The organism is Acidovorax sp. DMC1, assembly GCF_056314325.1.
This window is the reverse complement of the sequence record NZ_JBQUYO010000001.1, coordinates 339,030-392,967: the sequence shown is the minus strand read 5'-3', so window position 1 is coordinate 392,967 and position 53,938 is coordinate 339,030. Positions and strand designations below refer to the sequence as shown.

General features: G+C 66.7%; 56 protein-coding genes (1 of these 56 running past the window's edge). 26 read left to right on the top strand and 30 right to left on the bottom strand.

Annotated elements, in window-relative coordinates; genetic code table 11:
• Positions 1-64 precede the first annotated feature (64 nt).
• Positions 65-1,213: an ABC transporter substrate-binding protein gene (locus ACT531_RS01840; RefSeq protein WP_476016286.1), complete on the top strand. Its 1,149-nt coding sequence runs from the start codon at positions 65-67 to the stop codon at positions 1,211-1,213.
• 152 nt (positions 1,214-1,365) lie between these two features.
• Here ACT531_RS01840 and argE read toward each other — a convergent pair whose 3' ends face one another.
• A complete protein-coding gene (gene argE / locus ACT531_RS01835) occupies positions 1,366-2,523 on the bottom strand; it encodes an acetylornithine deacetylase (RefSeq protein WP_476016285.1) in 1,158 nt (385 codons plus the stop codon).
• A gap of 76 nt (positions 2,524-2,599) precedes the next feature.
• Between argE and ACT531_RS01830 the strand changes: the two genes are divergently transcribed.
• The 4 genes from ACT531_RS01830 (at position 2,600) to ACT531_RS01815 (ending at position 8,059) form a co-directional block, all read left to right on the top strand.
• Positions 2,600-3,811 (top strand): M20 aminoacylase family protein, encoded by a 1,212-nt coding sequence (locus ACT531_RS01830; protein ID WP_108626405.1) that lies wholly within the window; start codon positions 2,600-2,602, stop codon positions 3,809-3,811.
• Between the two features lie 101 nt (positions 3,812-3,912).
• Positions 3,913-5,010 (top strand): M14 family metallopeptidase, encoded by a 1,098-nt coding sequence (locus ACT531_RS01825; RefSeq protein ID WP_476016284.1) that lies wholly within the window; start codon positions 3,913-3,915, stop codon positions 5,008-5,010.
• A 201-nt stretch (positions 5,011-5,211) separates the two neighbouring features.
• Entirely contained in the window at positions 5,212-6,237 is a 1,026-nt protein-coding gene (locus tag ACT531_RS01820) for a helix-turn-helix transcriptional regulator (protein WP_476016283.1), read from the top strand.
• 187 nt (positions 6,238-6,424) lie between these two features.
• Positions 6,425-8,059: a tannase/feruloyl esterase family alpha/beta hydrolase gene (locus ACT531_RS01815; RefSeq protein WP_476016282.1), complete on the top strand. Its 1,635-nt coding sequence runs from the start codon at positions 6,425-6,427 to the stop codon at positions 8,057-8,059.
• A gap of 67 nt (positions 8,060-8,126) precedes the next feature.
• Here the strand turns inward: ACT531_RS01815 and ACT531_RS01810 are convergent, their stop codons facing one another.
• From ACT531_RS01810 to ACT531_RS01795, 4 genes are all read right to left on the bottom strand, one after another.
• A complete protein-coding gene (locus ACT531_RS01810) occupies positions 8,127-9,293 on the bottom strand; it encodes a mandelate racemase/muconate lactonizing enzyme family protein (RefSeq protein WP_476016281.1) in 1,167 nt (388 codons plus the stop codon).
• A 52-nt stretch (positions 9,294-9,345) separates the two neighbouring features.
• The gene (locus ACT531_RS01805) at positions 9,346-10,044 is read right to left on the bottom strand and encodes an SDR family NAD(P)-dependent oxidoreductase (protein WP_476016280.1); all 699 of its coding nucleotides are present in this window, start codon (positions 10,042-10,044) and stop codon (positions 9,346-9,348) included.
• Positions 10,034-10,996, bottom strand: a complete 963-nt coding sequence (locus ACT531_RS01800; protein ID WP_476016279.1) for a Bug family tripartite tricarboxylate transporter substrate binding protein — start codon at positions 10,994-10,996, stop codon at positions 10,034-10,036. Before ACT531_RS01800 ends, ACT531_RS01805 begins: the two co-directional genes overlap by 11 nt.
• Before the next feature lie 80 nt (positions 10,997-11,076).
• A complete protein-coding gene (locus ACT531_RS01795) occupies positions 11,077-12,015 on the bottom strand; it encodes a dihydrodipicolinate synthase family protein (RefSeq protein ID WP_110961642.1) in 939 nt (312 codons plus the stop codon).
• A gap of 119 nt (positions 12,016-12,134) precedes the next feature.
• On the opposite strand from ACT531_RS01795, the gene ACT531_RS01790 reads away from it, so the two are divergent.
• Positions 12,135-13,082, top strand: coding sequence for a LysR substrate-binding domain-containing protein (locus tag ACT531_RS01790; protein ID WP_476016278.1), 948 nt, complete (start codon positions 12,135-12,137; stop codon positions 13,080-13,082).
• Between the two features lie 33 nt (positions 13,083-13,115).
• On the opposite strand, the gene ACT531_RS01785 is transcribed toward ACT531_RS01790, so the two are convergent.
• Entirely contained in the window at positions 13,116-13,583 is a 468-nt protein-coding gene (locus ACT531_RS01785) for a nuclear transport factor 2 family protein (protein WP_110961640.1), read from the bottom strand.
• Positions 13,584-13,672: 89 nt separating this feature from the next.
• Here ACT531_RS01785 and ACT531_RS01780 point away from each other — a divergent pair, with 89 nt between their 5' ends.
• Complete coding sequence (locus ACT531_RS01780; RefSeq protein WP_476016277.1) at positions 13,673-14,281, top strand: TetR/AcrR family transcriptional regulator; 609 nt, start codon at positions 13,673-13,675, stop codon at positions 14,279-14,281.
• A gap of 27 nt (positions 14,282-14,308) precedes the next feature.
• On the opposite strand, the gene ACT531_RS01775 is transcribed toward ACT531_RS01780, so the two are convergent.
• Together ACT531_RS01775 and ACT531_RS01770 are read right to left on the bottom strand one after the other, a co-directional pair.
• On the bottom strand, positions 14,309-14,902 hold the full coding sequence (locus tag ACT531_RS01775) for a DUF922 domain-containing Zn-dependent protease (RefSeq protein WP_476016276.1): 594 nt from the start codon (positions 14,900-14,902) through the stop codon (positions 14,309-14,311).
• Positions 14,899-16,533, bottom strand: a complete 1,635-nt coding sequence (locus ACT531_RS01770) for a wax ester/triacylglycerol synthase family O-acyltransferase (RefSeq protein WP_476016275.1) — start codon at positions 16,531-16,533, stop codon at positions 14,899-14,901. Before ACT531_RS01770 ends, ACT531_RS01775 begins: the two co-directional genes overlap by 4 nt.
• A 147-nt stretch (positions 16,534-16,680) precedes the next feature.
• Here ACT531_RS01770 and ACT531_RS01765 point away from each other — a divergent pair, with 147 nt between their 5' ends.
• On the top strand, positions 16,681-16,935 hold the full coding sequence (locus ACT531_RS01765; protein ID WP_060985084.1) for an acyl-CoA-binding protein: 255 nt from the start codon (positions 16,681-16,683) through the stop codon (positions 16,933-16,935).
• Between the two features lie 63 nt (positions 16,936-16,998).
• Here ACT531_RS01765 and ACT531_RS01760 read toward each other — a convergent pair whose 3' ends face one another.
• Positions 16,999-17,919 (bottom strand): hydroxymethylglutaryl-CoA lyase, encoded by a 921-nt coding sequence (locus ACT531_RS01760; RefSeq protein ID WP_422848523.1) that lies wholly within the window; start codon positions 17,917-17,919, stop codon positions 16,999-17,001.
• Positions 17,920-18,119: 200 nt separating this feature from the next.
• Between ACT531_RS01760 and ACT531_RS01755 the strand changes: the two genes are divergently transcribed.
• A complete protein-coding gene (locus ACT531_RS01755) occupies positions 18,120-19,184 on the top strand; it encodes an ornithine cyclodeaminase (RefSeq protein ID WP_476016274.1) in 1,065 nt (354 codons plus the stop codon).
• Between the two features lie 28 nt (positions 19,185-19,212).
• Here ACT531_RS01755 and ACT531_RS01750 read toward each other — a convergent pair whose 3' ends face one another.
• From ACT531_RS01750 to ACT531_RS01740, 3 genes are read right to left on the bottom strand one after another with little or no spacing between them, the layout of a single operon-like run.
• Positions 19,213-19,920, bottom strand: a complete 708-nt coding sequence (locus ACT531_RS01750) for a nitroreductase (protein ID WP_476016273.1) — start codon at positions 19,918-19,920, stop codon at positions 19,213-19,215.
• 16 nt (positions 19,921-19,936) lie between these two features.
• Positions 19,937-20,344: a polyhydroxyalkanoic acid system family protein gene (locus tag ACT531_RS01745; RefSeq protein ID WP_476016272.1), complete on the bottom strand. Its 408-nt coding sequence runs from the start codon at positions 20,342-20,344 to the stop codon at positions 19,937-19,939.
• Entirely contained in the window at positions 20,337-21,509 is a 1,173-nt protein-coding gene (locus ACT531_RS01740; RefSeq protein WP_476016271.1) for an aminopeptidase, read from the bottom strand. The genes ACT531_RS01745 and ACT531_RS01740 overlap by 8 nt, the downstream gene beginning before the upstream one ends.
• An 82-nt stretch (positions 21,510-21,591) precedes the next feature.
• Here ACT531_RS01740 and ACT531_RS01735 point away from each other — a divergent pair, with 82 nt between their 5' ends.
• A complete protein-coding gene (locus ACT531_RS01735; protein WP_476016270.1) occupies positions 21,592-22,266 on the top strand; it encodes a DNA-3-methyladenine glycosylase I in 675 nt (224 codons plus the stop codon).
• A 20-nt stretch (positions 22,267-22,286) separates the two neighbouring features.
• On the opposite strand, the gene ACT531_RS01730 is transcribed toward ACT531_RS01735, so the two are convergent.
• The 5 genes from ACT531_RS01730 to phnF are packed head-to-tail and all read right to left on the bottom strand — an operon-like array spanning position 22,287 to position 26,053.
• Positions 22,287-23,486 carry an MFS transporter gene (locus ACT531_RS01730; RefSeq protein WP_422848529.1) on the bottom strand — a complete coding sequence of 400 codons (1,200 nt, stop codon included), beginning with the start codon at positions 23,484-23,486 and terminating at the stop codon, positions 22,287-22,289.
• A 39-nt stretch (positions 23,487-23,525) separates the two neighbouring features.
• Complete coding sequence (arsC, locus tag ACT531_RS01725) at positions 23,526-23,948, bottom strand: arsenate reductase (glutaredoxin) (protein WP_476016269.1); 423 nt, start codon at positions 23,946-23,948, stop codon at positions 23,526-23,528.
• On the bottom strand, positions 23,945-24,559 hold the full coding sequence (phnN, locus tag ACT531_RS01720) for a phosphonate metabolism protein/1,5-bisphosphokinase (PRPP-forming) PhnN (protein WP_476016268.1): 615 nt from the start codon (positions 24,557-24,559) through the stop codon (positions 23,945-23,947). The genes arsC and phnN overlap by 4 nt, the downstream gene beginning before the upstream one ends.
• Positions 24,556-25,269, bottom strand: a complete 714-nt coding sequence (locus ACT531_RS01715) for a DUF1045 domain-containing protein (RefSeq protein ID WP_476016267.1) — start codon at positions 25,267-25,269, stop codon at positions 24,556-24,558. The genes phnN and ACT531_RS01715 overlap by 4 nt, the downstream gene beginning before the upstream one ends.
• A 1-nt stretch (position 25,270) precedes the next feature.
• The gene (gene phnF, locus ACT531_RS01710) at positions 25,271-26,053 is read right to left on the bottom strand and encodes a phosphonate metabolism transcriptional regulator PhnF (RefSeq protein WP_476016266.1); all 783 of its coding nucleotides are present in this window, start codon (positions 26,051-26,053) and stop codon (positions 25,271-25,273) included.
• A 75-nt stretch (positions 26,054-26,128) separates the two neighbouring features.
• On the opposite strand from phnF, the gene phnG reads away from it, so the two are divergent.
• From phnG to ACT531_RS01650, 12 genes are all read left to right on the top strand, one after another.
• The gene (gene phnG / locus ACT531_RS01705) at positions 26,129-26,641 is read left to right on the top strand and encodes a phosphonate C-P lyase system protein PhnG (RefSeq protein ID WP_476016265.1); all 513 of its coding nucleotides are present in this window, start codon (positions 26,129-26,131) and stop codon (positions 26,639-26,641) included.
• The gene (gene phnH / locus ACT531_RS01700; RefSeq protein WP_476016264.1) at positions 26,638-27,297 is read left to right on the top strand and encodes a phosphonate C-P lyase system protein PhnH; all 660 of its coding nucleotides are present in this window, start codon (positions 26,638-26,640) and stop codon (positions 27,295-27,297) included. The genes phnG and phnH overlap by 4 nt, the downstream gene beginning before the upstream one ends.
• Positions 27,298-27,299: 2 nt before the next feature.
• Positions 27,300-28,403 carry a carbon-phosphorus lyase complex subunit gene (locus ACT531_RS01695; RefSeq protein ID WP_476016263.1) on the top strand — a complete coding sequence of 368 codons (1,104 nt, stop codon included), beginning with the start codon at positions 27,300-27,302 and terminating at the stop codon, positions 28,401-28,403.
• Entirely contained in the window at positions 28,400-29,320 is a 921-nt protein-coding gene (locus ACT531_RS01690; protein WP_476016262.1) for an alpha-D-ribose 1-methylphosphonate 5-phosphate C-P-lyase PhnJ, read from the top strand. Before ACT531_RS01695 ends, ACT531_RS01690 begins: the two co-directional genes overlap by 4 nt.
• Complete coding sequence (locus ACT531_RS01685; RefSeq protein ID WP_476016261.1) at positions 29,317-29,778, top strand: N-acetyltransferase family protein; 462 nt, start codon at positions 29,317-29,319, stop codon at positions 29,776-29,778. The genes ACT531_RS01690 and ACT531_RS01685 overlap by 4 nt, the downstream gene beginning before the upstream one ends.
• Positions 29,775-30,563: a phosphonate C-P lyase system protein PhnK gene (phnK, locus tag ACT531_RS01680; protein WP_422848539.1), complete on the top strand. Its 789-nt coding sequence runs from the start codon at positions 29,775-29,777 to the stop codon at positions 30,561-30,563. The genes ACT531_RS01685 and phnK overlap by 4 nt, the downstream gene beginning before the upstream one ends.
• Positions 30,560-31,294: a phosphonate C-P lyase system protein PhnL gene (gene phnL, locus ACT531_RS01675; RefSeq protein ID WP_476016260.1), complete on the top strand. Its 735-nt coding sequence runs from the start codon at positions 30,560-30,562 to the stop codon at positions 31,292-31,294. The genes phnK and phnL overlap by 4 nt, the downstream gene beginning before the upstream one ends.
• The gene (locus tag ACT531_RS01670) at positions 31,291-32,445 is read left to right on the top strand and encodes an alpha-D-ribose 1-methylphosphonate 5-triphosphate diphosphatase (RefSeq protein ID WP_476016259.1); all 1,155 of its coding nucleotides are present in this window, start codon (positions 31,291-31,293) and stop codon (positions 32,443-32,445) included. The genes phnL and ACT531_RS01670 overlap by 4 nt, the downstream gene beginning before the upstream one ends.
• A gap of 215 nt (positions 32,446-32,660) precedes the next feature.
• A complete protein-coding gene (phnC, locus tag ACT531_RS01665; protein WP_476016258.1) occupies positions 32,661-33,521 on the top strand; it encodes a phosphonate ABC transporter ATP-binding protein in 861 nt (286 codons plus the stop codon).
• 45 nt (positions 33,522-33,566) lie between these two features.
• Complete coding sequence (gene phnD, locus ACT531_RS01660; RefSeq protein ID WP_476016257.1) at positions 33,567-34,514, top strand: phosphonate ABC transporter substrate-binding protein; 948 nt, start codon at positions 33,567-33,569, stop codon at positions 34,512-34,514.
• 34 nt (positions 34,515-34,548) lie between these two features.
• Entirely contained in the window at positions 34,549-35,355 is an 807-nt protein-coding gene (phnE, locus tag ACT531_RS01655) for a phosphonate ABC transporter, permease protein PhnE (RefSeq protein ID WP_060985066.1), read from the top strand.
• 12 nt (positions 35,356-35,367) lie between these two features.
• Positions 35,368-35,928: a phosphonate degradation HD-domain oxygenase gene (locus tag ACT531_RS01650; protein ID WP_476016256.1), complete on the top strand. Its 561-nt coding sequence runs from the start codon at positions 35,368-35,370 to the stop codon at positions 35,926-35,928.
• A gap of 58 nt (positions 35,929-35,986) precedes the next feature.
• On the opposite strand, the gene ACT531_RS01645 is transcribed toward ACT531_RS01650, so the two are convergent.
• Positions 35,987-37,003, bottom strand: coding sequence for a GlxA family transcriptional regulator (locus ACT531_RS01645; RefSeq protein ID WP_476016255.1), 1,017 nt, complete (start codon positions 37,001-37,003; stop codon positions 35,987-35,989).
• 65 nt (positions 37,004-37,068) lie between these two features.
• Here ACT531_RS01645 and ACT531_RS01640 point away from each other — a divergent pair, with 65 nt between their 5' ends.
• Positions 37,069-38,229: a DJ-1/PfpI family protein gene (locus tag ACT531_RS01640; RefSeq protein ID WP_476016254.1), complete on the top strand. Its 1,161-nt coding sequence runs from the start codon at positions 37,069-37,071 to the stop codon at positions 38,227-38,229.
• Between the two features lie 51 nt (positions 38,230-38,280).
• Here ACT531_RS01640 and ACT531_RS01635 read toward each other — a convergent pair whose 3' ends face one another.
• Positions 38,281-38,742, bottom strand: coding sequence for an Lrp/AsnC family transcriptional regulator (locus ACT531_RS01635; RefSeq protein ID WP_015012335.1), 462 nt, complete (start codon positions 38,740-38,742; stop codon positions 38,281-38,283).
• 97 nt (positions 38,743-38,839) lie between these two features.
• Here ACT531_RS01635 and ACT531_RS01630 point away from each other — a divergent pair, with 97 nt between their 5' ends.
• Positions 38,840-39,808 carry an EamA family transporter gene (locus ACT531_RS01630; RefSeq protein WP_476016253.1) on the top strand — a complete coding sequence of 323 codons (969 nt, stop codon included), beginning with the start codon at positions 38,840-38,842 and terminating at the stop codon, positions 39,806-39,808.
• On the opposite strand, the gene ACT531_RS01625 is transcribed toward ACT531_RS01630, so the two are convergent.
• From ACT531_RS01625 to ACT531_RS01600, 6 genes are read right to left on the bottom strand one after another with little or no spacing between them, the layout of a single operon-like run.
• Complete coding sequence (locus ACT531_RS01625; RefSeq protein WP_055400021.1) at positions 39,753-40,151, bottom strand: RidA family protein; 399 nt, start codon at positions 40,149-40,151, stop codon at positions 39,753-39,755. The two genes, ACT531_RS01630 and ACT531_RS01625, sit on opposite strands and share 56 nt — an antisense overlap.
• A 2-nt stretch (positions 40,152-40,153) precedes the next feature.
• Positions 40,154-41,821: an AMP-binding protein gene (locus ACT531_RS01620; RefSeq protein ID WP_476016252.1), complete on the bottom strand. Its 1,668-nt coding sequence runs from the start codon at positions 41,819-41,821 to the stop codon at positions 40,154-40,156.
• Positions 41,822-41,825: 4 nt separating this feature from the next.
• Complete coding sequence (locus tag ACT531_RS01615; protein WP_476016251.1) at positions 41,826-43,022, bottom strand: acyl-CoA dehydrogenase family protein; 1,197 nt, start codon at positions 43,020-43,022, stop codon at positions 41,826-41,828.
• Positions 43,023-43,026: 4 nt separating this feature from the next.
• Positions 43,027-43,881: an enoyl-CoA hydratase family protein gene (locus ACT531_RS01610; RefSeq protein ID WP_121422113.1), complete on the bottom strand. Its 855-nt coding sequence runs from the start codon at positions 43,879-43,881 to the stop codon at positions 43,027-43,029.
• Positions 43,878-44,369 carry a MarR family winged helix-turn-helix transcriptional regulator gene (locus ACT531_RS01605; RefSeq protein WP_146870129.1) on the bottom strand — a complete coding sequence of 164 codons (492 nt, stop codon included), beginning with the start codon at positions 44,367-44,369 and terminating at the stop codon, positions 43,878-43,880. Before ACT531_RS01605 ends, ACT531_RS01610 begins: the two co-directional genes overlap by 4 nt.
• Before the next feature lie 6 nt (positions 44,370-44,375).
• Positions 44,376-46,727 carry a bifunctional salicylyl-CoA 5-hydroxylase/oxidoreductase gene (locus tag ACT531_RS01600; protein WP_476016250.1) on the bottom strand — a complete coding sequence of 784 codons (2,352 nt, stop codon included), beginning with the start codon at positions 46,725-46,727 and terminating at the stop codon, positions 44,376-44,378.
• Positions 46,728-46,840: 113 nt separating this feature from the next.
• Between ACT531_RS01600 and ACT531_RS01595 the strand changes: the two genes are divergently transcribed.
• Entirely contained in the window at positions 46,841-48,127 is a 1,287-nt protein-coding gene (locus tag ACT531_RS01595) for a class I SAM-dependent methyltransferase (RefSeq protein WP_309827031.1), read from the top strand.
• A gap of 9 nt (positions 48,128-48,136) precedes the next feature.
• Positions 48,137-48,451: a DUF1840 domain-containing protein gene (locus tag ACT531_RS01590; protein ID WP_056059719.1), complete on the top strand. Its 315-nt coding sequence runs from the start codon at positions 48,137-48,139 to the stop codon at positions 48,449-48,451.
• Positions 48,452-48,562: 111 nt separating this feature from the next.
• On the opposite strand, the gene ACT531_RS01585 is transcribed toward ACT531_RS01590, so the two are convergent.
• The 5 genes from ACT531_RS01585 to ACT531_RS01565 form a co-directional block, all read right to left on the bottom strand.
• Positions 48,563-49,558 (bottom strand): Bug family tripartite tricarboxylate transporter substrate binding protein, encoded by a 996-nt coding sequence (locus ACT531_RS01585; protein ID WP_476016616.1) that lies wholly within the window; start codon positions 49,556-49,558, stop codon positions 48,563-48,565.
• Positions 49,559-49,904: 346 nt separating this feature from the next.
• Positions 49,905-50,891: a tripartite tricarboxylate transporter substrate-binding protein gene (locus tag ACT531_RS01580; RefSeq protein ID WP_476016249.1), complete on the bottom strand. Its 987-nt coding sequence runs from the start codon at positions 50,889-50,891 to the stop codon at positions 49,905-49,907.
• Positions 50,892-51,282: 391 nt separating this feature from the next.
• On the bottom strand, positions 51,283-52,530 hold the full coding sequence (locus tag ACT531_RS01575; protein ID WP_476016248.1) for a phenylacetate--CoA ligase family protein: 1,248 nt from the start codon (positions 52,528-52,530) through the stop codon (positions 51,283-51,285).
• A gap of 228 nt (positions 52,531-52,758) precedes the next feature.
• Positions 52,759-53,571, bottom strand: a complete 813-nt coding sequence (locus ACT531_RS01570; RefSeq protein ID WP_015012347.1) for an ABC transporter ATP-binding protein — start codon at positions 53,569-53,571, stop codon at positions 52,759-52,761.
• A gap of 222 nt (positions 53,572-53,793) precedes the next feature.
• On the bottom strand, positions 53,794-53,938 hold the 3' end of the coding sequence (locus tag ACT531_RS01565; RefSeq protein WP_110961605.1) for an ABC transporter substrate-binding protein. 1,184 nt of this gene lie beyond the right edge of the window; only the last 145 of its 1,329 coding nucleotides appear in the window; its start codon lies beyond the right edge, outside the window; the stop codon is at positions 53,794-53,796.

The following is a 53,938-nucleotide window of genomic DNA, read 5'->3' as shown; positions in this document are numbered from 1 at the left end:
CTGCCTACCGGCAGTGCAGAGGGGCATGCCCCTTCTTTCTTCTTACAAGAGCAGAGATTTCACCATGAACCAGACAGTATTGGGGCGCAGGCAGTTTTCGGTGGGCATGGGCGCCGTGGCGCTGGGCGGGTTCGGCCTGGCGCGTGCGCAGGGCGAGGGGCGCATCGTGCTGGGGCAGTCGGCGGCCTTCACCGGGCCGGCGGCCCAGCTGGGCGTGCAGTTCAACCAGGGCGCCAAACTCTTTTTTGACCAGCTCAACGCCCAGGGCGGCGTGGGCAAGCGCATGGTGGAGATCCGCACCATGGACGACGGCTATGAGCCCGACCGATGTGCCGAGAACACCCGCAAGCTGATTGCCGACGAGGTGTTTGCCCTGTTTGGCTACATCGGCACCCCCACCAGCCTGGCCGCGCTGCCGCTGTTCACCAAGGAGAAGGTGCCGTTTTTTGGCCCCTTCACCGGCGCCGAGGCGCTGCGCCAGCCGTTCAACCGGCTGATCTTCCACGTGCGTGCGTCCTACTACGACGAAACCGCGCTCATCGTGCGCCAGCTCACCAACCTGGGGCTCAAGAAGATTGCGGTGTTCTACCAGAACGACGCCTACGGCAAGGCCGGCCTTGACGGCGTGACCCGTGCGCTGGCCGAGCTGAAGCTGGCCCCCGTGGCGACCGCCACCGTGGAGCGCAATTCCACCGACGTGAAAGCGGCCGTGGACAAGCTGGTGCCCGCCACGCCCGATGCGGTGGTGCAGATTGCCGCATACGCTGGCAGCGCTGCCTTTGTGCGTACGGCGCGCAAGGCGGGTTTTGGCGGCACGTTCTACAACGTGTCATTTGTGGGCACGCAGGCGCTGGCCGACGAGCTGGGCAAGGACGGTGCGGGCGTGGTGGTGTCGCAGGTGGTGCCATCGCCCTACCAGCCTTCGCGCCAGATCACGCGCGAGTTTCTGGAGGCCATCAAGAAGGGCGGCGACAAGGTGCAGCCCAACTACTCCAGCATGGAAGGCTACCTGGCCGCCCGCGTCTTCACCGAGGGCCTGCGCCAGGCCCAGGCCGGCGGAAAGATCACGCGCGAGAGCTTCATCACCGGCACCGAGTCCATCGGCAACCAGGTGATCTCGGGCTTTCCGGTGTCGTTCAGCGCCACCAGCCACGCGGCGTCGAAGTTTGTCGAGATGTCGATGCTGACCGGGGACGGCCGGGTGAGAACCTGATTTCCCCCTGAGCCGCTTCGCGTCTTCCCCCAGAGGGGGACGCCACTGGTGGCCTGGCAAAGCCAGTTCCACGGTGGCGCTGGTCTGGGCCGCGCCCAGAGCAATCCTCGCGCGCCTTGCGTTGCCCTGACCCGCTCGCCGCTTGCCGCGTGTCAGCCGAACGACTTGGTGCGCGCCAGCCCCTGCATGAACGCTTCGCAGCGGCCCAGCTGTTCCAGGCTCACGTACTCATCCGGCTGGTGCGCCTGCTGAATGCTGCCGGGGCCGCACACCACGGTGGAGATGCCTGCGTTCTTGAACAGGCCCGCCTCGGTGCCAAAGGCCACCAGCGTGGTGCCTTTTTCGCCCGACAGCTCCTGCGCCAGAAGCGTCACGGGGTCGTCCTTACTGCCCAGAAAACTCGGAATCTCGCAGATGGTTTCGAACTCAAAGCCCGCGGCAGGCGCCACCTTCTTCATGGCAGGCTCCAGCGATTTGGCGTAGGCCACCACTTCAGACTGCATCTGCGCGGCGTTTGCCGTGGGCAGGTCGCGGAACTCGTAGCGGAACTCGGCGTCGCGCGGCACCACGTTGTCGGCGATGCCGCCGTGGAACTGGCCCACGCTGCTGGTGGAGAAGGGCACGTCGAAGCCCTCGAAGCGGGGCTCGTTCTTTTCAAAGTCTTCCGCCATGTCGCGCACCCGGCCCACCACACGGGCGGCCATCTCGATGGCGTTGACCGAATGCGGCGTGAGGGAGGAATGCGCCTCCTTGCCGCGCACGCAGCACTTGTAGCGGTACACACCCTTGTGCGCGATGGCGGGGATCATGCTGGTGGGCTCGCCCACGATGCAGGCCAGGGGCTTGATGTTCGCGTCGCGCAGGTCGGCGATGAGTTCCTTCACGCCAAAGCAGCCGATCTCTTCTTCGTAGCTGAACGCCAGATGGACCGCAAAAGGCGCGTCGCTGTTCAGGAACTGCTCTGCGTGCGACACGGCAATGCCAATGAAGGCCTTCATGTCGGCACTGCCGCGCCCGTACAGGTTGCCGTCCTTGACCAGGGCACTCAGCGGGTCCATGGTCCAGTCCTGCCCGTCCCACGGCACCGTGTCGGTGTGACCCGAGAGGATGATGCCCGCCGGCTTGCCCTCGCCCAGCGTGGCGAACAGGTTGGCCTTGGTCTTGTCCTCGTTGAAGGTCAGGCGGCTTTTCACGCCCAGCCGGGCCAGGTGGTCGCGGATGAAGTGGATCAGCTCCAGGTTGGAGTTGTGGCTGACGGTGTTCATGCGCACCAGGGTTTGCGCAAGTTCGAGGGCGTGGGCAGAAATCATGGGTGGCTAGCGAATAACCCGGGTTGGCACGTGTGTTGCTCCCGGGCTAGACTGTGAGATCGTAAGGACACATATCATGAACGTTATTGACTCCATCGTCACCCAGGCGGCCAGTATTGCAGCGGTGCGCCGGGACATTCACGCCCACCCCGAGCTGTGCTTCGAAGAGGTGCGCACCGCCGACGTGGTGGCGCAAAAGCTCACCGAGTGGGGCATTCCCATCCACCGGGGCCTGGGCAAGACGGGCGTGGTGGGCATCGTCAAGGGGCGCGATGGCGGCGCCAACGGCCGCGCCATCGGCCTGCGCGCCGACATGGACGCCCTGCCCATGCAGGAGTTCAACACCTTTGCCCACGCCAGCAAACACCAGGGCAAGATGCACGCCTGCGGCCACGACGGCCACGTGGCCATGCTGCTGGCGGCCGCGCAGCACTTTGCCAAGCACCGCAACTTTGACGGCACCGTGTACCTGATCTTCCAGCCGGCCGAAGAAGGCGGCGGCGGTGCCCGCGTGATGATCGAGGACGGCCTGTTCGAGCAGTTCCCTATGGAGGCCGTGTACGGCATGCACAACTGGCCTGGCATGCCCGTGGGCACCTTTGCGGTGAGCCCCGGCCCGGTGATGGCATCGACCAGCGAGTTCAAGATCACCATCCGTGGCAAGGGCGGCCATGCGGCGCTGCCGCACACCGGCATCGACCCGGTACCGATTGCCTGCGGCATGGTGCAGACCTTCCAGACCATCATCAGCCGCAACAAGAAGCCGGTGGATGCGGGCGTGATCTCGGTCACCATGATCCACGCGGGCGAGGCCACCAACGTGGTGCCTGACAGCGTGGAGCTGCAGGGCACGGTACGCACCTTCACCACCGAGGTGACGGACCTCATCGAAAAGCGCATGCGCCAGATCGCCGAGAACCATTGCGCTGCGCACGACGCCACCTGCGAATTCGAGTTCGTGCGCAACTACCCGCCCACCGTCAACTCCCCCGCCGAGGCCGAATTTGCCCGCAAGGTCATGACCGGCATCGTGGGTGAAGAGCGTGTGGTAGTCCAGGAGCCCACCATGGGCGCCGAAGATTTTGCCTACATGCTGCAGGCCAAGCCCGGTGCGTACTGCTTCATCGCCAACGGCGACGGTGCCCACCGCGAGATGGGCCACGGCGGAGGTCCCTGCATGCTGCACAACCCCAGCTATGACTTCAACGACGACCTGATCCCGCTGGGCGCGACCTACTGGGTCAAGCTGGCCGAGGAATGGCTGGCCCAGCCTGCCAAAGCAGCCTGAAGCAGCTTGCAGCGGCGTTGACCCTCCTCCACCCGGGCGCGCGCAGCGCGCGTGCCCGGGTTTTCTTTTTGTCTTCCCACTGACTCCTGAAAGCCCTGCCCATGACCGGAATCGTTGAAGCCTTCTCGCCCAGCTATGCCCAGGCGCGCACCAAGTTTCTGGAGGCCGCCGCAGCCGCCGGCCTGCCCATCGAATCGCATGCCCACCCGCTCAAGGGCCGCGATGGTGAAGACCTGGCGATGGACGTGGTGCGCGACGGCCCGGCGGATGCGAAGAAGCTGCTCATCGTGAGCAGTGCCTGCCATGGCGTCGAGGGCTACTGTGGCAGCGGCGTGCAGGTGTTTGCGCTGCACGATGCCGAGTGGCGCGCCAAGGCGCGCGATGCGGGAGTGGCCACGCTCTACATCCACGCGCTCAACCCCTATGGTTTCTCGCATGTGCGCCGCTTCACACACGAGAACGTGGACCTGAACCGCAACTTCCAGGACTTCAGCAAGCCCCTGCCGGTGAATACGGCCTACCGCGAGGTGCAGCCCCTGCTGCTGCCCGAGCAGTGGCCGCCCGGCCCCGAGAACCAGGCGGCGGTGGCGGAGTACATCGCCACCAAGGGCGAGGCCGCGTGGCAGGCCGCCATCTCGCAGGGCCAGCACGAGTTTCCGCAGGGTGTGTTCTTTGGTGGCACCGAGCCCACCTGGAGCAACCGCACGCTGCGCCAGGTGCTGCGCCAGCACGGTGCCGCAGCTTCCAAGATTGCCTGGATTGACCTGCACACCGGCCTGGGCCCCAGCGGCCATGGCGAGCGCATTTATGCCGGCAATGACGACGCCGTGGCCGTGGCCCGCGCACGCGCCTGGTGGGACGGCGGCGGCGCCACGCCGGTCACGTCGATCTACGACGGCTCGTCCACCTCGGCCTTCCTCACCGGCCTGATGTGGACCTCGATCTACGACGAGTGCCCCCATGCCGAGTACACCGGCATTGCCATGGAGTACGGCACGGTGCCCGTGCTCGACGTGATGAACGCCATCCGTGCCGAGCAATGGCTCAATCTGCACCCCGAAACTCCGGCTGACAAGGCGGCCCAGATCAAGGCGCAAATGCTGGCGGCCTTCTACACCGACACCGACGTGTGGAAGGGCCAGATCATCAGCCAGGCACGGCAGTCGATGTTCCAGGCGGTGGACGGGTTGATGGCCTGATTTTGTGCCAAAGTAGCCCCAAGTGCTAGTTTCATATGCCTGTGTTGCTATCAATATAGTAGTGATTGCGCAGGGGTTTGGCGGGTAGTACGGGTTCAGGAGGGTTGGGGCTGCCACCGCAGGGCGGCTACCATCGCCCCAAAAACCAGGAGACACCATGGCCTCTGACCCTGTGCACGATGCGGGGCAACGCGCATGCCGATGAGCCCGCCTTCTGCCCGGCAGGCAGGGCCGGCACGGCAGCCTTTCGTTTCCCCGCCCGATCCGCTGCGCGCGTTGAGCCGCAGCCTGCTCCAGCTGTCCGAGCAAACCCAGCAGGTGGCCCCACAGGACTTGTTGCACCAGGCCATGCAGACCTTGCAAGGCCTGGTGCCTTTTGATTCCGCCTGGTGGGGCGAAGTCTCGGCAGGCGATGTGCAGGTGGCGCCCCGCAACTGGCTGCACGGCAGCATGGGCCTGAGCCGCAGCTTTGCCGAGGAGTGGAATGCGCTGGCGGCCGTCGATGAGTTTGGGTTGCAGTCCATGCAGCAGCTGGGGGTGGTGATCCGCGAGCGTGACGTGGTGGGCACTGTGCCCGAGCACCCAGACGTTGCGGCTTTCAGCCAGCGCCACGGCCTGCACCACTGCATGGCCCTCACGGCCGAGCTGCCGCACAGTGGGCTGATGTTTTTTGTCTCTATCTACCGCCCGCCGACGCGGCCGGAGTTTTCGGACGGCGAGACCGTGCTGTTCGGCGAATTCGTCCTGCACCTGTTGCAGCAGTGGTACCACCGGCTGCAGCGCCTGCAGAGCGACACCCCCGGCCGCCCATGGGACCGCTTCGCCCTGGCCCGGCCGTCGGGCGAGCTGCTGTTTGCCGGGCTGCGCATCAGCAGGGCGCTGGGCGAGGCCTGCCCCGGCTGGAACGGCACCCACCTGCCATCGGCGGTGGCGCAGGCTCTGGCGGGCGCGCCCTGCACCCTGTCGGTGGGCAAGGCTTGCCGCCTGCGGCTAGAGCCCTGCGGGCCTCTGGTGGCGGTGAGCCTGGCCTCGCGCCAGCACAAGCAGGCGCTGGCCCCGCGCGAGCTGAGCGCCGCCATGCTCTACGCCCAGGGCCGCTCGCACAAAGACATTGCGGCCACGCTGGGCCTCACCCCCGCCACGGTGCGCACCTATCTGCGCACGGCCTATGCCGCGCTGGGCGTGAGCAACAAGCTGGAGTTGGTGGCCGCGCTTCGCCACCAGTAGGGGGTGGTTACGGGGTACCGCAGGTGGACCCTGCGGTGCTCGGTAGTTTCCCGCTCCCTCTGCATTTGCAGAGGCTGCAACCGCGCCGCCTTTTCCTATCGTCCGCACCGGAGTCCAGACACCGGTGCGGGCCACACCGTCGCCCGGCCTGGACTCCTGAAGAACCGTCATAACAGGAGACCCTCGCATGTTCCCCCATCCTCACTCCCTCACTGCGGCGCCCCGGCGCCACGCCCTGGCACGCGCAGGGCGATGGACTGCCGCCTGCACCCTGGGTGCCGTGGCCACGTTGGCCCTGACCGCCTGCGGCGGCGGCAGCGACGCCAATCCCCCACTGGCCAGCAAACCCCTGGCCGAAGCCTGCGCCGCGTACACCTCTGCCGCGCTCCCCCATGGCGCCAAAGTCACCCGCACCGAGCTGCGCAAGGCCGACGCCACCTTGCCCGATGCCTGCATCGTGCGCGGGCAGATCGTTTCCTCGCCCGATTCCACCATCAACTGGGCGGTAGAGCTGCCCACGCTCGCGCAGTGGAACGGCAAGACGCTGACCATTGGCGGTGGCGGCTTTGACGGTTTCATCCCCACCGACGACCCGTGGTACCAGCAGCTGGTGGGCCCCTCGGCCAACCCGTACGTGAAGATCAGCTCCGACTCCGGCCACCAAGTGCGCGGCTTTGCCTGGGGCCGCAGCGACGTGGCGCTGCGCAACCATGCGTTCGACGCCAACCACTTCGTGCTGGAGGTGGGCGCCGCCATCGCTACCGAGTTCTACGGCAAGGGTCCCACCCGGCGCTACCACATGGGCCATTCCAACGGTGGGCGCTCGGGGCTCATCTCCACGCAGAAGTACCCCAAGGACTACGACGGCGTAGTCGCCATGGAGCCCGCCATCGCCCAGCAGGCGCACCAGGTCAACCTGGGCCCCACGGTGCTGCGCCACATCTTCAAGAGCCGCGACAACTGGATGAGCCCCGCCAAGATCGCGCTGTATGCCAAGGCCGAGGTGGCGGCGTGCGACGGCCTCGATGGCCTGAAGGACGGCATCATCAGCAACATCGAGGCCTGCAACTATGTGCCCACCGACCTGCTGTGCAAGGGCGCGGACAACGACAGCTGCCTCACGGCTGGCCAGATCGAGTCCATCCGCCTCATCTACAGCGACCACAAGACGCCCGTGACCCTGTCGCGCGGCGCCGTGGGCTACCCGCGCTATGGCCGGGGCGGCGCGTCCACATCGGACTGGCAGTCGTACATGTTCGGCACCAGCTTTGACACGCCCGACTCGTTCAACCACATGGCCGTGACCGAAGCTGCGCGACTGGTGGAAGGCAACCCCAACGCCAACATCCTGACCCACGACCCCACGCAGTACCAGGCGCAGTACAGCCGGCTGGCCGAGATGATCGACGGCACGGACCCAGACATTGCGGCCTTTGCCGACAACGGCGGCAAGCTGCTGATCTGGTATGGCCTGGGCGACACCTGCGTGTCGCTGTACCGCACGGCGGAATACTTCGACACGGTGAAACAGCGCCTGGGCGCCAGCAAGGTACAGACCTTTGCACGCATGGTCACCTCGCCTTCCAACGGGCATGACCTGGACGGCGTGGGCACCGAGCCGCGCTCCATCGACCTGCTCGCCGCCATGGACGCGTGGGTGGAAAAGGGCGTGGTCCCGGACAAGCTGGTCGCCACCAAGTTCGCGCCCGGCACCACCACGCCCGTGGCCCAGCGCCCGGTGTGCGAGTACCCCAAGTTCCCGCGCTACAACGGCACGGGTGACCCGAGCAAGGCAGAGAGCTTTACCTGCTCAGCCACCTGAGCAACACATTGGATGTGGATGCAAAAAGGCACGCCCCTGGGCGTGCCTTTTTTCGTCCCGTCGTCCATCAGGATGCCAGCGCGCGCATCTCCGCAATCAGGTCCGACTTGCCTTCAAAGCCGATGCCCGGCAGCGGCGGCAGCGTGACATAGCCGTTGTCCACCTTCACGCCATCGGGGAAGCCGCCGTAAGGCTGGAACAGGTCGGGGTAGCTCTCGTTGCCGCCCAGACCCAGGCCGGCGGCAATTGCCAGCGACATCTGGTGGCCGCCGTGCGGGATGCAGCGGCTGGGGGACCAGCCGTATTCCTTGAGCATGTCGAGCGTGCGCAGGTACTCCACCAGGCCGTAGCTCAGCGCGCAGTCAAACTGCAGCCAGTCGCGGTCCTTGTGCATGCCGCCGTGGCGGATGAGGTTGCGCGCGTCTTGCATCGAGAACAGGTTCTCGCCCGTGGCCATGGGGCCTTGGTAGACCTCGCCCAGCTTTGCCTGCAGCTCGTAGTCCAGCGGGTCGCCGGCTTCTTCGTACCAGAACAGCGGGTACTGCGACAGGGCCTTGCCGTACTCGATGGCGGTCTTCAGATCGAAGCGGCCATTGGCGTCCACCGCCAGTTGCTGGCCCGGGCCCAGAATCTTGAGCACGGACTCGATGCGCTCGCAGTCTTCTACCAGCGTGGCGCCGCCGATTTTCATCTTGACCACCGAATAGCCGCGCGCCAGGTAGCTTTCCATTTCCTTCTTGAGGCCATCGAGCCCCTTGCCGGGGTAGTAGTAGCCGCCGGCCGCGTAGACGAACACGCGCGGGTTGGGTGTGCCGTTGCCGTAGCGTTCGGCCAGCAGCTGAAACAGCGGCTTGCCCGCAATCTTGGCTGTGGCGTCCCACACGGCCATGTCGATGGTGCCCACGGCCACCGAGCGCTCGCCGTGGCCGCCGGGCTTCTCGTTGATCATCATGCGGGCCCAGACCTTGTGCGGGTCGAGGTTCTCACCGTTCTCATCCAGCAGGCTGGCAGGTTCGGCCTCCAGCACGCGCGGGATGAAACGGTCGCGCATCAGCGCGCCCTGGCCGTAGCGGCCGTTGGAATTGAAGCCGTAGCCGATCACCGGCTTGCCATCGCGGATCACGTCAGTGACTACGGCCACGAGGCTCAGCGTCATCTTCGAGAAGTCGATGTAGGCGTTGCGGATGTCCGACTTGATGGGGCGAGTCGATTCGAGGATGTTGACGATCTTCATGGTGGTCGCGTTCGTTGGCAAAGAGGAAAGAGGGCGGAATAAAGAGGCCGGATCAGCGGGCGAGCGAAGAGCCTCCGCAGATCGCGATGTCCTGCCCCGTGATGGCGGCAGCAGGAGCGGACAGAAGAAATGCCACCAGCGCGGCAATCTCGGCGGGTTCGATCAGGCGGCCGATGGGTGGCAGGCGCGGCGCGCTGCCCTGGCGCGCGGGGTCGATCAGCATGCCGGTGGCGGTGGCTGCGGGCGACACCACGTTCACCGTCACGCCCTGGGCAGCCACCTCGGCCGCCCAGCTGCGCGCCAGCGCGATCAGCGCGGCCTTAGTCGCGGCGTATTGACCGCGCCCGGCCATGCCCTGGGCCACGCGGCTGCCGATGAACACCACGCGCCCCTGGCCACGCTGGGCCATGCCGGGCACGATGGCGTCGGCCAGGCGGGCGGCGGCGTCCACGTGCAGGCGCCACATCAGTTCGCCGCCCGCATGGTCGAGCTGGCCCAGCGGCCCGACGCGCAGCACACCCGCCGCGTGGACCAGCGCATCCACGTTGGGCAGCGCTGTGGATACGCGGGCAATGTCAGCGCCGTCGGCAAGATTGACCGGCACGTGGATGAACGATGGATGGACGATGGATGGCTGGGCAACGTCCAGGCCGCTCACGCGCCAGCCGCCCGCCAGCAGTGACTCGGCAATGCTGCGGCCGATGCCGCTGCTGGCACCGGTGACGACCGCGTGGCGGGCACTACTCGACACGGATGTTCCCCTCGGTCACGATCTTCTGGGACCGCTCCATGTCGCTGCGCTGGAACTTGGCGAAGTCCTCCACGCTGCCCGGCGTGGTCAGCAGCCCTTGCTCTTTGAGCTTGGGCGTCATTTCGGCCAGGGCCTTGTTCACCTCGGTGTTCAGCCGCTGCGTGATGTCTGCGGGCAGCTTGGCCGGGCCCCACAGCCCATACCAGCTGTAGAACTCATAGCCCGGAATCGTCTCGCCCACCGTGGGCACGTCCGGCAGGCTGGCCGCGCGCTGGGCGGAGGTGACAGCCACTACGCGCAGCATGCCGCTCTTGTGGTACTGCAGCGAGCCGAGGATGGGGTCGATGAAGCCGTCGATCTGCCCGCCGATCAGGTCCTGGAAAGCCGGCGCCGTGCCCTTGTACGGCACGATCAGGTAGTCGAGGTTGCCCGCGCGCTTGAGCAGCTCGGTGGACAGGTGCCCAGCCGAGCCGATGGAGCCCACGGCAAAGGTCATCTTGCCGGGGTTGGCCTTGGCGTAAGCCATCAGTGACTTGATGTCGGTGACCGGCAGGTTCTTGTTGATGGCCACCGACAGCGGTGCCTTGGCCACCAGCGCCACGGGCGTGAAGTCCTTGACCACGCCATAGGGCACGGACTTCATGGTCATGGGCGCGGTGGTGAAGGTGGATGCGTTGAACAGCAGCGTGTAGCCGTCGGCCGGGGCCTTGGCCACCACATCGCCGCCGATCACCCCATTGCCGCCAGGCTTGTTCTCGACGATGAAGTTCTGGCCCATCTGCTCGCCCAGCTTTAGCGCGAGCTGGCGTCCCACGGTGTCGAGCGTGCCGCCCGGCGGGAAGGGGATGATCATCCGGATGGGCTTGGTGGGGTAGGCCTGCGCAAAGCTGCCGGCCGCCATCGCGAGGGTGAACGCACCCACGGCGGCGCGGAGGAAATGTTGGCGTTGCATGGTGTCTTGTCTCCTTGTCGGTTTTCTTGTGTGCAGTCAGGCGCGGGGGACTCCAAATCTCCCGGCCTCGCCGGGGGCGCTCAGCGCTTGAGCAAGCCGGCCTGCTTCACCGCAGCGCGCAGGGCTTCGACTTCCTTGGCATTCGGCGCCTCGGTCGGCGGGCGCACGGTGGCGTCGTCAATCACACCCGCCAGGTACATGCCGCCCTTCATGCGGGCGTGGGCCTCGCCCGTGGGCTCGCCGCCGCCATACACAGCGTCTTTCAGCGGTGTGATGACGGCCTGCACTTCCATGGCCTTTTTCAGGTCGCCGGCCTTCACCGCATTCCACAAATCGATGATGAGCTGCGGGATGAAGGTGGCAAAGCCCACCAGCGCGCCGTCCACGCCCTGCACCATCGAGGCCAGCAGGTATTCGTCGTGACAGGTCAGGATGGCCTTGGAGGCATCGGCCTCGCGGATCGCCTGGATGTCGCGGGCGTACTTGTTCATGTCGCGCTGGCCCACCTTGAAGGCCTGCAGGTAGGGCAGCTTCGCCAGGTCGGCCAGCAGCTGCGAGGAGTACGAAGCGCGCGTCCAGGCGGGGTAGACATGGCAGACCAGGTCGGCGTTGGGCGCGGCCTGGTGGATGGCCTCGAAGTACTGCAGTGCATGGCCCGGCGTGAAGCCAAAGCGCAGCCAGTGGTGCGGGGGCATCACGTCGAGCGCCACGGCGCCGGCTTCGACCGCTGCACGGGCGTGGTCGGCCGCGTCCTTCAGGCCTTCGCAGACGATGGACGAGATGACGGGCATGCGGCCCTTGAGCTCGTCGGCCACGATGCGGGTGACCTCGGCGCGCTCGACCGGCGTGAGTGAGAAAACCTCGCCGGTGTGGCCATTGGTCATGATGGCCACCACACCGTCATGGCCCGCCAGCCAGGACGCGAGCTTGCGCAGCGCGGGCTCGTCGATGTGGTGGTTGGGGGTGAAGGGGCACGAGATGGCGGGGATGATCCCGCGATAATTCGAGATGGCAGGCATGCTTTCTTGTCTCCGTTGGGAAAAGCTGGTGAACAACGGGGTGGATCATTTCCCACCCGGTGCCAGCGGTCCAATACTCGAATCGCATACAACTATCTATCGATCCATCGCGGAGACACATGGGACCCGGCAACCGACCCCTGGACCTGGAATGGCTGGAGGATTTCCTCGCCCTGGCCGAGACGGGCAACTTCTCGCGCGCGGCGGAGGCCCGCGCCATTGCCCAGCCCGCCTTCAGCCGCCATATCCGTGCCCTGGAAGACTGGGTGGGCGTGGAGCTGTTCGACCGCAGTGCCCACCCCGCCGCGCTCACGGCGGCGGGCCAGCGCTTTCTGCCGCTGCTGGAGACCATCCTCGCCAACCTGGAGGCCGCACGCATCAAGGCCCGCGCTGCGCATGACCTGGCCGCTGCCAGTCTGCGCTTTGCGGCCACGCATGTACTCTCGCTCACGTTCTTTCCGCGCTGGCTGGTGGGCATGGAGGCACGACTGCGGCTGGGGCCCATCCAGACCATGTCGGACAGCTCCCAGGCCTGCGAAGACCTGATGCTGCAGCGCCGTGTGCAGTTTGTGCTGTGCCATGGCCATGAGGGGGTGCCGGGACGCCTGGACGAGGCGCAGTACCCCATGTGCCGCCTGGCGGACGACCGGTTGCTGCCCGTCAGTGCGCCGCAGCCGGGGGGCGCTGCCGGCCAGCCGCTGCACGCGCTGGGCCAGTCGGCCACGGTGCCCGTGCTGGCCTACAGCGAGGCGTCGGGGCTCGGCCGCATCATGCGGGCCCGCATGCGCGGGGTGTTTGCTGAAGGCACTGACGGCCCGGTGGCGGTGGTGTTCACCGCGCACCACGCGGTGTTGCTCAAGACCCTGGCCCAGGAAGGGCGGGGTGTGGCCTGGCTGCCCGAAAGCCTGATTGCCGACGAGCTGCGCACCGGCACGCTGGTGGCCGCCGGGGGCGCCGACTGGAACGTGCCGGTGCAGATCCGCCTGTACCGCCAGCGCGCCGAGATGTCGCCGGTGGCGGAGTCGTTGTGGGAACTGGCATTGGCGCAGGTGGCGTCGCAGCCCTGAGCGCTTGCCGATCCCCTGGCGGGCCGCCGATCCTCAAAGGCCCAGGTCGCTCAGCCCCGGATGGTCGTCCGGCCGGCGCCCCAGGGGCCAGAAGAACAGCCGGTCTGCGGCCTGGATGGGGCGGTCGTTGATGCTGGCGTGGCGCACGGCCATCAGACCATCGTCGTTGAACTCCCAGTTCTCATTGCCGTAGCTGCGGTACCACTGGCCTGAGTCATCATGCCATTCGTAGGCAAACCGCACGGCGATGCGGTGGCCGCTGAACGCCCACAGCTCCTTGATGAGGCGGTAGTCCAGTTCGCGCGCCCACTTGCGCTCCAGCAGCTGCCGGGCGGCGTCGCGGCCCACGGGGAACTCGGCGCGGTTGCGCCAGCGTGTGTCCTCGGTGTAGGCCAGGGCCACGCGGGCCGGGTCGCGCGAGTTCCAGCCGTCTTCGGCCAGGCGCACCTTCTGGATGGCGGTGTGTTGTGTAAAGGGGGGCAAGGGCGGGCGTGTTTCCATGGGGACCTCGAAGGTGAAGGGTTGATGTAGACAGGTCTGTATACTCTCCATCATAAGGCCATGTAGACAGGTTTGTCTACAATGAGCGAATGACCTTTGATCCCCTCCCTCCTGGCTGGCAAGACCTGCCCGCCCGAGACCGCCTGCTGCACACGGCCCATGCGCTGTTCTACCGGGACGGCATCCGTGCCACGGGCATCGACCGCGTGATCGCGGAGTCCGGCGTGACGAAGGTGACCTTCTACCGGCATTTCCCGAGCAAGAACGACCTGATCTGCGCGTACCTGGAGTACCGGCACACCGGCTGGATGGCCTGGTTTGGCGATGCGCTGCAACGGCATGCGCACGCGTTGCCCGCAGGCACCGACCCCACGCGGGCCTTGGCGCCTGCCCTGGCGGAATGGTTGGGCAGCGAGCACTTTCGGGGCTGCGCCTTCATCAACAGCGTGAGCGAGCTGGGAGACACCGTGCCCGAGGTGCTGGCGATTGCACAGCGCCACAAGCGCGACATGACGGCGTTGCTGGCGGGCTTGCTGCCTGCGTCGGCCCAACGTGCGCAGATTGCACAGGCGCTCACTCTGATGGTGGAGGGCGCCATCGTGCGCGTGCAGATGGGCGAGCCCGTGGCCGAGGTGGTGGCCGCGGTGTCCCGCCTGACGGATGGGCTGGTGGCAGCGCCTCCACAACGCAAGCGCTAAGACCGCTGCTGGCCTGAGCCTGTGTGATCAGTCCAGCCGCGCGCCTTGTGTGGCACCGTGGCGGGTCCGCTGGTCGTATTGTTTTTCGCGTGCCACATGGTCCTGCAGCAGCCGGTGGCCCAGGGCATTGGCTTCGCGCTCCAGCGTGGCGCAATCGGGCGCTGCAGGCATCTGCCGGATGCCCTGGTCGATGGCTTGCGCGGCATCGCGGCCGATCTGCACATGGCCCTGCTCGTGGTCGGAAAGGGCCCGCAGGTACCGGTCAAAAGCCGCTTGTTGCTCGGGGCTTGCGGCTTGCAGCTCGGGCAGTTGTACCTCGGTGTGCAACCGGGTGGTGACCTCGGTGATCGCGCAGCGGCCCGAGGCTTCGCGCCACCAACGGAAGGTCCAGCGCACGTCCCAGCGGGTATAGCCATGAAAGCGCTGCCCACCTACCGTAATGGGGGTGGCGGCATGCAGGGCTGCGCGCAGGCTCTCACCTGGCTGGGCGCGCACCACGTAGGGCCTCTGGGTGTTTTCTTCCTGCACCTCCGCGTGTACGCCGCAGGCGCCCAGCAGCCAAGCGATTGCACACGCCCGGCGTGCCCAGGCGCGGAGCGGCAGAGGGGCCGAGCCGGTCATTCGCCCCACGGCAGCATCAGCGTGAGCAGCGACAGCTGGTCAAATTCGGGCGCGAAGGCGTCGATGATCTGCTGCGGCTCGGGGCACAAGGTGGTGTCGGTGATCACGCCAAACTGCACGCCACCGCCGTAGCTGAGGATGGAGACCCCCAGGCCAATGTCGCCCGACTGCGGCACCCAGAACATGCACTGCGTGACGCGCGATCCGCACAGCGTGAGCTGCTCCTTGGGGCCGGGCACGTTGGTCATCACCGCCGTGGTCTTGCGACCGAACAGATTGAGCAGTGCGTCCTGTGCGGGCTTGATCATCAGCCCCGCCACAGCCAGCATCGCAAACGCCAGGATGGGTTGGGTGCTGCCCTTGAGCGCATTCATGCGCTTGCGCACTTCGTACACGCGCTCGATGGGGTTGGCCACGCCAATCGGTAGCACCAGAGGCACCAGGCCAAAGCGGTTGCCCAGCTTCCAGGCCTCCTCCATGGGGCGCAGGTTCACCGGGATCATGGCGCGGATCTCCTGGCCCGTCGGGTCATCGCCCTGGCTGCGCAAGTAGCCGCCGATGGCGCCCGCCACGCACGACAACAGCACATCGTTGATGGAGCAGTTGAGCGCCTTGCCGATGGCCTTGACCTCTTCGAGCGGGATCGGCGGGCACCAGGCCACGCGTTTAGCGCTACCGGGTTGGCCCTTGAGGCGGGTGGGGGAGTCGTCGGGCATCAACGCCAGCGCGGCCGCATCACTCACCAGCTGGTAGGCCACGCGGGCCATGTCGGCCGTGCCTGAGAGCCCATGCTGCATGGCCTTCTCCGGATCGCCCAGCATTTGCAACGACTTGGCCGCGCTGTCGCCTGCCAAGTCCAGCGCCTTCACGGTGAGGCCAGTGAAGGGCTTGATCAGGGCATCCGCAATCCAGTCCTCGGCGGTGGCGGCTTCCTTGCCTGTTCGCGCCTTGCGCTTGGGGGGCTCCGAGCCGCCATCCACCAGCGACATGGTTACCGAAATGAGGGCAATGCCGTCGGCAATGCAGTGGTGGATGCGCACGATGAGCGCGCTGCCTTGGGTGCCGTCGTCGCCCACAAAGTCTTCGATCAGATGCATCTGCCACAGCGGGCGGCGGGTATCGAGCGGCTGCATGGCGAGTTCACCCACGCGGTCTTGCAGCGCGCGCTGCATGCTGTGGCCTTTGCGGTGGGGCAGCTTTTCGCGCAGCACATGGGCGGCAATGTCGAAGTTGCGGTCCTCCACCCAGGTGGCGCCCGCCGCGTCTTCCACCACCCGCTGGCGAAAGCGCGGGTACTGCAGCAGGCGCTGCTGCACGCGTTCGCACAGCGCCTCCCAGGTGATACCGGGCGACAGGGTCCACACGCCGTTGATCATCATCAGGTTGCTGTGGGAGTCCATGCGCAGCCAGGCGGTATCGACCTTGCTCATGCGCTCGCCCGACAGGCCCAGCATGCCAGTGGCCGCGCGGCGCACGTTCTTCTGCACCACGGTGGCGGCTTTGCGAGCGGCGGGGGGCAGGGCCTGGGCCGCCTTGCGCGCCACCTCAGGCCCTTGGTCGCGCAGGGTGCGCAGGGGGCTTGTGCTGTGGCCGGGTGCGGCTTTGCGGGGGGCAGGAATGCGGGTCACCATCAGATGTACACCTATTGTTTGATTTTTGGGGGCTTGCCTCTATGGATTGAGCGGCCCCAGGCCATGCTCAGCCCGTAAGATACAACGCAGCAATCCCTTGCCGACACCGTTCTTTCCCTCCCCCATACAAACCCAAGGAGCACCGACATGGCCGACCTGAACGCCACCTTCGAAGCCGCTGTGGCCAATTCCAAGAACCTGAGCGAGCGCCCCGACAACGCCACGCTGCTCAAGATCTACGCGCTGTACAAGCAGGCAACCGCTGGCGACAACACCGAGAAGAAGCCCAGCTTCTCCGACATGGTGGGCCGTGCCAAGTGGGACGCCTGGGAAAAGCTCAAGGGCACCAGCGCCGACGAGGCCAAACAGCAATATGTGGACCTGATCACCTCGCTGAGCTGATACGGCGTACTCCCAAAGAAAAAGGCGACCAAGGTCGCCTTTTTCTTTGGGTGCAACGGCGGTCTAACGCTGAACCCACCCCTTGGGCAATCCCGCCTCCGGCGTCATCCCATAGACCGGCTCGCCCGGCAGCCCCGCCTGCAGCGGCGCGCGCGCGGCCATCAGGCGCTCCAGGTCCACCCCCGTGGTGATGCCCATGGCCTCAAACATGAACACCAGGTCTTCGGTCACCACATTGCCCGACGCGCCCGGCGCATAGGGGCAACCGCCCAGCCCGCCCAGCGACGCATCAAAGGTGCGCACCCCCACGTCGTAGGCCGCCAGGCAGTTGGCCAGGCCCAGGCCTCGGGTGTTGTGCATGTGGGCCGCCCCGGCCTTTGCACCCAGCTCGGCGCGCAAACGCGTGAACAGGCGGCGCACCTGGGCCGGGTTGGCCATGCCGGTGGTGTCCGACAAGCCCACCTCATCGGCGCCCGCCTCCGCACACAGGCCGGCGAGCCAGATCACATCGTCCTCGGGCACCGCGCCTTGCAGCGTGCAGCCAAAGGCGGTGGACAGCCCCACCTCCACCAGCACGCCAGGCGCCTGCGCGTCGCGCAGCTGTGCCACGGCGCGCACCTCTTCGACCATGGCCTCGCGCGTCTTGCGCACGTTGGCCAGCGAATGCGCGGCGCTGGCCGACACCGGCAGCGTGACCTTGTGCACGCCCGCCGCCAGCGCGGCTTCGGCCCCACGCAGGTTGGGCGCCAGCGCCATCACGGTGATGCCGGGGTGGGTGAGCGCGTGGCGCACCACCTCGGCCACATCGGCCATCTGGGGTAGCAGGCGGGCGGGCACGAACGAGCCGACCTCGATCTCCCGCAGGCCCGCCGCCACCAGCGCGTCGATCCAGCGCAGCTTGTGGGTGGTGGGCATGGTGGCCTGGACGGACTGCAGGCCGTCGCGCGGGCCGACTTCGCTGATGAGGATTTCTGGGGACGTCATGGTGCGGGGCAAATCAAGCGGCAGAGGATAGCGCGTGGGCTGCGCCAAACGCAGCCCTGGGCTTTTGAGCAAAGTGGCAATTTTGGCTGGCATACCGGCAAACCGCCCTGCAATAGGCGGCAGTTTGGGCGATTCCCATTGTTTTTGCGCTTCGGGACACTGGCTGCAGACGCATACATCGGCACCCGGAGACCCACACCATGGCTACCCCCCAGCACTTTTCCACCCTGTACCTCAGCGCCCCTGATGTGATCGCGCTGGTGCAGCGCAAGGGCATCGAGGCCTGTCTGCGCGGCATCTCCGACTACATCCATGATGACTTCTTGCGCTGGGGCGCCTTCGACAAATCCGCACGGGTAGCCAGCCACTCGCGCGACGGCGTGATCGAACTCATGCCCATTGCAGATGGGCAGACCTATGCATTCAAGTACGTCAACGGCCACCCCAAGAACACGCGCTGGGGCCTGCCTACGGTGATGGCGTTTGGCGTGCTGGCCGATGTGTCCACGGGCGCGCCGCTGCTGTTGAGCGAACTCACCCTCACCACCGCGCTGCGCACCGCCGCCATGTCGGCCGTGGCCGCACGGGCCTTGGCCCGCCCCGGTGCCCGCACCATGGCGCTGATTGGCAACGGTGCACAGAGCGAGTTCCAGGCGCTGGCCTTTCACCACCTGCTGGGCATTGACACCCTGCGTTTATTCGACACCGATCCGGCTGCAACGGCCAAGCTGCAGGCCAACCTGCAAGGCACGGTGGGCCTGCGCCCCGTGGCCTGCACCAGCACGGCCGAGGCCGTGCGCGGCGCCGACATCGTGACCACGGTGACGGCCGACAAAACCAACGCCACCATCCTCACGCCCGACCTGCTGGCGCCCGGCATGCACATCAACGCGGTGGGCGGCGACTGCCCCGGCAAGACCGAGATGCATGCAGACGTGCTGCGCCAGGCCCAGGTGTTTGTGGAATACGCGCCGCAAACGCGCATTGAAGGCGACATCCAGCAACTGCCGCCTGATTTTGCAGTGACCGAGCTGTGGCAAGTGTTGGCGGGCCAGCATGGCGGGCGCGCCAGCGATGCGGCGGTGACGGTGTTCGACTCGGTAGGCTTTGCGCTGGAGGACTTTTCTGCGCTGCGCTTCTTGCGCGACGCGGCGGCCGAGCTGGGCATGGGCCAGCCCATCGAACTCATCCCTCAGCTGTCAGACCCCAAGAACCTGTTTGGGTTGCTGCATACACGCAGTCCCCTGCTGCGCGTTGTGGCCTGACGCCCGTCAGGTCCCGCCTCTCAGCGCCTCAGTCCTTCCACACCACGCTGCTGGCCGGGTCGGCGCGGGTGGTGCGGAAATGGTTGGCCGGGTGGGCGGGGTCTGCCATGCCGAACGAAATGCCACAGACGATGCTGCGGTCCTCGCCAATGCCCAGCACGTCACGCAGCACGCCGGGGTAGGAGGCCAGCGCGGCCTGCGCGATGGAGCCCACGCCCAGGCTGTGCGCTGCCAGCATGAAGTTGCTCACATACGCGCCGCAGTCCACTGCGCCGTACACGCCCAGGGCCTCGTCGCTGGTGACGATGGCCACATGCGGCGCACCAAACATGGTGAAGTTCTGCGCCGCCTGGCGCGCCGAAGCTTCGCGGTCGCCCTTGGCAATGCCCAGGGTTTCGTACAGGCCCCAGCCACATTCGCGCCGCCGCTCCTGGTACACCCCCCGGTATTCGCGGGGCCAGGGCAGGTCGGGCTGGGGTGCCGCGGCGAGCATGTGGGATTGCAGGGCGCTGCGCAGACGCGCCAGCGCAGCGCCGCTGGCAATGGTGAGCTGCCAGGGCTGCGCGTTGCACCACGAGGCCGTGCGCTGCGCGGCGGCCAGGATGGCCTCAATGGTGCTGCGCGGCAGCGGCTCGGGCAGAAAGGCGCGGCAGCTGTAGCGGGTGTGCAGCAGCGTGGAGAGGGTGTCAAACGCCGGGCTGTGGGCGTTGTTGGCCTCGTTCGCGGTGAATGTCATGGCGGGGCCTGTGCGGCTAGGCCTTCTTGGCCTTGGCGGCAGGCTTGGCTGCTGCCTTGGGGGCTGGCTTGCCGGCATCCGTGTCTGTCGCCGCTTTCTTCTTGTCGGCCGCTGGCTTCTTGGCACTGGGGTGCGGTGCATTGAGCAGGGCATCCAGCTGCTCGCCAATCTCGGCCTCGATGCGGTCCTTGAAGGCGCCTAGCAAGAAGCCCAGCTGCGCTTTCATTTCGAACTGGTGGGCATCCACCAGCAGCGTGCCTTTGACGCCGGTGCGGGTGAAGGTGAGCAGGTCTTCCTTCTCGCCCTCTTCGTAGGTGCATTCCATGTCGAACTTTTCTTCGGCCTTCTCGGCCCAGGAGAAGGCGACCTTGCGGGCTTCCTTGAAACCCAGGTGGTGTTCGCGGTGGATATGAATGTCAGGCACCGGCTGTCTCCTTGAGGTGTTGCGGGTCAGGTAAAAGGGCGCGCAGGGCCTCGTGCCGCTCGGGCTGGGGCTGCTGCGTCAGTTGTCGTACGGCATCATAAAACCGGGGCCAGTTGCGGCCCTCGCGTTCAAACAAGGCCTCGAATGCAGGCACCAGTTCGTCGTAGGCGGCCTGGGCCGCAAAGCTGGCGTTGTTGGCCTGGGCCACCCAGAGGTCGTAGCCGGCCACCTGGGCGGTTGTGGCCCGGGGCGGCGTGCCGCCGGGCGCGTCCAGCCAGCTTGCGCGCAGCGCGGCATAGTCGTCTCGGAAAGCCTTCATTGCTTCTGTTTTCATAGCATTCAGCGCATGATCCTCTAGCGCTTGAAGCTCTTTTTGCTCATAAATGGCCGCCAGGCGGGTGCGTGTGGCCCGGGTGAGCGCGCGGAAGGCGCTGCGCCGCGCCTCGCTGGTGGCATAGGCCTCGCGCGCGGCGGGGGTGGATTGCGTAGCCAGCCACTGCGCCACGCCGATGCGCTCCACCGCTGTGGCAAAGGACTCGTTGAACAGGGTGTCGTTTTGGGCATAGACCACCTGGTGCGCCAGCTCGTGGAACAGCAGGCGCACAAAGTCGCCCTCGGGCCAGGCGATGAAGGTGGACAGCAGCGGGTCGCCCCCCGCCCAGTTCATGTAGCCCAGCGTGGAGTACGCGGGCACGCCGTACACCTCCACCTCCAGGCCCTGTGCGGCCAGCTCGGCGGCCTCGGCCTGCGCTGCGGCCTCGGTGAAATAGCCCCGGTAGCCGATGCAGCCCGTGACCGGAAAGCACCAGGTGTGCAGCGTCAGCGAATAGGGCGGAGCGGCGACTACGTTCCACACGGCGGCGGAGCGCTTCAGGTCAGCATAGCGGCGGTAGCTGGCGTTGTCGGGCAGGCCGAGTTCGGTGACCGCAAAGGCCCGCGCACGTTGCGCCAGCTGCAGCCGCTCGCGCAGGGCGGGCGAGATGTCCTTGCGCACTACCCAGTCGTCAATGGGTTCTGCGGCATGCATGATCTGCATGTGCCCGCGCAGCGATTGCCAGTAGTAGCCCCAAGCGTTGGAGGGGCCGGTGGTGCTGGCGCAGCCGCCCAGCACCAGGCAAAACATCAGGCTGACAGTGGCCCGCAGGCGGTTAAGTGGCTCGCGCATGCAGTGCAGTTTATGGGCAGATCGAGTCCTGTGTGCTTGCCCTGTCAGCAGCCTGGCTGCGGTGGTTTCTAGAATGCCGCGCATGACCCCCCCGACTGCTCAAGATCCTGCTCGCCCACCCGCACTGGCCGACGGCCTGTTTGCCGACGAATCCGGTTGCCCGCGTTGCACCTGGTGCCAGGCCACGCCGCTGTACCGCCACTACCACGATACCGAGTGGGGCTTCCCGGTGGCGGACGACCGCCGGCTGTTCGAGAAGATCTGCCTAGAGGGTTTTCAGTCGGGCCTGAGCTGGCTCACCATCCTGAACAAGCGCGAGGGCTTTCGCGCAGCGTTCGCGAACTTCGACCCCGAGCAGGTCGCGGCCTTCGGACCGGCCGAGGTTGAGCGCCTGGTGCAGGACGCGGCCATCGTGCGCCACCGGGGCAAGATCGAGTCCACCATCAACAACGCGCGTCGCGTGCTGGAGCTGCGGCGCGAGTTCGGCTCGCTGGCGCACTACGCCTGGCGCTACGAGCCCGCCGACACCGACCGGCCCGAGCGCCTCACGCGCGAAGTGGCGCGCACCCTGTCCACTTCGGCCGCATCCATCGCCATGTCCAAGGACCTGAAAAAGCGCGGCTGGAGTTTTGTGGGTCCGACCACGGTCTACGCCTTCATGCAGGCCATGGGGCTGGTGAATGACCACCTGGAGGGCTGCCATTCGCGCGCCGCAGCACTTGCGGCGCGGAAGGCGTTTGTGGTGCCGCGCGGTTGATCGATTGATTGATGGATCGTTCAGGCCCGCGCCACAGGCCGCAGCAGCCACAGCGCTCCCAACGCAGCCAGGCCCAGCAGTGTGGTGAGCCAGAGAGCGGCGGCGCCAGTGCGGTCCAGGGCCATGCCGAACAGAATGGGGGCAAACGCCTGCGCCACACGGGCGGGCACCATCATCAGGCCCTGGCGCGTGCCGTAGCCCGCAGGGCCAAACAGCACCAGCGGCAGCGTGCCCTTGGCAATGGTCAGGATGCCGTTGCCCGCGCCATGCAGCAGGGTGAACACCGCCGCCGCAGGCCCGCCCAGCACCATCAGCAGGCCCGCGCCCACGGGGTGTGCAGCGGCGGCCAGCTGGGCCGACAGCAGCGGGTGCAGGCGGCGCAGCAAGCCAAACTCCAGCAGGCGCGCTGCCACCTGGGCCGGGCCCACCAGCGCGGCCAGGGCCACAGCCGCCTCCAGCGATGTGCCGCTGGCCTGCAACAGGCGCGGCAGGTGGGCCGCCATGGCGGTGCTGGTGAACCAGGTGACGGCAAACACAAACGACAGCAGCACGGTGGTGCGCAGCGGGTGGGCGGCTGCGGACGTGGCGGGTGCCGCCGGTGCCGAGGTGCCCGCCACAGGCACATCCGCCGAAGGTGGGGGCGGCTTCTTTGTGGTGTCGGCACGGGGCAGCCAGCCATTGAGCGGCACGCCCACCAGCAAGTGCAGCGCCGCCCAGCCCGCACACGCTCCGCGCCAGCCCCACTGCGTCTCCATCCAGGCCGACAGCGGCCAGCCCACGGTGCTGGCAAACCCCGCAATTAGCGTGATGCCGGTGATGGCGCCGCGAGCGCCCTGGCCGTACAGACGTACCAGCGTGGCAAACGCAGCCTCGTACAGGCCCGAACCCATGGCCACGCCCATCAACACCCAGGCGGCAAACAGACCCACGGGGCCTTGCGCCAAGGCCATGCCCGCCAGAGCAGCTGCAAACAACAGGTTGGTGCCCACCAGCACCGGGCGGCCGCCGTGGCGGTCGATGGTCCGGCCCGCGAAAGGCCCGAGCAGCGCCGACACGATGAGCGCCACCGAAAACGCCGCGAACACCGTGGGCGTGGCCACGCCCAGGTCGCGCGCCATGGGCGCGGCCAGCATGGCGGGCAGGTAGTAGGACGAGGCCCAGGCCAGCGTCTGGGCTGTGCCTAGGCGCGCCACGGTCCAGCGTTGCGAGGCGGCGCTCATGCCGCGCGGTGCGCTACGGCATCGGGGTGTGCGGTGGCCTCAGGCACGCTGGCCCTGCGCGTTGATGACGACTTCGCCATCCTCCTTGGTGAAGGCACCTTGCTGCGGTGCAGGCAGGATGTCCAGCACCTTCTCAGACGGGCGGCACAGCCGTGTGCCCAGGGGCGTGACCACGATGGGGCGGTTGATGAGGATGGGGTGCTGCAGCATCGCGTCGATGAGCTGGGCGTCGGTGACGCCCGGTGCGTCCAGCTGCAGCTCGGTGAAGACCGCTTCCTTGGTGCGCACGGCGTTGATCACCGGCTCGCCGGTCGCCGCAATCAGCGCCACCAGTGTGGCGCGGTCGGGCGGGGTTTTCAGGTATTCAATGACCTCGGGCTCCACGCCACTGTTGCGGATCATGGCGAGGGTGTTGCGGGACGTGCCGCACTTTGGGTTGTGATAAATCGTGATGGCGGTCATGGCGTGCTGGAAAGGATGGGAGCGATGGGCGAAAGTTTGCCACTGCGCCGGGGCCAGCCCGGCAAATTTTCCAGCGCGTTCAGCAGCCGCTGGCCCGCATCACTCAGCGCGCCGTCGTTGTGCACCTCCAGGCTGGCGGCTCCCGGGGGTGGGGTGTAGGCCAGCGCGCGCTGCACCCGGGCCTCCACCTCTTCGCGCGTCTCGCGGCCGCGCGACAACAGGCGCTCGCGCAGCACCTGCGGGCTGGCGGTGATGTGTACGGCCACCAAGTCCGGGAACCGTGCCAGGGCCTCGGGCAGGTAGGCGCGTGAGCCATTGAGCAGCACCCAGTGGCCCCGCGCCAGCGGCGCCAGTTGCGCATGCCGCACGCCGTAGCCCAAGCCGTTGGCCTGCCAGTGCAGGGCAAAGGCATGTTCGCTGCACAGCGCTGCAAACGCTTCGGGCGAAACGCCCTCATGCGCTTCGCCACCGGATGTGGCGGCACGGCTGATGGTGCGCTGCGCCCAGTGCACGGGGCAGGGCTGGGGCAGGTGCGTGCGCAGCCAGTCCAGCAGGCTGTCCTTGCCCGCTCCCGAGGGGCCCATGCAGTAGACCAACCGACCGGTGGTCATGCGCCCATCTCCAGGTGGTCCAGCAGCACAAAGTCCGCACCGGGCGTGGGCTCTGCGAACAAGGCGAGGCTGTTGAACTTGAGGATGGGCAGGTCCGAGAAAAATTCCTGCGCGGCCTCGAACACCAGCGACTGCGTGGGTGCGTCTACCTGCGCCAGGCTGCCGGTGAGCGACATGTGAAAGCGGAATTCGTCCAGCACAAACGGGTAGCCCCATTGCTGCAGCAGCGCGTCCTGCCGGGCGGTGAGCACCGCTGCACGGCGCCGGGCCAGGTCGGCTTCGGACAGGGGCGCGGCCAGGGGCTGCAGCGCCGTCACGCAGGTGGCGGCGGTCTCCTGGATCTGTGCATTGGCGGGGTGCAGCGCCGGGGGCACCAGCGCCAGAAAGTCGTCGATGCGTTGTACCTGCAGTGGCGGCAGCACAAAGGGTTGCAGCCCGCGTGCAACCTCCTGCACGGCCTGGTGCAGCGTGATCCAGTCGGTGCCGGGCGCCAGCGCAAACGGCGCCTTGAGCGTGGCGTGCCAGCCGTAGCGGCGGGGTGCTGCGGTCAGGCGGTGCAGCGTGTCGGCCGCCACGCCGTCGATGGCCAGCTGTTGCAGCGGCTGCAGCAACGCAGCGCAGCGCCCCAGCCAGTGGCTGCCGGCCAGCCAGCCCAGGCTGCCCGGGTTGGGTGCGAAATAGACCGCATAGCGGTGGTGGGTGTGTGGCATGTCAGGCGTGTTCATCGTGGTCAATGGTCAGTTTCACGCGGTCGCCGGCAAACCAAGCGCGCGCCCATTCGATGGGCGTGCCTGCCAGGTCCACGTTCAGGCTTTCTACCTGCAGCACGGGGCGTGACGTGGGCTGGCGCAGCTGGGCGGCCACTTCGGCGCTGGGCAGCTCGGCGGTGATGCGGCTTTCGCGGCGTGTGTAGTCGGCCACGCCGTGGGCGGTAAAGCCTGCGGTGATGGAGCCGGTCTCGCGCACCACGGCCGCCAGGTTCTCGAAGCGCGGCAGGGGAAAGTAGCGATCGCTGATGTGCAGGGGCTGGCCTTCGGCGTCGCCCCGCACGCGCAGCGCCAGCAGCGGGCTGCGCGCGGGCACCTGCAGCGCCTTGGCCAGCGCCGCCGTGGCGCGCGTGGTCTGGGCCTGCAGCACCACCAGGCTGCCACGAAGCCCCGCCTGCGCCAGCCCCTGCTGGTGGCGCGTGCGCTTGCCCAGCACCAGGTCCACCGCAAAGTCTTCCACATAGGTGCCGCTGCCCTGCGTGATGCGCACCAGCCCTTGGCTGCACAGGCTGGCGAGCGAGCGGCGGATGGTGTGCCGGTTCACGCCGAACTGCTCGGCCAGCGCGTGCTCCGAGGGCAGGCGCTGGCCCGGCGGGTAGACGCCGCTGCCAATGGCCTCGGCCAGCTCAGCGGCAATCCGCGTCCAGAAACTGTCGCGCGCAGGGCGCAGTGGGGGTGCATTTGGGGCCTGCAAAGGAGGCGGGAGAGAAGTGGTGCTGGCTGTCATGAAACCTACATGCGCGCTCTTTAAGCTGGCGCCAGTTGTTCAATTTGTCTATACAACTTTCAGGGTACCACTTCCATGTTTCAAGCCTTTGACAACCCGGGGCCGGGCCGCCCCCTGGGCCGCGCGCAGTGGATGGCCCTGCTGGCCCGGGCGCCGCTGGGGCTGCTCGAATCTGCCTTGCATGAGCATGCCACGCGCCCCGCGCGCTGGCTGCGTGCGCCCGAGACAGGGCTGATGATGGTGCAGGGCCGCGCCGGGGGCACGGGTGAGCGCTTCAACCTCGGCGAGGTCACCGTCACGCGCTGCGCTCTGCGCGTGGCTGATGCATCGGACGCGGCAGAGGCCACCGTCGGCGTAGCGTACGTGCTGGGCCGCTCGCACCGCCAGGTGCAACTCGCGGCCCTGGCCGATGCGCTGCTGCAAGACCCTGCCCAGCAACCGGTGCTGGACGCCCAGCTGCTGGAACCGATCCGCGCCCACCTGCGCGCCACCCAGGCCGAGCGCCAGGCGCGTGCCGCCAGCACCAAGGTGGACTTCTTCACCGTGGCGCGCGAGAGCGGTACCGACAACGACGAGGACACCGAATGAGCGCGACCCCGATGATCCCAGTGACCCCTTTGGCATCCCTGGGTGCCGGATTCTCGAACGAAGCCTTTGGCAGCCAGGCGGTGTTCCGCGCGGTGCTGCAGGCGCTGTCGCACCCTGGTCGGACGGTGGCGGTAGAGCATGACGCACAGACTCCTGCTGTGGGCCATGCCACATCCGCCGCCGTGCTGCTGGCGTTGCTCGACAGCGACTGCACGCTGTGGCTTTCGCCGCGCCTGGCGGCCAGTGATGCGGGTGCCTGGCTGCGCTTTCACACCGGCTGCACTCTGGTGAGTGAGGCCGCGCAGGCCCGCTTTGTGTGGGTGGCGCAGGGCGATGCCTTGCCCGCGCTGGGCAGCTTGGCCTCAGGCACCGACATCTATCCGGACCAGTCGGCCACTTGTGTGGTCGATGTATCGCATGCAGAAGCCGCCACGGCGGATGCCATTGACGCGTGGCAATTGCGCGGACCGGGTATTCAGGAGGTGAAGGCCTTGCACGTGGATGGCCTGCCCGACGACTTCGAGGTCCAGTGGGCTGCCAACCAGGCAGTGTTTCCGCGCGGTGTGGACCTGCTGCTGGCCACTGCGGACCACATCGTGGGTCTGCCCCGCACCACGCAGGCGACGCGCAGCGTCACTGCCCTTCTGGAGACCTAAGCATGTACGTAGCCGTCAAGGGCGGGGAAGCCGCCATTCTCAACAGCTACCAGCTGCTGGCGCGCCAGCGCCGGGGCGATACCGCGCAGCCCGAACTCTCGGTGGCGCAGATCCGCCAGCAGCTCAAGCTGGCCGTGGATCGGGTCATGACCGAGGGCTCGGTGTACGACCCCGAGCTCGCGGCCCTGGCCATCAAGCAGGCTGCGGGTGACCTGGTGGAAGCCATCTTCTTGCTGCGCGCCTACCGCGCCACGCTGCCGCGCCTGGGCACCACCTGCGCGCTGGACACCAGCCGCATGGCGCTGGACCGGCGCATCTCCGCTACGTTCAAGGATCTGCCCGGTGGCCAGGTGCTAGGCCCCACCTACGACTACACGCAGCGCCTGCTGGACTTCAAGCTGCTGGCCGAAGGCACGGTGACGCCGCCTGCCGCTGCAGTAGCCGTGGTGCCGCCCAGCCCCACGCCGCGTGTGGTGGATCTGCTCAACCAGGAAGGCTTGATCGAAACCCGCCCCGTCCCCCCAGGCGACCCCGCGCCCACGGACCTGACCCGCGAGCCGCTGCGCTTCCCCGCCAACCGGGCCACGCGCCTGCAAAACCTGGCGCGCGGCGACGAGGGCTTTTTGCTCGCCATGGCGTATTCCACACAGCGCGGCTACTCGCACTCGCACCCCTTTGTGGGCGAGGTGCGCCTGGGCACGGTGGCGGTGGAGATCGAACCCGAAGAGCTGGGCTTTGTCATCGACATCGGCGACATCGAGATCACCGAGTGCGAGATGGTGAACCAGTTTGCCGGCAGCAAGAGCCAGCCGCCGCAGTTCACCCGTGGCTACGGCCTGGCGTTCGGCCACAGCGAGCGCAAGGCCATGGCCATGAGCCTGGTGGACCGCGCCCTGCGTGCCGACGAGCTGGGCGAGCCCGTCGAGTCGCCCGCCCAGATGCAGGAGTTCGTGCTGGGCCACAGCGACAGCCTGGAGGCCTCAGGCTTCGTGCAGCACTTGAAGCTGCCGCACTACGTGGACTTTCAGTCCGAACTGGAGCTGGTGCGCAAGATGCGCGCCGCTGCCGCCCAACCCACCACCCCCGCCGAGGAGGACGCCGCATGAACGCGCCCATGGAACCCGCCGTGATGGGCCTGCCCGCCGACGCCGCGCCGGTGGACGGCCACTTCAACTTTGCCTACCTGGACGAGCGCACCAAGCGCATGATCCGCCGCGCCATCCTCAAGGCCGTGGCCATCCCCGGCTACCAGGTGCCGTTTGGCTCGCGCGAAATGCCCCTGCCCTACGGCTGGGGCACGGGCGGCATCCAGGTCACCGCGTCCATCATCGGCCCAGAGGACTGCCTCAAGGTCATCGACCAGGGTTCGGACGACACGGTCAATGCGGTCAACATTCGCCGCTTTTTTGAGCGCACCACGGCCGTGGCCACCACCACCCGCACGCGGGAGGCCACGCTGATCCAGACGCGCCACCGCATCCCCGAGACGCCGCTGGCCGAAGGCCAGGTCATCGTCTACCAGGTGCCCGTGCCCGAGCCCATGCAGCGCCTGGAGCCGCGCGAGACCGAAACGCGCACCCTGCACGGCCTGGCCGAGTACGGGCTCATGCACGTCAAACTCTACGAAGACATTGCGCGCTACGGCCACATCGCCACCACGTACGACTACCCCGTGCTGGTCAATGGCCGGTACGTGATGGCGCCGTCGCCCATTCCGAAGTTCGACAACCCCAAGATGCACATGAACCCCGCGCTGCAGCTGTTTGGCGCGGGCCGCGAAAAACGCATCTATGCCGTGCCGCCCTACACACCCGTGGAGAGCCTGGGTTTTGAGGACCACCCGTTCGAGGTGCAGCGCTGGGATGCTGCCTGCGCGCTGTGTGGCGCCACCGACAGCTTTCTGGACGAGGTCATCACCGACGACCAGGGCGGCCGCATGCATGTCTGTTCGGACTCGGATTACTGCCAGGAACGCCAGGCGCAGCAGCTTGAACCGGCGATGACCAAGGGTGATGCCGAATGAGCGCCGTGCACATCCGCGAAGCCCGGCAGGGCGACCTGGAGAGCGTGCTGGCGCTGTACGCCGCCATTGAAGACAGCTCCGCCGACGTGCTGACGCTGGAAGAAGCCCAGGCCGTGTGGGCCCAGTTTGCGCGCTACCCCAGCTACCGTCTATGGGTCGCTTGCGACCCCGCGCAGCACGGCGCGGTAGTGGGCACCTATGCGCTGCTCGTCATGCACAACCTGGCGCACCGGGGCGCGCCCTCGGCCATCGTCGAAGACGTGGTGGTGGCGCAGGACCAGCAGGGCCGTGGCATTGGCCGCCAGATGATGGCCCACGCCATGCAGCAGGCGCGCGATGCGGGCTGCTACAAGCTCGCGCTCTCGTCCAACGCTCGCCGCAAGGGCGCGCATGCCTTTTATGAATCCCTGGGCTTTGCACAGCACGGCCTGAGCTTTGTCGTCGAGAACCTCCCATGAACCACCTCGAACTTGCTGCGCCGCTGCTGAGCGTGCGCAACGTCAGCAAGCGCTATGGCGACCGCGTGGCGCTGCAAGGCGCGTCCTTTGACCTGTGGCCCGGCGAGGTGCTGGCCGTGGTGGGCGAGTCGGGCTCCGGCAAGTCCACGCTGCTGAATGCCATTGCGGCGCGCAGCGCGCCGGACGAAGGCACGGTGCAGTTCCGCCAGCGCAGCGGCGAGTTGCAGGACATCTATGCCATGACCGAAGCGCAGCAGCGCCTGCTGGCCCGCACCGACTGGGGCTTTGTGCACCAGCACGCGGCGGACGGCCTGCGCATGGATGTGTCCGCTGGCGCCAACGTGGGCGAGCGCCTGATGGGCCTGGGCGAGCGTCACTACGGCCGCCTGCGCGCCACGGCCACGGAATGGCTGCAGCGCGTGGAGATTGATGCCGCACGCATCGACGATGCACCGCGCACCTTTTCAGGCGGCATGCGCCAGCGCCTGCAGATTGCGCGCAACCTCGTCACGCAGCCTCGCCTGGTGTTCATGGACGAACCCACCTCGGGCCTCGATGTGTCGGTGCAGGCGCGCCTGCTGGACCTGCTGCGCCAGCTCACGCGGCAGATGCAGCTGGCGGCCATTGTGGTCACACACGACCTGGCCGTGGCGCGCCTGCTGGCCCACCGCATGGTGGTCATGCAACGCGGCCGCGTGGTCGAGGCGGGCCTGACCGACCAGGTGCTCGACGACCCGCAACACCCCTACACCCAGCTCCTCGTTTCTTCGGTACTGCAGCCATGAACCAGCCTCCTTCCATTGCGCCCATCCTCCAGATGCAAGGGGTGGCCAAGCGCTTCACCCTGCACCACCAGAACGGCATTGAACTGCCCGTGCTCGCCCAGGTGGACCTGGCCGTGCAGCCCGGCGAGTGCGTGGTGCTTGACGGCCCCTCGGGCATGGGCAAGAGCACACTGCTCAAGATGATCTACGCCAACTACCGGGTCAACGCGGGCTGCATCACCGTGCGCGCGGCCGATGGCACTTTGGTGGACGTGACGCAGGCCACGCCGCGCGCGCTGGTGCAGTTGCGGCGCGACACCGTGGGTTATGTAAGCCAGTTTCTGCGGGTCATCCCGCGCGTGTCGGCCCTGGATGTGGTGGCCGAGCCGCTGGCCGAAGACGCGGGCGACGACCCTGCGGGCATCGAGGCCGCCCGCGAGGCTGCCCGCCAGTGGTTGACCCGCTTGCGCATTCCCGAGCGGCTGTGGCACCTGCCGCCCGCCACGTTCTCGGGCGGGGAGCAGCAGCGCATCAATATCGCCCGCAACATGATCAAGCCCAAGCCGCTGTTGCTGCTGGACGAGCCCACCGCATCGCTCGACGCAGCCAACACCGAGACGGTGATCGCCATGATCCGCGAAGCCGTGGCGCGCGGCGCGGCCCTGGTGGGCATTTTTCATGACGCGCAGGTGGGCGCGGCCGTGGCAACGCGCCGCGTGAACGTAGGCGATTTCCGGGGAGCTTCGGTATGACCGCGACCCTGTTCAAGAACGCCCGCATGGTGCTGCCGGGCGAAGTGGTGCAGGGCAGCCTGCAGGTGGAGAGCGGGCGCATTGCGTCGCTGGACAGCGGCGCCACTGCGGCCCTGCAGGGCATCGACCTGGGGGGCGACTACCTGCTGCCGGGTCTGGTCGAAATCCACACCGACAACTTCGAGCGCCATCTCATGCCGCGCCCCAAGGTGCAATGGGCCGAGATGCCCGCACTGCTCGCGCACGACGCCGAGATTGCCGCCGCAGGCATCACCACGGTGCTGGACGCGCTGGGCGTGGGCGAGGCCGATGTGGACAGCCTGCGCGGCAGCGCCTGGAACCGCGTGCTCGACACCATCGACACCTGCACCGAGCGCAACCTGCTGAGGGCCGACCACCACCTGCATGTGCGCTGTGAGCTGCCCGCGCCCAACACCATCGACCTGTTCGAGCCCTTTCACGGGCACCCGCGCCTGTCACTGATCTCGCTGATGGACCACACCCCGGGCCAGCGCCAGTGGGAGAACATCGAGCAGGCACGCACCTACTACAGCGGCAAGAAGGGCTGGAGCGCCGAGAAGTTCGAGCGCCAGGTGGCGCACGCGGCCACGCTGCAGGCGCAGTACGCCGAGCCGCACCGTGCGTATTTTGTGGATTACTGCCGCACGCACGGCATCTCGCTGGCCAGCCACGACGACACCACGGTGGCCCATGTGGAGCAGGCCCATGCCGAAGGGGCCGCGATGTCGGAGTTCCCGACCACGCTGGCTGCGGCCCAGGCGGCGCACGAACGTGGATTGCTCACCGTGATGGGCGGGCCCAACGTGGTACGCGGTGGTTCGCACTCGGGCAATGTGGCAGCGGCCGACCTGGCGCGCAGGGGCTTGCTGGACATCCTTTCGTCGGACTACGTGCCCGGCAGCCTGCTGAGCGCCGTGATGCGGCTGGTACAGGACGACATCCTGCCCCTGCCACAGGCCGTGGCCACCGTCACCCGCAACCCCGCCAAGGCTGCGGGCATGGTGGACCGGGGGGCGCTGGCGCCCGGCCTGCGCGCCGACCTGGTGCAGGTGCACATGGCCGAGCTGCCCGATGGCGGCCGCCAGGCCGTGGTGCGTGGGGTGTGGCGCGAAGGGCTGCGGGTGCTGTAGAGCGCGTGCAGGTCTTTCCTGACATCCAAACTTCTCCCAACTGTCAAAGCACTGTCACGCCCAGCAACCACACTCCGGTTGTCTAGACGACTTCTTCCGTTTCCAAATCATCCGTGTCGTTGTTGCTTCGCCTTGCCGTGCTACAGCACTGTCTGCGGCTTTGCGCCTAGACACGAATGACTTGGAAACGGAATTAACCCCCCAAGGAGGCTGCCATGACCGCCGCACTGCACATCCACCAACTGAACAAGCATTTCGCCAACGGCAAACACGCCCTGCGCGACATCAACCTCACCGTGCAGCGCGGCGAGATGGTGGCGCTGATTGGTGCCTCGGGCTCGGGAAAGTCCACCCTGCTGCGCCACGTGGCGGGCCTGGTGGTGGCCGATGCGTCCAGCGATTCGCTGATCGAGGTGGATGGCCGCTGCGTGCAGCAGGCGGGGCGCATTCACAGCGACATCCGCAAGGTGCGTTCGCAGGTGGGCTTTGTGTTTCAGCAGTTCAACCTGGTGGACCGACTGCCCGTGCTGATGAACGTGCTGGTGGGCCTGCTGCACCGCACCCCCTGGTGGCGCGGCTGGCTGCGCATGTTCAAGCCGCAGGAGCGCGCGCTGGCGCTGGAAGCGCTCCACCGCGTGGGCATTGCCGAATGCCACGCGCAGCGAGCGTCCACGTTGTCGGGTGGGCAACAGCAGCGCGCGGCCATTGCCCGCACGCTGGTGCAGGGCTCCAAGGTGGTGCTGGCCGATGAGCCCATTGCCTCGCTGGACCCCGAGTCCTCCCGCAAGGTCATGGACATCCTGGCGCGCATCAACCGCGAAGACCGTTGCACCGTCATCGTCTCGCTGCACCAGGTGGATGTGGCCATCAAGTATTGCCCGCGCGTGGTGGCTCTGCACCACGGGCAGGTGGTGTACGACGGCCCCTCGGCGGCCCTCACGCCCGCATTGCTGCGGGGCCTGTACGGCGTGCAGGCCGATGAAATCCTGTCGGATGCATCCAGCGCCCACCCTGCACCTGCGCATGCCCCCATGCCTGCGCCGCAGTGGTCACCCGCCATGGTGCAGGCCGCCTGAGCGGTGATTCGGTTCTCTTCATTTCCTTTCTCTGGAGCTTTCAACATGTTCAAGAAACTGTGTGCTGCCCTGACACTCGGGCTGGGATTGACCACGGGCGCGCTGGCCCAGGACATCAACTTCGGCATGATCTCGACCGAGGCCACGCAAAACCTCAAGGCCGACTGGCAGCCGCTGCTGGACCACATGGCCAAGCAGACGGGCCTGAAGATCAACGCCTTCTTTGCGTCCGACTACGCGGGCCTGATCGAAGCCATGCGCTTCAACAAGATGCAGGTGGCCTGGCTGGGCAACAAGTCGGCCATGGAAGCCGTGGACCGCGCCAACGGCGAAGTCTTTGCACAGATGGTGAATGCCGACGGAACCCAGGGCTACTACTCGCACCTGATCGTGCACAAGGACAGCCCCCTGGCCAGCCTGGACGATGTGCTCAAGAACAGCAAGTCGCTGAGCTTTGGCAATGGCGACCCCAACTCCACCTCGGGCTTCCTGGTGCCCGGCTACTACGCCTTTGCGCAGAACAAGATCGACGCGAAGACGCACTTCAAGATCACGCGCAGCGCCAACCACGAGACCAACGCGCTGGCCGTGGCCAACAAGCAGGTGGATGTGGCCACCAACAACAGCGAGAACCTGGAAAAGTTCAAGGAACGCCAGCCCGAGAAGTTCAAGGACATCAAGATCGTCTGGACCTCGCCCCTGATTCCGCTGGACCCGCTGGTGATGCGCAAGGACCTGCCCGAGGCCACCAAGACCAAGATCCGCAACTTCTTCTACAACTACGCCAAGACCGATGCGCGTGAGAAGGAGATCGTGATGAAGATCTCCAAGCTGTCGGGCTTCAAGCCCTCGACCAACGCCCAGCTCACGCCCATCCGTCAGCTCGACCTGTTCGGCAAGCGCAACAAGATCGAGGCCGACGCCACCTTGGCCGATGCCGACAAGAAGACCCGCCTGGCCGAGATCGACCAGCAGCTGGCGTCGCTCAAGTAATCCGCCGCTTGGTGGTTCTGGCCCGGGTGTCCCCATGTCCTCAACATTGAATCCATCTCTGGCCACGCTGGCCAGCACCACGTCGCCCAAGCGCAGCCTGGCCTGGTATCTGTCGTGGGGCATCCTGCTGGTGTTGCTGGCCGCGTCCTGGCAAGGTGCCGACATGCGCCCGCTGGCCCTGTGGAACGACTCGGGCAACATGGTCAGCTACGCAGCGGAGTTCTTTCCGCCCAATTTTGCGCAGTGGCAGATCTATGTGCAGGAGATGCTGGTCACGCTGCAGATCGCGCTGTGGGGCACGGCACTCGCCGTGATCACCGCCGTGCCGCTGGCGCTGCTGGCCTCGTCCAACATCGTGCCCTGGTGGGTGTATCAGCCGGTGCGCCGCGTGCTGGACGCGTGCCGCGCCATCAACGAAATGGTGTTTGCCATGCTGTTCGTGGTGGCCGTGGGCCTGGGGCCGTTTGCGGGCGTGCTGGCGCTGTGGATTCACACCTCGGGCACGCTGGCCAAGCTGTTTTCTGAAGCCGTGGAGGCGATTGACCCGCAGCCCGTGGAGGGCATCCGCTCCACCGGCGCGAGCGCGCTGCACGAGATCATCTACGGCGTGATCCCGCAGGTGATGCCGCTGTGGATCTCTTACACGCTGTACCGCTTTGAAGCCAACGTGCGTTCGGCCTCGGTCGTGGGCATGGTCGGCGCAGGCGGCATTGGCGTGGTGCTGTGGGAAATCATTCGCGGCTTTCAGTACGCCGAGACCTGCGCGGTGATGCTCATCATCGTGGTGACGGTGAGCGTGATTGACCTGGTCTCTGCGCGTATTCGTAAAGCGTTGGTCTGACAAGGAAAGACGATGGCATTGAGCCTGGAAGACATTGCCCACCTGCTCGCCACCCGGGGCGTGAATCAATATGGCCGCGAGGCGGTCAGCCAGCTGGAGCATGCCTTGCAGTGCGCGCAGTGGGCCGAAAAGTCGGGCGAGACCCCCGCGACGGTCGCAGCGGCTTTGCTGCACGACCTGGGCCACCTGCTGGCACCCGGGGGCGACACGGCCGAGCAGGACGACCTGCACCAGTACATGGCCATCCCGTTCCTGCGGGGCCTGCTGCCCTACGCGGTGCTGGAGCCCATCCGCCTGCATGTGGATGCCAAGCGCTACCTGTGCACCATGGAGCCGGGGTATTGGGAGACGCTGTCACCCGCATCGCAGCACAGCCTGGTGCTGCAGGGCGGGCCCTTTACGCCCAAAGAGGCGATGCAGTTTGCGGCCCAGCCATTTGCGCAGGAGGCCATCCGCCTGCGCCGATATGACGACCATGCCAAGGTGCCGGGGTTGGTCACTCAGCCGCTTCGCTACTACATGGCCGGGTTGGAGCGACTGGCCCTCGTTACCGAGGCGGCCTTGGTGCATTGAACGCGCACCCTCAACGGGGGCTTGTCCGCTTCGGCTTCCGAGCGCGTGTGGCTACCGCTCAGGTCGCCCGGTTCGCAGGACGGCATTGCCCTGGCTCCAGTCCCAGGTGCTGCTGCATCGCACGGATCATGGTATCCACAGAGCCGAAACCGCTGCGCGCTGCGATCTTCTCCTGAGGCCAGTCGGTCTGGCGCAGCAGCGCCGCAGCGTGCTGCGCACGCACCTGGGCCACGAAGCGGGCAGGCGTGCAATGGGCCTGCGCCGCAAACGCACGAGCGAAGTTGCGGGGGCTCATGTGTGCACGCTGGGCCAAGGCATCTACCGACAGATCCTGGGTCAGATGCCCCTGAATCCAGGCCATCAGCTCGCGCATGCGGACCGATGCATCGGTCTGCGCCAGCAGCGCCGGGCTCAGCTGCGGTGTGGTGTCTGTGCGCAGCGTGAACACCGCCAGATCCCGGGCGATCTGCATGGCCACGGCGCGGCCCAGGTCTTCTTCGATCAGGGCCAGGGCCATGTCCAGCCCGGTGGTCACACCGGCCGATGTCCAGAGCGTGCCGTCGCGCACAAAAATTCGGTCACGCTGCACCTGTGTGCCAGGGCATAACTGGGCGAGCAGATCGCAGGCATTGATATGGGTCGTCACCTTGCACCCTTCCAGCAGCCCGGCAGCAGCCAGCGCAAAGGCGCCCGTGCAGACGCTGGCCACCCGCCGTGACCGCTGCGCAGCCTGGGCCAGCCACGCACCCGCGCCGTCCTCGTAGATCGCGCGGCGCAGGGCGTCCTCCTCGCCCCCCGCCACGATCAGTGTGTCGATCGAGCCGCCCATGGTCTGCATGGGGACGGTGTCGGCCACCGCAAATCCTGCACTGGTGCGCACAGCGCCCCCACGTGGCGAAGCCATGTGAACCCGGTAGGCCCCCGGCACAGCGAGGGTGGCCTTGCTGAATGCGCTGGCGGGTGCCGCAATGTCGATGGCTTCCACCCCTTCAAAGGCCAGCAGGACCACTTCGCGGCAAGGGGCGTGGGCAGCGGCCTTGGCAGGAACTGCGGCGGATTTGGCATGGCGGGGCATCGTGATGCAACCTAAGCTGGGGCCGGTGAACGTGGTGAATAGTGGATGTCAACAGGAGGCGGGGTGTGGCGATATTGTGGCGTTGGATGGAGGTGGTGAGCATGGGGCTGATCGCCATGGCGGCGTGGACCGCAGGTGCCACCTCGGGGTTCGCGCAGCCTATGGATCCGCACCAGGGTGCCCAGACCTCTGCGCCTTTCGCGCTGGCCCTGCGCCCACCGCTGGCCGGGGCCACCGCGCCCGTGATTGCCGTGCTGGCATTGAACGAGGGGACGGAAACCACAGACTTCCTGGTTCCCCATGCCGTGCTGCAGCTGGCCCAGGTGGGCGTGGTGGAGGCCGTGGCCCCACGCGCAGGCGCAGTCACCTTGATGCCTGCGCTGCAAGTGGAGGTGCCACGCAGCTTCGCGGCCTTTGATTCCGTGTATCCGCAGGGGGCAGACATCGTGGTCGTGCCTGCTCTGCACACCGAAGACGACCCGGCGGTACTGGCGTGGCTACAGGCCCAGGCGGCCAAAGGGGCTGTGGTGGTCGGTATCTGCAGCGGGGCCAGGGTGTTGGGCCGGGCGGGCTTGCTGGAGGGACGCCGCTTTGCGGGGCACTGGTATGACCGCAGCACTTTGCTGCGGCGCCACCCGGGCGCAGTGCATGTACCCGGGCAGCGCTATGTGGCCGATGGGCCGGTGGTGACCACCACGGGGGTGTCCGCGTCTTTGCCCTTGTCGCTGGCTTTGGTCGAGACGCTGGCGGGTGCCGAGCGGGCGCGCGCCGTGGCGACCGCGCTGGGCATGCCATCCTGGGGTCCTGCACACCGCAGCGAACGGTTCGGCCTGTCGCTTGCGCATGTGGGGACCCTCTCGATCAACACCGTGCTGTTCTGGCGGCATGAGCGCATCGACATCCCCGTGATGGATGGGGTGGACGATGTGGCGCTGGCCCTGGCGGCAGATGCGTGGTCGCGCACCTACCGCTCTCGCGCTGAGGCGGTGACCGCCCTCGCCAGCCCCGTGCACCTGCGCAGCGGCTTGTTGCTGCGGGCTGCGCCGCCTGATGCGTCGGCGACCACGGTCTTGCTGGACAGTGGCATGCACCCTGCCTGTGCGCTGGACCACAGCCTGCAGATGATCGGTCAGCGTTACGGGGCGGCTACGCGCCAGTGGGTCGCCACACAACTGGAATACGAATACCCCGAGGTGCGCTGTGGGGCAGCGGGTCCGTCTCCGTGATTGACTACTCTCTACGCGCCTGGGGCTGGTGTACCCAGGCTACTGCGGTCGTCATCCGCCTTTGTCGGCGTTGACCCACCCCAGGTCCAGCGGCCGGTCCTCGAATTCGGTGTTCAGGACCACGGTGCTGGTGGTGCGCGCGACGCCGGGAATCGCCTTGATCTGGTAGAGCACGTCCTCCAGCCCGCGCGCGTGCGTGGTGCGGATCTTGGCCAGGAAGTCGTGCTCGCCAGCCACGCTGTGCAATTCTTCCACCTGGGGGATAGCGCGCAGGCGCGGCGCAATGTCACGGCAGTGCGCGCCGCCATCGTTGCGGATCGCCACAAACGCGGTGAAGTTCAGTCCCACACGCTCCGGGTCCACGCTGATCGAAAACCGGCGGATAACGCCCTTGTCCAGCAGCTTCTTCACGCGCTCGTGCACGGCGGCGGTGGACAGTCCCACCTCGGCCCCTACATCGGCGTACGAACGTCGGCCATCTGCGCCTAGTGCCGAAATAATTCTTGCGTCCATGTCATCTGTCTGAATATTTGCTTGCATAGCCGCTCTATTTTGGTAAAAATTACGAAAACCTTGCGGTTTCCATAAATTATTCGGTCAGGTGAAGAATATGCCGGCAATTTTCAATGTGCAAGCCCGAGCACAACGCAACGGGGCGGTGGCCATGGCACTGCTGCTGGTCTACATCGTCTGGGGCACTACCTATTTCGCCATTGGTATTGCGCTGCAGAGCATGCCGCCACTGCTGATGAATGCCATCCGTTTTTTGTGCGCCGGTAGCGTGATGCTGGTGATTGCGTTGTGGCAAGGCCATGCATTGCCCACGTGGGTGCAATGGCGCAACTCGGCGGTGGTGGGCGGCTGCATGGTGTTTCTGGCCATGAACCTGATGGGTTTTGCGCAAAAGCTGGGCATTGGCTCGGGCCTGATGGCCACGGTGGTCACCACCATGCCGATGTGGCTGGCACTTTGGTCGCGCTGGGGCGGCGAGCGCGTGCCGTTCACCAGCTGGATCGGCCTGGCCCTGGGCGTGGTGGGTGCGCTGCTGCTGGCGCTGGAGGGCGACTTTTCAGCTACCTGGCTCGGTGCGCTGCTGGCCTTTGGTGCTCCGCTGTGCTGGAGCGTGGGCTCGTATGCATCGCGCAAGCTGTCGCTACCTGCGCCCGCCATGGCATCGGCCGCGCAGTGGTTTGCGGGGGGCGCCATGGGGCTGGTGGTGGCGTTGTGGTTTGAGCCGTTGAGCGCCCTGGGCCAGGTCACTGCCAAGTCGTGGGCGGCGTGGGTCTATCTGCTGGTGTTTGGTACCTTGGTGGCGCTCAATGCATATCTATGGCTGCTGCAGAACACGTCGGCCGCGCTGGCGGGCAGCTATTCGTTTGTGAACCCTGCGGTGGCTTTGCTGGTGGGCGTGGCGCTGGGGGGCGAGCTGCTCACGGGCTGGGTGTTTGCCGCGCTGCCGTTGATTGGGGCGGCGCTGGCGTTCATTCTGTACGGGCAAGCGCTGCAGCGGTGGCTGGAAAAGCTCAGTCCGGGATTACAGCGGTTGCTTCAATCTCGATCTTCGCGCGCTCTTCCATGAGCCCCGCCACCTGCACGCAGGCCATGGCCGGAAAGTTCTTGCCCAGCACCTCGCGGTAGACCGCGCCCAGCTCCTTCAAGCGGCTGTTGTATTCGTTGCGGTCGGTCACGTACCAGGTCAGGCGCACCAGGTGCTCGGGGCCCGCGCCGCCAGCCTCCAGCACCGCCCGCACATTCAACAGCGTCTGCCTCGTCTGGTCGATGAAATCGTCGCTCTCAAACTGCTGCTGCGCATTCCAGCCGATCTGGCCGCCGGTAAAGACCATGGTGCCGCGTGCGGCCACGCCGTTGGCGTAGCCCTTAGGGGTGACCCAGCCCTCGGGCTGCAAAAGGGTGTTTTTCATCGTCATGTTATTTTTGTTGAAGTGGGCGATCCGGCGGAGGGTGATGCGGCCGCACCCTGGCGCAGCTTGAAGCGCTGCAGCTTGCCGGTTTCGGTGCGCGGAAGGGCGGTCACAAACTCCACCACGCGTGGGTATTTGAACGGGGCGATGGTGGCCTTCACATGGTCCTGCAAGGTCTTGACCATGGCGGCATCGCCCGTGTGGCCGGGCTTCAAGACGCAGATGGCCTTGACCACCATGCCGCGCTCCTCGTCGGGCACGCCGATCACGCCGCACTCGGCCACGGCAGGGTGGCGCAGCAGGGCGTCTTCCACCTCGGGGCCGCCCACGTTGTAGCCGGCGGTGATGATCATGTCATCGTCGCGCGCCTGGTAGAAGAAGTAGCCGTCCGCGTCTTGCGTGAACGCATCGCCGGGGTAGTTCCAGCCATCCTTCACGTACTTGGCCTGGCGCGGGTCGTCGAGGTACTTGCAGCCCGTGGGGCCGATCACCGCGAGCTTGCCCACGGTGCCGCGTGGCAGCTCATTGCCATCGTCGTCCACCACCTTGGCGGTGTAGCCGGGCACCACCTTGCCGATGGCGCCGCGCCGGCTCTCACCGCCGGGCGAAGAGATGAAGATGTGGAACATTTCGGTGGCGCCAATGCCGTCCGTCATGTCCAGGCCGGTCGCCTCCTTCCACAGCTGGCGTGTGGCGTCGGGCAGGCCCTCGCCCGCGCTCACGCTGGTGCGCAGCTGGGGCAGGCCGATCTGCTTGGCAAAGGGTGCCATCTGCCGGTAGAAGGTGGGGGCGGTGTAGCAGATGGTCACGCCCGCATCGCGCATCAGCCGCACCATGGTTTCGGGCGTGTAGGGCTGGTCGGGGAAGTACACGCTGGCCCCGGCCCACATCGGAAACACCAGCAAGCCGCCCAGGCCAAAGGTGAACGCCAGCGGCGGCGAGCCCGCCACGATGTCATCGGGTGTGGCCTTGAGTACATGGCGCGGCCAGGCCTCGCAGCCTGCCAGCACATCGCGGTGCGTGTGCACGGCCGCCTTGGGGGAACCTGTGGTGCCCGAGGTGAACGCCATCAGCGCGATGTCGTCCGCCGACGTGGGGCAGGGCGGCGTGGTGCCGGGCTTGCCCTGCGCGCGCTGCAGCAGGTCGGCGGCATCCGGCGCTGTGTGGAAGGGCACGATGGTGACGAGCACGGGGTGCTGCGTCTGCGCGGCCTGCAGCTCGGCCAGCAGGCGGCCGTCGCACAGTGCCAGCGTGGGCTGGGCGCGGTCGATGATGCTGCCCAGCTCCACCGCGCGCAGCAGCGGCATGGTGGCCACCGCCACCAGCCCCGCATAGACGGTACCCAGCCAGGCCAGCGCCATCTCCACCGTGTTGCCGCCGCGCAGCAGCACGCGGTTGCCGGGCACGAGGCCGTGGTCCTGCGTCAGTACCTCGGCAATGCGCGCGGCCTCGGTGCGGGCGTCGCGGTAGGTATACGTGCGGTGCGGGCCGCGCAACAGGGGGCGGTCGATGTGACCCGCACGTTCGGCCTGGTCGAACAGCGTCTGCACCAGGTTGGCCTGGTTGGCGATCTGCAGCTCCGGCAGGTCGTAGCGCAGTGTGGGCCAGGCCTCGGGTGCAGGCATGCGGTCGTGCACGAAATGGTCGGGCTGGGCGGAGGGGGCTTTCATGCGATTACTCCTGCAAAACGGCCTTACCGATGATGAGCTGCTGCACTTCGGTGGCGCCTTCGTAAATGCGCAGCGAGCGGATGTCGCGGTACAGCGATTCGACCTTGCTGCCCACTTCCACGCCGCGCCCGCCGTGCAGCTGCAGCGCCATGTCGATGACGCGCTGGGCGTTTTCAGTGGCGGTCATCTTGGCCATCGCCGCTTCGGCAGTCACGCGCGCCTGGCCCGTGTCGCGCAGCCAGGCCGCGCGGTAGGTGAGCAGCGCGGCGCTGTCCACCAGCGCGGCCATCTCGCCGATCTTGGCCTGCGTGAGCTGAAAGTCCGCCAGCGTCTGGCCGAACATGCGGCGCTGGCGGGCGTGGTGCACCGCCTCGGCCAGTGCGCGGCGCGCCATGCCCAGTGCGGCGGCGGCCACCGATGCGCGGAAGATGTCGAGCGTGCGCATGGCCAGCTTGAAGCCGCCGCTCTCGTCGCCCAGCAGCGCGGTGGCGGGCACGTTGCAGTTGGTGAACTGCAGCGTGGCCAGTGGGTGGGGCGCCATCACATGGATATGGCGCGAGGCGTCCAGGCCCGGCGTGTTCGCATCGACGATGAAGGCGCTGATGCCTCGCGTGCCGCCGCTCGGGTTGGTCTTGGCGAACACGCAGTAGAAGTCGGCGATGCCGCCGTTGCTGATCCAGGTTTTGGTGCCGTTCAAGCAAAAAGTGCCTGTAGCGCTAGTCGAATCTGTGCTGGCAGCTATGGTTTGCATAGCGCCCACATCTGACCCCGCCTCGGGCTCGCTCAGCGCAAACGCAGCAATCAGTTCGCCACGCGCCACGCCTTGCAGGTAGTGCGCCTGCTGCGCGGGGCTACCCGCCAGCGTGATCGCACCGCTGCCCAGTCCTTGCATCGCAAACGCGAAGTCCGCCAGCGGCGAGTGGTAGGCCAGGGTCTCGCGCAGCAGCACCAGCGCGCGCGAGTCGAGCGCAGGCAGCGCGCCGCCGTGCGCGGCGGGCACGCAGTAGCGCAGCCAGCCGCCCGTGCCCAGGCGCTGCACCCAGTCGCGGCAGGCGGCGCGGTCGTCGGTTTCATCCACCTCTTGCGCGGCAGCCCAGGGCACCAGGCCCTCGGCCAGCGCGCGGTGGGCATCGTCAAAAAAGGGCAGCGCCAGGTGCGCCGTGGAGGGCGGGCGAGGTGCGGGGGGCGTTGCGACGTGCATGGGTTCAATCTCCCTGGAACACGGGCTTTTGCTTGGCGGCGAACGCTTCGTAGGCGCGGCGGAAGTCTTCGGTCTGCATGCAGATGGCCTGGGCCTGCGCTTCGGCTTCGATGGCCTGCTCGATGGTCATGCTCCACTCCTGGCTCAGCATGGTCTTGGTCATGCCGTGGGCGAAGGTGGGGCCGTCGGCCAGCGCGCGCGCGGTGGCCTGCACGTTCGCCAGCAGGTCAGCGCTCTCATACAAATCGTTGAAGAAGCCCCAGGCGAGACCCTCGTGCGCTGTCATCGCGCGGCCGGTGAACAGCAGCTCGCTGGCGCGGCCCTGGCCGATCATGCGCGGCAGCAGTGCGCAGGCGCCCATGTCGGCGCCGGCCAGGCCCACGCGGGTGAACAAGAACGCGGTCTTGGTGGCCTCGGTGCCGTAGCGCATGTCGCAGGCCAGCGCCATCATCGCGCCCGCTCCGGCGCAGATGCCGTCGATGGCGCCCAGCACGGGCTGCGGGCAGGCGCGCATGGCTTTGACCAGGTCGCCCGTCATGCGCGTGAACTCCAGCAGCTCGGGCATGGTCATGGTGGTCAGCGGGCCGATGATCTCGTGCACGTCGCCGCCCGAGCAAAAGTTGCCGCCCGCACCCGTGACCACGATGGCTTTCACATCGGTGGCGAAGCGCAGCGCGTAAAAGAAGTCGCGCAGCTCGGCATAGCTCTGGAAGGTGAGCGGGTTCTTGCGGTCGGGCCGGTTGAGCGTGACGGTGCCCACGCCAGCATCAAAGCTCCATGCGAAATGCTCGGCCACGTAGCGGGCCTCTGGGTTGAACTGCTCGCGCATGGGGTTGCTCGCCCCGATGAAGTGTTTCATTCGGCTGTCTCCAAAGAATTGTTTTGTGTGTGTTCTTTCACCTTGCCCAGCAGGCGGTACAAGGTGGCGATGTCGCGCTCGCCCAGCGTGGCGAAGGCCTCGACGATCCATTGCTCGTGCTGGCGCGCCATGGTGTTGAACTGCTCGCGGCCCTGCGGCGTGAGGCGCACCAGGTACGCGCGGCGGTCGCCTTCCACGTCCAGGCGCTCCACCAGGCCTTCGACTACGAGCTGGTCGGTGATGCCGGTGATGTTGCCGCTCGTCACCATCATGCGGCGCGAGAGTTCCTTCATCTTCATGCCGTCCGGCGCGCGCTCCAGCTGCGCCATCAGGTCGAAGCGAGGCAAGGTGGTGTCGAATTGCGCGCGCAGATGGCTGCGCACCTGCTTTTCGATGAGCTGGGTGCAAGTGAGCAGGCGCAGCCACAGGCGCAGGGCTTCGGGATGTTCGCTGGGGGCGGCGCCGTGCAGGCGGGCTTCGAGGTCCATGGTGGTTTACTCGATTGCTTCTATTTTTGTAGCTGCTGGCGCTTGATTCACTAGCGCTTGTGCCTGCTTTTGCTTGGAAATTTCGCGCAGCATCTGGTCGCGGCCGCTGTGATACTGCACCGGCCAGTCGGTGTGCGCTGCGGCCACGGGGCTCAGCTGCGCGGCGGCGTGCAGCGTCCACGCCGGGTCGGCCAGGTGGGGGCGGGCAATGGCACACAGGTCGGCGCGGCCGGCCGCGATGATGCTGTTGGCGTGGTCGGCCTCGGTGATCGCGCCCACCGCCATGGTGGCAATACCCACCTCGTTGCGGATGCGGTCGGCAAACGGCGTCTGGTACATGCGGCCATACACCGGGCGCGAGTCGCGTGTGGTCTGGCCGGAGGACACGTCGATCAGGTCCGCGCCTGCCGCCTTGAACAAGCGCGCAATGGCGATGGCGTCGTCGGCAGTATTTCCGTCAGGGAGCCAGTCGTGGGCCGAGATACGCACGGAGAGCGGCTTGTCGGCCGGCCACACGGCGCGCAGCGCGGTCAGCACCTCCAACGGGTAGCGGCAGCGGTTCTCCAGGCTGCCGCCGTATGCATCGGTACGCTGGTTGGTGGCGGGACTCAAGAAGCTGGCCAGCAGGTAGCCGTGTGCGCAGTGCAGCTCCAGCCAGTCAAAGCCGCAGGCCACGGCGCGGCGGGCGCTGTCCACAAAAGCGGCGGTCACGCGGTCCATGTCGGCGCGGGTCATGGCGGCAGGTGTCTGGTTCTGCGCGCCGTAGGCGACGGGGCTGGCGGCCAGCAGGGGCCAGTTGCCGGCCTCCAGGGGCTCGTCGGTACCTTCCCAGCCGACACGCGTGGAGCCTTTGGGACCGCTGTGGCCCAGCTGCAGGCCGATCTTGGCCGTGCTGCTGCCGTGCACAAAGTTCACGATGCGCGCAAAGGCGGCTTGCTGTGCGTCGTTCCACAGGCCGGGGCAGGCGGGGGTGATGCGGCCCTCGGGCGTGGGGCTGGTCATCTCCACCATCACCAGCGCGGCGCCGCCCAGGGCCCTAGCGCCCAGGTGCACCAGGTGGAAGTCCTGCGGCACGCCCTCGACCGCGCTGTAGGTGGCCATGGGCGAGACAACGATGCGGTTCTTGAGCGTGAGGCCCTTCAAAGTGAACGGCGTGAGCATGGGCGGAATCGCGGCCTTGCCACCCGCGAGCCAGGCCTCATAGCCCTCCAGCCACGCGGCATCGCGCAGCCGCAGGTTCTCGTGGCTGATGCGCTGGCTGCGCGTGAGCAGCGAGTACGTGAACTGCTCCACGGGCATGCCGGCGTAGCGCGCCACGTTCTCAAACCACTCGGTGCTGTTGCGCGCGGCGTTCTGGATCTTCAGCACCTCCACGCTGCGGCGCGCTTCATAGTGCTGCAGCACCTCGTCAATCGGCAAACCCGTGGCGAATTCGTTGGCGAGGTCGATGGCGTCTTCCAGTGCGAGCTTGGTGCCGCTGCCAATCGAGAAATGTGCGGTGTGCGCCGCGTCACCCATCAGCACGATGGGCACCTGCTTCCCGCCGATGGCTTCGCGGTGCACCCAGGTGTTGCAGATCACGCGCGGAAAGCGGATCCAGTTGGCCGAGCCGCGCAGGTGTGTGGCGTTGCTGATGAGCGCGTTGCCGTCCAGGTATTTGGCGAACAGCTTTTCGCAGAATGCAATGGCCTCGGGCTGCTCCATCTGGTCGAGGCCGTGCGCCTTCCACACCGCTTCGGGTGTCTCGATGATGAAGGTGGAGGTGTCGGCATCGAACTGGTAGGCATGCGCCTGGAACCAGCCATGCTCGGTCTGTTCGAAAGCAAACGTAAAAGCGTCGAACTTTTTCTTGGTGCCCAGCCATACGAAGCGGCACTGGCGCAGATCGATGTCTGGCTGGTAGGTGGCTGCGTAGCGGGTGCGGATGCGGCTGTTGAGGCCGTCGCTGGCAATGACCAGGTCGGCGTTGTACTGCGCAGCCAGCGCCTGGTCGTCGGCCACGTCGGTTTCGAACACCAGCTCCACGCCCACCGCCAGGCACCGGTCCTGCAGGATGTTGAGCAGGCGCTTGCGGCCAATGCCGCAGAAGCCGTGGCCGGTGGAGCGCACGCTGCGCCCCTTGAAGAACACCTCGATATCGTCCCAGTGGTTGAACGCGTCGCCGATCAGGGCTGCCGTGGGCGCATCTGCCGCCTGCAGGTTGGCCAGCGTTTGGTCCGACAGCACCACCCCCCATCCGAAGGTGTCGAACGGCCGGTTGCGTTCGACCACCGTGACGCGGTGCGCGGGGTTTTGCTGCTTCATGAGCAGTGCGAAGTAGAGACCGGCGGGCCCACCGCCAATGCAGAGGATGTTCATGCCAAAATAGTTTAGGCTTAAACAAAATACTGTCAATGGGGCCTTCCCGGCGAAACCCCTGATGCCATTGCGGGGTGTTGACGCAGTGCAGCAAATTTTTCAAGATGCGCCGTATGAAGCACTTGCTGCACACCTTGGAGGGGCGGCTGGCGGCCTTGCCGGTGCCGATGGCGGTCCAGTTGCCTGCGGGCCAGCAACTGGGCGCGCCCGAGCCCGCCGTCACCTTGCGCTTTCGCGACCGCATGGCCCTGGTGGCGCTGGCCACGGGCGAGATCGGCAATGTAGGGGCTGCCATCGTCGAGGGGCGTGTGGCGCTGGAAGGCGGCATGCGCGACCTGATGGCCGCCGCTGCGGGCCTGTTGACCCGCGACCCGGCCCGCGACCAACACCACGGCTGGTGGCGGCGGGTGCTGGCACGCGCGCGGTCCATGGCGTCGCATACGCTGGCGCACGACGCGCGCCATGTGCAGTTTCACTACGACCTGTCGGACGACTTCTACGCGCTGTGGCTGGATCCGCGCCGCGTGTATTCGTGTGCCTACTACCGATCGCCCGACTTGACACTGGCCCAGGCACAAGAGGCCAAGATCGACCACATCTGTCGCAAGCTGCAGCTGCAGCCCGGCGACCGGTTCCTGGACATTGGCGCGGGCTGGGGTGGCCTGCTGCTGTGGGCGGCTGAGCACTACGGCGTGGATGCCACAGGCATCACGCTGTCGCGCAACCAGCATGCGCATGTGCAGCGGCGCATTGAAGAGCGTGGGCTGCAGGGGCGCGTGCGCATGCAATTGGTGGATTACCGCGAGCTGCAGGTGGAGCAGCCCTTCGACAAGATCGCCTCGGTAGGCATGTTCGAGCATGTGGGCCGCGCACAGATGCTGCGTTACTTTGAAACCGTGGCCCGCCTGCTGCGCCCGGGCGGGCTGGTGCTGAACCACGGCATCACGGCCGGAGGCGCAGACAACGCGCAGCTGGGCGCAGGCATGGGTGACTTTATCGAGCAATACATCTTCCCCGGCGGCGAGCTTTTGCATGTGAGCGCGGTGTTGCACGACATGGCGCGCGCGGGCCTGGAGATGGTGGACACCGAGAACCTGCGCCCGCACTATGCGCGCACGCTGTGGGCGTGGTCCGACGGGCTCGAAGCCCGATTGCCTGCAGCCCGTGAGGTGCTGGTCGCACAAGGAGGGGAGGAGCAGGGTGATAAGGTCTTGCGTGCGTACCGCCTGTACCTTGCGGGCAGCGCCCTGGGTTTTGAACGTGGGTGGATGGCGCTGCACCAGATACTGGCCGTCAAGCCGGATGGCGACACGGCCAGAGGCCTTTTGCCCGGCGCACAATCGAGCTATCCGTTCACCCGCGACTACATGTATGCGGACCCCGGCAACCTCTTCCGATAGGCCTTGACCATGCTCTACAAGTTCAAATCCCGCGCCACCGCCGACCTGATCATGCTCGAACCCCAGGGGCGCCAGATCGTGACCATCATCGGCAAGACACCTGGCGCCAGCGGCATCGTGACCGCTGCCCAGATCCCCGGCGCCATTGCCGCGCTGGAGGCGGCCGTGATCGCCGACGAAGCCCAGCCCGAAGCCCAGGAAAACGATGAGGCTGCGGCTGAAGAAATCAACGAGGCCGTGCGCCTGCGCCAGCGTGCTGCGCCGTTCATCGAGATGCTCAAGCGCAGTGCTGCGGCGGACGTGGATGTGGTGTGGGGTGTGTGACCTGATCGCAGGTGCGTCTGCCGCTCACCAGCCTTGTCAGGCCTGGCTGCGTGCGGTCCGCAGGCGTCGCAGCCCATGCTCGCGCCACGGCTGATGCGGTGGCGCCAACCATCAATCCACCTTGGCCCCCGACGTCTTCACCACCTGCGCCCACTTCTTGTGTTCGTTGTCGATGTGCTTGGCAAATTCGGCCGGGGTGTTGCCGCCGGGGATGGCGCCTTGTGCCAGCAGCCGCTCCTTCATGGCGGGCGTGGCCAGTGACTTGGCGACTTCCTGCTGGATGCGGTTGACGATGTCGGCGGGTGTGCCCGCCGGGGCCAGCAGGCCGAACCAGGAACTGGCTTCGTAGCCCTTGAGTGTGGGGCCGCCCGCTTGCTCCACGGTGGGTACATCGGGCAGGGCGCCCGAGCGCTCGGAGCTGGTCACGGCCAGCGCGGTGAGCTTGCCGGCCTTGATCTGCGCCATGGACGAGGGCAGGTTGTCGAACATCACGTCCGCATTGCCCGCCACCATGTCCATGAGCGCCGGGCCCGAGCCACGGTAGGGCAGGTGCAGCATGAAGGTGCCGGTCATGCTTTTGAACAGCTCGCCAGCCAGATGGATCGACGTGCCGTTGCCGCTGGAGGCCATGTTCATCTTGCCGGGGTTGGCCTTGGCCACCCGGATGAAATCCTGCACGTTGTGAATGCCCTGGGCCTTGGCCTTGTCGGCATTCATCACCATCACATTGGGAACAGCCGCCACCATGGTGATGGGCACAAAGTCCTTGATGGGGTCGTACGGCAGCTTCGCGTACAGCGCACGGTTGATGCCGTGGGTGCCCACGGTGCCCATCAACAGCGTGTAGCCGTCGCCGGGCGACTTGGCGACGATCTCCGCGCCCACATTGCCGCCGGCGCCGGCACGGTTGTCCACGATGAACTGCTGGCCGAAGGCCTTGGACAGCTCGGGCGCCATGGCGCGGGCCAGGATGTCGGTGGTGCCACCGGGCGCAAAGGGCACCACGATGCGTACCGGCTTGGTGGGCCATGCGCCCTGGGCGCGCGCCATGGTGGGCAGCAGCGCCGCCGCGCAGGCCAGCGCAACGGCGCTGGCGGCCAGGGCCATCACCTGGCGACGACGCGCGCGGAGTGGATGCGAAGCGGTTGCGGCATCCGATGAGTCGGATGAGCGCGTGGGTGCGCGGAGGGGAGTGCGTGCCATGGAGATCAATCCTTGATGTCGGGGAGAAGAGAAAGGTCTGCTGGGGTTCTACGCGCGTTGGCGCAGTGGGGGCAGATGGATAACCCCAATCCTGGTGGCGCAGGGCATCTGCAGCCCGCAATATCGCGCGCACGGTCCGTTCAACAGCCCACCCGCGCCCATGAAAAAAGCCGCAACACGTCGTGCGACGTGGCGGCTTTGGGGAGGTGCTGGCAGGGCTGCGTTCAGAGCCCTACCGGGTGCGAGAGGATCAGTCCGCGTAGGTGCCTGCGGCCTTGATGACGGCGCCCCACTTGTCGATCTCGGCGGCCACGAACTTCTTGTGCTCAGGGCCTTCAATGCGCTTGTCGGTGATGACCACAGCGCCCAGGGCTTCCTGCTTCTTGATGAACTCTGGGTCCTTCAGAGCGGCCTTGAGCGCTTCGTTGATCTTCTTTTGCACATCGGCTGGCGTGCCCTTGGGGGCGTACAGGCCGTGCCAGATGCTCACGTTGAAGTCCTTCAGACCCGATTCCGCCAGGGTGGGCAGGTCTTTGAGCGCAGGGGTGGTCAGGCGCTTGGAGGTGGTCACGGCATAGGCCTTGACCTTCTTGCCTTCGATCTGGCTGGTGGTGTTGGTGGTCTGGTCGCACAGCAGGTCGATCTGGCCGCCGATCAGGTCGGTGATGGCAGGGGCCGTGCCTTTGTAGGGCACATCGGTCATATCGGTCTGCAGCGCTGCCTTGAACATCAGGCCGCACAGGTGCGAGGCAGCGCCCAGGCCGGCGTTGCCCAGGTTGATCTTGCCCTTGTTCTGCTGAATCCAGGCCGTCAACTCCTTGAAGTTGTTGGCTGGCATCGTGGGGCGAGCAATCAGCGTCATGGGCACTTCGTTAACCATGCCCAGGTATTCAAAGTCGTTGGGCACGCTGAACGACAGCTTGCGGTACAGCGCGGGCATGGTGGACATGCCGATGTGGTTGAGCAGCAGGGTGTAGCCATCGGGCGTTGCACGGGCCACGCGGGCGGCGCCAATGGAGCTGCCTGCACCGGCGGTGTTGTCCACCACCACGGTGGCGCCCAAAGGCTTGCGCAGCGCTTCGGCCAGGTCGCGGGCCACGCGGTCGGTGGGGCCACCGGCGGCGAAGGGCACCACGATGGTGACCGTCTTGTCCTTGGCGGGGAAGTCCTGCGCGTGGGCGCCAAAGGCAAGCACTGCAGCGGCAGCGACGAGGGCGAGTTTCAGCGTTGTTTTCATGGGTGCTCCTGTAAATGACGGGCCATGATAGCGAGGGGCATTTCCGCCAACATTGCGGATAGTACGTAGCACACAGGCCGCATGGTTTTTAAGCCAAATGGCCCGGTAGCGCCGGTATTTATTGCCCTGAATGCTACTCAATAGATAGCAAATGTTAGGGTAAACACTGCGGTGCCCCCGTGTGCGAAATGGCCTTGTTTTGCGCTGTCGCAAGGCCGGATGCCCTGTCTGATCGATTGATGTGCACACACATCTTTTGCATGCCATACGCACATCGCCCGTGCGGTCAGGCACTGCGCCCTGGCCTGCGCAGCGAGATCGTCAACAGGCGCCCAAGTCGCCTGCCAGTGCGCGCATGCGCACATTCAGGCGGGCGTAACTGCTGAAAGAGCTATTTGTAGCTGCGCGCGTCTTCGATCACCTTGCCATCGTTGGGCAGTGTGCCAGGGGGCACCATCTGCACCTCGCCGCGCAGCTTGGTCACTTCGCGGATCGCGTCGCTGAGCTGGTGGGCCAGGCCCTCGGCGGTCTCGGTGGTTTCGACCTGCAACACCATCTGGTCGTTGGCCATTTCGCCGCTGACCACAAGCCGGGCGCGCTGAACCTGCGGAAAGCGGCGCGCAATGGTGGCGATCTGCCCAGGGTGCACAAACATGCCGCGCACCTTGGTCGTCTGGTCGGCCCGGCCCATCCAGCCCTTGATGCGCGTATTGGTGCGACCGGTGGGGCACTGGCCGGGCAGCACGGCGGACAGGTCGCCGGTGCCAAAGCGGACCAGCGGGTAGTCGGGGTTGAGCGTGGTGATGACCAGCTCGCCAACTTCGCCCTCGGGCACCGGGTCACCGGTGCCGGGGCGCACGATCTCGACAATCACGCCTTCATCCAGCACAAGGCCTTCGCGTGCCGAGGATTCATACGCAATCAGGCCCAGGTCGGCCGTGGCATAGCACTGGTAGCCCGCGATGCCACGCTCGGCAAACCAGTCGCGCAGCGAGGGCGGAAACGCCTCGCCCGACACCAGCGCTTTGGTGACAGTGGGCAGGGCCACGCCCATCTCGGCGGCCTTCTCGACAATGATTTTCAGAAAGCTGGGCGTGCCGATGTAGCCCGCCGGTTTCAGCTCGGCCATGGCCTGCACCTGCTGCTCGGTCTGGCCGGTGCCGCCGGGGAACACGGTGCAGCCCAGAGCGTGAGCGCCGGTCTCCATCATCGAACCTGCAGGCACAAAGTGGTAGCTGAAGCTGTTGTGGATCAGCTCTCCGCTGCGAAAGCCCGCCGCGTGGATCGCGCGCGCCATGCGCCAGTAGTCGCGCCGTGTGCCCTCGGGCTCGTAGATGGTGCCGGGGCTGGCGAACACGCGGGTCATGCCGGCTCCGAAGTTCAGCGCGCTGAAGCCGCCAAACACATTGGCCGCGCGGCTCGCCTGCTGCCGCTCCAGCAGCTCGTACTTGCGCGTGACGGGCAGTTGCGCCAGCGCCGCGCGGCTGGTGACGGCCGATGCATCCACGCCCGCCAGGATGCTGGCAAAGGCGGGCGACGCCTTCTGGGCATGGGCGATCTGCTGCGGCAGCGCCGCCATCAAGGCCGCTTCGCGCTCGGCGGGGCTGCGCGTTTCCAGGGCGTCATAGAACGTGCTCATGCCTGGGTTCCTTGTGAGAAGGTGGTTTTGAATGAAATCAGCCTCTAGCGCTTATCCATAAAGCGCAAGCAGCTATGAAATTAAGAGTGAATTCGTTCAGCGTCTGAAAAGGATTACTGCCCTGGTCGCCCGCGCTGCCGAAGGCCAGCGCACCCGTGGAACTGGCTCTGCCAGGCCACCGGGTGCCTCCCCCTGAGGGGGAAGGCGCGCAGCGCCACAGGGGACATGTCAGGCCAACCAGCGCTTGCGCCGCTTGTAGCTCTTTACGTCCTTGAAACTCTTGCGCTCGCCGCCGCCCACGCCCAGGTAGAACTCCTTGACGTCCTCGTTGTTGGCCAGGTCGCTGGCAGCGCCGTCCATCACCACGCGGCCACTTTCCATGATGTAGCCGTAGTCCGAATACTTCAGCGCCATGTTGGTGTTCTGCTCGGCCAGCAGGAAGGTGACCTTCTCCTTGGTGTTCAGGTCCTTCACGATGTTGAACACCTCCTCCACGATCTGCGGCGCGAGGCCCATGGAGGGTTCATCGAGCAGCACCATGCTGGGGTTGGCCATGAGCGCGCGGCCGATGGCGCACATCTGCTGCTCGCCGCCCGATGTGTAGGCGGCCTGCGAGGTGCGGCGCGTCTTGAGGCGTGGAAAGTAGTTGTAGACCTTCTCGAGGTTGGCCGCGATCTCGGCCTTGCTGGTGCGGGTGTAGCTGCCCGTCATCAGGTTCTCTTCAATGGTCAGGTGGGCAAAGCAGTGCCGTCCCTCCATCACCTGCACCACACCGCGCTGCACCAGGTCGGCGGGCGAGAGGTTCTCGATGCGCTCGCCACGCAGCTCGATGCTGCCCTTGGTCACCTCGCCCCGCTCTCCCTGCAGCAGGTTGGAGATGGCGCGCAAGGTCGTCGTCTTGCCCGCCCCGTTCCCCCCCAGGATGGCCACGATGCTGCCCTCGCGCACCTGCAGCGAGACGCCCTTGAGCACGAGGATCACGTGGTTATAGATGACTTCGATGCCGTTGACGTTGAGAACGATGTTGCTGTTGGAGTCCATGGTCTTGCCTTCCTGTACCAATCCAAAAGGCTGTGGGTCAACCCTTTGGATTGGCGGCTGCCAAAAAAAGCAACCGCTGTTCACTGGCCGTAAAAACTGTCGCGGCCTTAGCGAGGAACGCCGCGCAAGGGCCGCCCCGCCGCGCTGGCGTTGTCCCCCTTCCCGCAGCGCGAAGCACTAAGAGAGAAGGGGGAAGCGGCAAAGCCGCTCAGGGGGATGTACTTAGCTCTGGCAGTCCGCTGCGTCGCGGCGCGTCATCTTCTTGTCGGCCAGGTACTTGTCCGCACCGGCCTTGACCATGGGCTTCAGGATCTGCTCATCGGCCTGGTACCAGTCGGACGAGAAGTTCCACTTGCTGCCATCCCAG

Bases quoted from the DNA above. Each gene is read 5' to 3' on its own strand.
- ACT531_RS01615 (WP_476016251.1), bottom strand. From the start codon at position 43,022: ATGCACGTCGCAACGCCCCCCGCACCTCGCCCGCCCTCCACGGCGCAC.
- ACT531_RS01625 (WP_055400021.1), bottom strand. From the start codon at position 40,151: ATGAAAAACACCCTTTTGCAGCCCGAGGGCTGGGTCACCCCTAAGGGC.
- ACT531_RS01730 (WP_422848529.1), bottom strand. From the start codon at position 23,486: ATGAGCGCCGCCTCGCAACGCTGGACCGTGGCGCGCCTAGGCACAGCC.
- ACT531_RS01645 (WP_476016255.1), bottom strand. From the start codon at position 37,003: ATGCCCCGCCATGCCAAATCCGCCGCAGTTCCTGCCAAGGCCGCTGCC.
- ACT531_RS01605 (WP_146870129.1), bottom strand. From the start codon at position 44,369: ATGGACCTCGAAGCCCGCCTGCACGGCGCCGCCCCCAGCGAACATCCC.
- ACT531_RS01750 (WP_476016273.1), bottom strand. From the start codon at position 19,920: ATGACATTCACCGCGAACGAGGCCAACAACGCCCACAGCCCGGCGTTT.
- ACT531_RS01735 (WP_476016270.1), top strand. From the start codon at position 21,592: ATGACCCCCCCGACTGCTCAAGATCCTGCTCGCCCACCCGCACTGGCC.
- ACT531_RS01820 (WP_476016283.1), top strand. From the start codon at position 5,212: ATGAGCCCGCCTTCTGCCCGGCAGGCAGGGCCGGCACGGCAGCCTTTC.
- ACT531_RS01770 (WP_476016275.1), bottom strand. From the start codon at position 16,533: ATGGTGACCCGCATTCCTGCCCCCCGCAAAGCCGCACCCGGCCACAGC.
- ACT531_RS01635 (WP_015012335.1), bottom strand. From the start codon at position 38,742: ATGGACGCAAGAATTATTTCGGCACTAGGCGCAGATGGCCGACGTTCG.
- phnC (WP_476016258.1), top strand. From the start codon at position 32,661: ATGACCGCCGCACTGCACATCCACCAACTGAACAAGCATTTCGCCAAC.
- phnE (WP_060985066.1), top strand. From the start codon at position 34,549: ATGTCCTCAACATTGAATCCATCTCTGGCCACGCTGGCCAGCACCACG.
- ACT531_RS01810 (WP_476016281.1), bottom strand. From the start codon at position 9,293: ATGAAGATCGTCAACATCCTCGAATCGACTCGCCCCATCAAGTCGGAC.
- ACT531_RS01825 (WP_476016284.1), top strand. From the start codon at position 3,913: ATGACCGGAATCGTTGAAGCCTTCTCGCCCAGCTATGCCCAGGCGCGC.
- ACT531_RS01595 (WP_309827031.1), top strand. From the start codon at position 46,841: ATGAAGCACTTGCTGCACACCTTGGAGGGGCGGCTGGCGGCCTTGCCG.
- ACT531_RS01840 (WP_476016286.1), top strand. From the start codon at position 65: ATGAACCAGACAGTATTGGGGCGCAGGCAGTTTTCGGTGGGCATGGGC.
- ACT531_RS01590 (WP_056059719.1), top strand. From the start codon at position 48,137: ATGCTCTACAAGTTCAAATCCCGCGCCACCGCCGACCTGATCATGCTC.
- ACT531_RS01610 (WP_121422113.1), bottom strand. From the start codon at position 43,881: ATGAAACACTTCATCGGGGCGAGCAACCCCATGCGCGAGCAGTTCAAC.
- phnD (WP_476016257.1), top strand. From the start codon at position 33,567: ATGTTCAAGAAACTGTGTGCTGCCCTGACACTCGGGCTGGGATTGACC.
- ACT531_RS01570 (WP_015012347.1), bottom strand. From the start codon at position 53,571: ATGGACTCCAACAGCAACATCGTTCTCAACGTCAACGGCATCGAAGTC.
- ACT531_RS01780 (WP_476016277.1), top strand. From the start codon at position 13,673: ATGACCTTTGATCCCCTCCCTCCTGGCTGGCAAGACCTGCCCGCCCGA.
- ACT531_RS01760 (WP_422848523.1), bottom strand. From the start codon at position 17,919: ATGACGTCCCCAGAAATCCTCATCAGCGAAGTCGGCCCGCGCGACGGC.
- ACT531_RS01800 (WP_476016279.1), bottom strand. From the start codon at position 10,996: ATGCAACGCCAACATTTCCTCCGCGCCGCCGTGGGTGCGTTCACCCTC.
- phnG (WP_476016265.1), top strand. From the start codon at position 26,129: ATGTTTCAAGCCTTTGACAACCCGGGGCCGGGCCGCCCCCTGGGCCGC.
- ACT531_RS01575 (WP_476016248.1), bottom strand. From the start codon at position 52,530: ATGAGCACGTTCTATGACGCCCTGGAAACGCGCAGCCCCGCCGAGCGC.
- ACT531_RS01765 (WP_060985084.1), top strand. From the start codon at position 16,681: ATGGCCGACCTGAACGCCACCTTCGAAGCCGCTGTGGCCAATTCCAAG.
- ACT531_RS01715 (WP_476016267.1), bottom strand. From the start codon at position 25,269: ATGCCACACACCCACCACCGCTATGCGGTCTATTTCGCACCCAACCCG.
- ACT531_RS01685 (WP_476016261.1), top strand. From the start codon at position 29,317: ATGAGCGCCGTGCACATCCGCGAAGCCCGGCAGGGCGACCTGGAGAGC.
- ACT531_RS01740 (WP_476016271.1), bottom strand. From the start codon at position 21,509: ATGCGCGAGCCACTTAACCGCCTGCGGGCCACTGTCAGCCTGATGTTT.
- arsC (WP_476016269.1), bottom strand. From the start codon at position 23,948: ATGACCGCCATCACGATTTATCACAACCCAAAGTGCGGCACGTCCCGC.
- ACT531_RS01785 (WP_110961640.1), bottom strand. From the start codon at position 13,583: ATGGAAACACGCCCGCCCTTGCCCCCCTTTACACAACACACCGCCATC.
- ACT531_RS01795 (WP_110961642.1), bottom strand. From the start codon at position 12,015: ATGCCTGCCATCTCGAATTATCGCGGGATCATCCCCGCCATCTCGTGC.
- phnK (WP_422848539.1), top strand. From the start codon at position 29,775: ATGAACCACCTCGAACTTGCTGCGCCGCTGCTGAGCGTGCGCAACGTC.
- ACT531_RS01830 (WP_108626405.1), top strand. From the start codon at position 2,600: ATGAACGTTATTGACTCCATCGTCACCCAGGCGGCCAGTATTGCAGCG.
- phnH (WP_476016264.1), top strand. From the start codon at position 26,638: ATGAGCGCGACCCCGATGATCCCAGTGACCCCTTTGGCATCCCTGGGT.
- ACT531_RS01815 (WP_476016282.1), top strand. From the start codon at position 6,425: ATGTTCCCCCATCCTCACTCCCTCACTGCGGCGCCCCGGCGCCACGCC.
- ACT531_RS01620 (WP_476016252.1), bottom strand. From the start codon at position 41,821: ATGAAAGCCCCCTCCGCCCAGCCCGACCATTTCGTGCACGACCGCATG.
- phnF (WP_476016266.1), bottom strand. From the start codon at position 26,053: ATGACAGCCAGCACCACTTCTCTCCCGCCTCCTTTGCAGGCCCCAAAT.
- ACT531_RS01670 (WP_476016259.1), top strand. From the start codon at position 31,291: ATGACCGCGACCCTGTTCAAGAACGCCCGCATGGTGCTGCCGGGCGAA.
- ACT531_RS01600 (WP_476016250.1), bottom strand. From the start codon at position 46,727: ATGAACATCCTCTGCATTGGCGGTGGGCCCGCCGGTCTCTACTTCGCA.
- ACT531_RS01790 (WP_476016278.1), top strand. From the start codon at position 12,135: ATGGGACCCGGCAACCGACCCCTGGACCTGGAATGGCTGGAGGATTTC.
- ACT531_RS01755 (WP_476016274.1), top strand. From the start codon at position 18,120: ATGGCTACCCCCCAGCACTTTTCCACCCTGTACCTCAGCGCCCCTGAT.
- phnN (WP_476016268.1), bottom strand. From the start codon at position 24,559: ATGACCACCGGTCGGTTGGTCTACTGCATGGGCCCCTCGGGAGCGGGC.
- ACT531_RS01630 (WP_476016253.1), top strand. From the start codon at position 38,840: ATGCCGGCAATTTTCAATGTGCAAGCCCGAGCACAACGCAACGGGGCG.
- ACT531_RS01585 (WP_476016616.1), bottom strand. From the start codon at position 49,558: ATGGCCCTGGCCGCCAGCGCCGTTGCGCTGGCCTGCGCGGCGGCGCTG.
- ACT531_RS01695 (WP_476016263.1), top strand. From the start codon at position 27,300: ATGTACGTAGCCGTCAAGGGCGGGGAAGCCGCCATTCTCAACAGCTAC.
- argE (WP_476016285.1), bottom strand. From the start codon at position 2,523: ATGATTTCTGCCCACGCCCTCGAACTTGCGCAAACCCTGGTGCGCATG.
- ACT531_RS01580 (WP_476016249.1), bottom strand. From the start codon at position 50,891: ATGAAAACAACGCTGAAACTCGCCCTCGTCGCTGCCGCTGCAGTGCTT.
- phnL (WP_476016260.1), top strand. From the start codon at position 30,560: ATGAACCAGCCTCCTTCCATTGCGCCCATCCTCCAGATGCAAGGGGTG.
- ACT531_RS01690 (WP_476016262.1), top strand. From the start codon at position 28,400: ATGAACGCGCCCATGGAACCCGCCGTGATGGGCCTGCCCGCCGACGCC.
- ACT531_RS01650 (WP_476016256.1), top strand. From the start codon at position 35,368: ATGGCATTGAGCCTGGAAGACATTGCCCACCTGCTCGCCACCCGGGGC.
- ACT531_RS01775 (WP_476016276.1), bottom strand. From the start codon at position 14,902: ATGACCGGCTCGGCCCCTCTGCCGCTCCGCGCCTGGGCACGCCGGGCG.